The sequence below is a fragment of the Streptomyces sp. NPDC058470 genome (assembly GCF_042721055.1).
In the GTDB taxonomy this organism is placed as follows: Bacteria; Actinomycetota; Actinomycetes; order Streptomycetales; family Streptomycetaceae; genus Streptomyces.
In genome coordinates, this window is sequence record NZ_JBHXMF010000026.1 from 55,654 (window position 1) to 113,324 (window position 57,671).

A 57,671-nucleotide genomic window follows, 5' to 3' on the forward strand; every position below is an offset into this window, starting at 1 on the left:
ATTCCGGTGGGCAGCGGTGCGACCTCGGCGAACGCGCCACCGGCGGTCCAGTTGTCGATGCCGCCGCACGGGATGCTCGCCTGGAGGGAGCCGGTCGCGTCCCACAGGTGGTTGGCGCGACCGCACATGACGTTGCCGTTGTCGCCCCAGCCCTTGCCGATCTCGGAGTTGAGGGCGGGCAGCGCGCCGGTGGCCTTCAGCTTGACCAGCAGCTTGCTGGTGCCGACGCTGCCGGCCGCGAAGAAGACGCGGTCCGCCGTCACGGTCTTGGTGGTCGTGGTGTCACCGTTGGTGTTGATCTGGTCGATGAGGACCGTGTAGCCGCCGCCGGCCGCCGGGGCGACCGAAGTGACCTTGTGGAGCGGCGAGATGGTGACCCGGCCGGTAGCCGCGACCTGAGCGAGGTAGGTCTTCTGCAGTGACTTCTTGCCGTAGTTGTTGCCGTAGAGGATCTCGCCCGCCATCGCCGACTTGGGAACGGTTCCGGCTGCCTCCTGCTTCATGTAGTCCCAGTCGTATACGTCGGGGACGAAGACGAACGGGAACCCGGACCGCTGGGCGTGCTTGCGGCCGACCCGCGCGTACTGGTAACCGGGCGTGGTGTCGAACCAGGCCGGGTCGATGGTGCTGACCCCGAGCGCGGCGTTGGCCCGCGGGTAGTAAGTGCCGTACATCTCATCGGCGTTGACCGAGGGGAGGACGGCGGCGAAGTTCTCGCGCTTGGGTGTGACGGCCATGCCGCCGTTGACCAGGGAACCGCCGCCGACCCCGCGGCCCTGGTAGACGATGATGCCGCCCATCTCCTCGGCGTCCAGGATCCCGGTGTAGCGGGGGACGTCCTTGTCGATCGGGAAGCCGAGGAAGTTGCTGAGGGGCTGCTTGGTCCTGGTGCGGAGCCAGTACGACCGGTAGTCCGGGGTGGTGGTGTTGGCGAAGATCTTGCCGTCCGTGCCGGGGGTGTCCCAGGCCATGCCCATCTCGATCATGTGTACGTCGACGCCGGCCTGGGCGAGACGCAGGGCGGCGACGGAACCGCCGTACCCGGTGCCGATCACCAGGGCGGCGACATGGGCGCCGGGGGTGATCGGTCCGGCTGCCGTGACCGCCTGCGCCTGGGCCGACGCGACGTGAGCCGAGAGGGTTACCGCGCCGAGAATAGAACCTGTTCCAGTGATGAATCTACGACGCGAGACACCTCTGGTGGGCTTGTTGTGCATGGTAGTGTCGTTCATGTGACACTCCTCACTCTTGACGAGTGAGAACACGTTCTACTGTTGCGAGCGTGTTAAGTCACTACATACCTCTAGGTAACTTGCGTCCGATTTCGGGACGGCAGGAGAGGGCCCGGTCGCGGGGGAGTAGCGGGCCATCGGATCGTCGTGGTGGGAACCACCCCCCTGGCGCGCTGCTTCTCGGTGCCCGGCGGCCGCCCCTTGACTTCACAAGACTCCCGCGCAACATTCCTGACGCCACATCAGAACCGGGACGCCCGGCGCCTGTTGCTTCCCGGGGTACAGCACGCTCGTCCGTCCCTAACGCCCGGTTGGAGCGCCCCGGTGATCCTCGCCGCCGGTGTCCCCGACGCAAGGGTGGCCTGCGCACCGACGCGCGGCCTGCGGCCGGACGGCTCCGCGATCCCGGGCCTGTACGCCGCGGGGAACGCCGGCGCCGCGGTCATGGGGCACAGTTACGCGGGCGCGGGCTCCACGATCGGCGTCGCGATGACCTCCGGTCACATCGCGGCGCCGGACATCGCGGCCGGCGCCTCGTGATCAGCCTTCGAACTCGGTGAGATCGATGGCATGAACGTGCAGTGGATAGCCGTACACCGGGTGGGTCGTCTCGCGTTCCTGCACCATGCCGAGCTTGGTGATGATGTTCTCGGAGGCGTCGTTGCCCATCCGGTTGATGGCGATGACACGGTCGAGGCCGCGGTCCTGGAGCGCGAACTCCAGCGTGGCATGGGCGGCTTCGGACGCGTACCCCTGGCCCCAGAACTGTGAGCCGAGCCGCCAGCTGATCGACACGGCGGGCAGCACCTCCGGCAGGAACTCGGGCACGGACAGCCCCGCGAAGCCGGCCACCTCGCCCGAGGCCAACAGCTCGACCGCGAAGATCCCGAACCCCTCCTCGTCCCACTCCTCCTCCCACCGCTCGATCTCCTCGGCGGTGTACTCCAGGTCGCGCACCGAGCCGTCGTCGATCCAGTGCATGACCTGGGAGTCCGCGTTGATGTCCGCCATCGGCGTGAGGTCGTCGTCGTACCAGCGGCGGAGGAGGAGGCGGGGGGTGTGGATCTCGGTCATGGCGCCCATCCTGCCTGACGGACGGATCGTCCGGCCAATGGCAGGGGGAGCCCTGCTCGCCACGGTGAGCAGCACTTACCGCTCGGCGGGCGCCTGAGGGGTCCTCGGTGGGAGTGTCAGTCGCCCGTTGCTGTGTCGGCCCCGGTGTTACTCGTAGATCCAGCCGGCGGGAGCGCGGGCCCGGACGGCTTTGCAGATGTGCGAGCGGCAGGGTTCGAGGTCCCTGCCCCGGGCCGCCGCGACCACGCGGAGACGCAGAGATGCGGGTGGAAGGCCGTCCTGATCGAGCCGGACGATTCGTGCCTGCCCGTGAACGGGCCGCCGGTGAGTTTGATGCCGCCGGTGTCGATCACCCGCAGGCCTCTCCGCTGACGCTTCCGGCCCGCCTTTGCGCGGCACCGAGCTGCCACATCCACGTCACGGAGAGCTCTTCCGGCTCGGGTGAAGCCGTGGCCAAGCCCCCGATCAGCGGTCTGCCGATGGCTCCGGGGCCGGTGACAGCGCGCCGCGACGGTTGTACGTGTCGCCGATCGAGCCCAGCACCGGCATCAGTGCGCCGTAGGCGGCGGTGTAGCCGTCGATGCCCCCACTGCATGTCGCTGCTGGACAGATCCAGGTCCTTGGTCATGTCTGCCCATGGGCGCGCAGGCTAGTTAATTACCCGTTAGCGTGCAACTATCGGGCTGCCCTCCCCAACGACGACCGGAGGTCCCGGCATGACCGGTGCATACGTCGCGGAACGCACGCAGCCGCACCCGCCTCACGCGGGCCCGCATCCTCGAGGCGGCCAGGCAGGAACTCGGCCGCGACCCCGACAGCAGTGTCGGTGACATCGCCGAGGCGGCCGGTGCGGTGCGTCGTACGGTCTACGGCCACTTCAGCGGCAGGGCAGCGCTGGTGGAGGGGCTGGCGGAGGAAGCCGCACGGGCGCTGCGGCAGGCGCTCGCGGTACCGGAGGATCACGCGTCGGACGCCGTCACGGAGCTGGCGCGCTTCGTCCTCGCCGTGTGGCCCGTCGGCGACCGCGAGCGCATCCTGCTCTGCCTCGCCCTCCAGGACCTCCGGGCCGAACGGGTGGACGAACTCCTCGCCCCCGCCCGCGACATGGCGGCGGCGATCATCGCCCGGGGGTAGCGGCAGGGGGCCTTCCGGACCAGCATTCCGCCCGGCCCGCTGAGTCGAGCGCTGGAGGGGATCGTGGTGGGGCTCCTGGAGTGTGTCAACGCCGGGACCTGGGCCGACGACGGCACGCGCACGGCGATCGCCGCCCTGATCGCTGTAGGAGTGGACGACGGTCTCGCCGTCACGCGTGCCCGAAGGCTCGACCGGTCCGAGTGCATCGGCGCGTAGGGGTCGGACGCGTCCAGCTATTTGAATGATGGAAGCAGCAGTCTTGATAGATTCATCAACTTCTGCTGTTGTTGTCTTGATGACTCACTGGTCACACTTGATGATTTCATCATTGAAATGATGTTGCTCGGAGGGCACCATGTCTGAAACCCGCATCAACGGGGCCGATGCCAAGACCGCTCACCAGGACCTCCACAGCGAGCAAGGCGCCCTGCGCGGCGAGCATCCGGGCAGATCCCGGAATCCCGTGATCAAGGTGGCGGACCTGGCCTGGCTGGAGTTCGAGAAGCCCGACCTGGACCGGGCCGAGGTCTTCGCCCGTGACTTCGGCTTTCAAATCGCCGCGCGCACCAAGAACGAGCTGTGGCTGCGCGGCACCTTCGCCGGCTCACCCTGCATGGTGATCAGAGGCGGCCGTACGTCCCGTTTCATCGGACCGGCGTTCCGCGCGGCCGAGCGGGCCGACCTGGACCGGCTGGCCCGGGCGACGGGGACGGACGTACGGGACGCGGAGGTCCCCGGCGGCGGCACGGTGGTCGGCCTGCTCGACCCGTCCGGGTTTCCGGTGCGGGTCGTGCACTGCGCCGAACCGCTCCCGGAGCTACCGGAACAGCAGCCGCTGCTGCTCAACTTCGGCACGGAACACCGTCGTACGAACGCAACCCAGCGCCCGCCGCGGGAGCCGTCCCGCATTCAGCGGCTGGGTCATGTGGTGCTGGAGACGCGGGTGTTCGCCCGGGCTCTGGACTGGTACCTGGACACCCTCGGGATGATCGTGTCCGACTTCCTGTTCCTGGACGGGCAACGCGGGCGTGGCCCGTCCATGGCCTTCATCCGCTGCGATCTGGGCGGCCGGGTCGTCGACCACCACACCCTGGCCATGCATCTGGGGCCGGGCAACGGCTATGTGCACTCCGCCTACCAGGTGGCCGACCTGGACTCGATCGCGGCCGGCGGCGAGTACCTGAACGAGCGTGGCTACAAGCGTAGTTGGGGCATCGGGCGGCACATCCTGGGCAGTCAGCTCTTCGACTACTGGCGCGACCCGGACCGCTTCCTGCTGGAGCACTTCGCCGACGGCGACCTGTTCTCCTGCGACCTGGAACCCGGCTGGGCTCCCATGTCGACGAGCGGGCTGGCTCAGTGGGGCCCACCCGCCACCAGGGACTTCCTCGGCGCGAGCCCCTCCCCGCAGCGGGTCCGCGACGTCCTCGAAGCCCTGCGCGGCGACAGCGAGATGGACCCGGCGCGTCTGCTGGGTCTGCTCAAGGCCGCCAACTCCTGACCTCCACCCCTCTGATGAAGGCAAAGACATGAGCACCAACGTCCTGCGCACCGCCAACGGCTGGTGGGTCGTTCTCGACGACCGAGCCGTCCCCGTCGACACCAAGGCCGTCACCACGGCCGAACTGATCGCCGACCGTGCCGCCGTGCGAGAGGCAGCCCTTTCGGGCGAAGCGGGCACGCCGGTCACCGACCTGGTGGCGCTCACCCCGGTGACCACCCCCTGCCGAGTAGTCGCGCAGATGGTCAACTACCGCAGCCACGCCCGTGATTCCGGATTCACCGGTGACATCCCGCCCGCCTTCTTCCGCAAGGCGTCCGGCTCGGTCGGCGGCCCGCGCGACAGCATCGTCCGGCCCTCCCATGTGGAGCTCCTCGACTACGAGATCGAACTCGGCCTCGTCATGGGCGCACCGCTGCCGGTGGGCACCGTGGTCGAGGAGCGGGACCTGCCGTCGTACGTCGCCGGGCTCGTGATCACCAACGACGTCAGCGCCCGTGACGTACAGCTGACCAAGACGCAGTTCTACGAGAGCAAGTCGTACCCGACGTTCACACCGACCGGCCCCTACCTGGCGCTCCTTGAGCCGGAGGACTTCGCCCGTCTTCTCGATCTGCGACTGAAGTTGTCGGTCAACGGTGAGCTGCGCCAGGACCGCACCCTCGCCGACATGATCGTCCGTCCGGCGCAGGCCCTCACCCTGCTCGCCCGCTTCCAGACGTTGGAGCCCGGCGACCTGCTCCTGACCGGCACCCCCGGCGGGACCGCACTCAAGGCCCCGCCCAAGCCGGTCGAGAAGATCGGCGCGCTGCTGCCGCCCGCCGTGAAGTGGAAGGCGTTCTTCAAGAGCCAGGCCAGGAACCCGCGTTACCTGCACACGGGCGACGTGATCACGGCGACCATCGCGACCCCGGACGGCCGGATCGACCTCGGCGAGCAGCACACACCCGTCACGCACGCGAAGTAGAACCCGAATCGAGCCGCACATGAGCGCCGAGCACAATTTGAGGAGCGCCGCACGATGATCAGGCCGTACCCCGAACCCTTCACGACACCCGATCCGCAGGCCGTCGCCGACAGCCGCATCGTGGACTTCGCCCGCCATGTCGGCCTGGACGGCACCGACTACGCTGCCCTGCACAGCTGGTCGGTCGCCGATCTGACCGGCTTCTGGGCTGCGGTGTGGGAGTACTTCGACATCGACGCGGACACTCCGTACGAACGGGTACTGGCCGAGGAAATCATGCCCGGCGCCCGCTGGTTCCCGGGTGCCACCCTCAACTACGCCCACCACGCCCTGCGCAACCTGCCCTCCGACGGTCCGGCGATCATCGCCCTGGATGAGACCGGCAGCGGCTACGAGGTGACGGGAGAACAACTGCGTGCCCAGGTCGCCTCCGTCGCGGCAACCCTGCGTGACCTGGGGGTGGGGGCGGGCGACCGGGTGGTGGGTTACCTGCCCAACACCCCGCACGCGATCGTCGCGTTCCTGGCCGCCGCGAGTCTGGGTGCCGTGTGGTCGGTGTGCGGGCAGGACTACGCGCCCCAGGCGGCCGCCGACCGGTTCGGCCAGCTCGAACCCACCGTGCTGATCGCTGCCGACGGCTACCTCTTCAACGGCACCACCCACGACCGACGCGACGCGTCCCTCGAACTCGCCGCCGCGCTCCCGGCGTTGAAGGCGACGCTGCTGGTGGACCACGTGGGCCTGCCGTGGCCGTCGAGGGCGTACCCGTCACTGGTCGTCCCGTGGGAGGACGCGTCCACCCGCATCGAGGAACTCGCCTGCACGCCGGTACCGTTCGACCACCCTCTGTGGGTCGTCTTCTCCTCCGGCACGACAGGTCTGCCCAAGGGCATCGTGCACGGCCATGGCGGCGTGCTGGTGGAGCACCTGAAGACCCTGGGCCTGCACTCCGACCTGGGCCCCGGAGACCGCCTCCTGTGGTACACCACCACCAACTGGATGCTGTGGAACATGGTCGCCTCGACGCTGCTGACCGGTGCCACGACGTGCACGTACGACGGCAGCCCGGCGCCGTTCGCCAAGCTCGACATCCTGTGGGAGCTGGCGGCGCGCCACCGGGTCACCGCGTTCGGTACCAGCCCTCAGTACCTGCTGGGCATGGCCAAGTTCGGTATCGATCCGTCGGGGCACGACCTGTCCTCCGTCCGCGTGGTGGGCTGTACCGGCTCCGCGCTGCCCGCCTCCGCCTACCCATGGGTCCGCGACCACGTGGGCGACCGCGTGCTGCTGGCCTCGATCTGCGGTGGCACGGACGTGGTGGCCGGCTTTGCGGGCAGCGCGCCCAACACCCCCATCTGGGCGGGTGAGTTGTCGGCGCCGCACCTGGGAGTCTCGCTGGCGGCGTTCGACGACGAGGGCTTCCCGGTCGTGGACCAGGTCGGCGAGCTGGTCGTCACCCGGCCGATGCCGTCGATGCCGTTGTACTTCTGGAACGACCCCGACGGCAGCCGTTACCACGACGCCTACTTCTCCACGTATCCCGGCGTGTGGCGGCACGGCGACTGGATCACGGTCACGGGACACGGCTCGGTGACCGTGCACGGCCGTTCGGACTCCACCCTGAACCGCAACGGCGTACGGCTCGGCAGCGCCGACATCCACGACGTCGTCGAACGGCTTCCGGAGATCACCGAGGCGCTGGTGATCGGCGCCGAGGAGCCGGACGGCGGCTACTGGATGCCACTCTTCGTGGTCCTCGCCGCCGGCGCGAGCCTGGGCGACACCCTCCGGGAGAAGATCCGCGGCGCCATCCGCAGCGAGGTCTCCCCGCGCCACGTCCCCGACGAGATCCGCGGCGTGCCGGGCATCCCGCACACCCGCACCGGCAAGAAGCTGGAGGTCCCGATCAAGCGCCTGCTCCAGGGCGCCCCGGTGGAGCAGGTCGTCAACCCGGATGTCGTGGACGAGCCCGACCTCATCGACTACTTCGTTCGGCTGGGCGCCGAACGCCGGGACCGGTCCGCGTGACAACCGCACCGATCACCCACGTCGTCGTGCTCTCCCCGGTCTTGTGAGTGCCGTCGCACGAGGCAGGGTTTCAGATGGCCCCGCCCTCGGATCGGCCACGGTTCGGGCCGCTCGGATCGGCCACGGTTCGGGCCGGGGCGTGCGTGACAGAATGAAGGTGCCCGTTCTTCGTCCCGCCTTCATCGAGGTTCTTCCGTGTCCCAGTCCGTTGGCCGCGTGCCGCAGCGACGCAATGCACGGTCCAACCGGGCGCGCATCCTGGCCACCGCGCGCCAGGAGCTCGGGCGGAACCCCGACATCACTCTGGAGGAGCTGGCCCGCGCCTCCGGTGTGGTCAGGCGCACTCTTTTCGGGCACTTCCCGGGACGGGCGGCGCTCCTGGATGCGTTGGCCGAGGAGGCCGCCGAGGCTGTCCGGGCCGCCGTGGCGGTCGGAGGGAAGGCGACAGAGCCGGCCGAGCGGGCCCTCGCGCACTTCTCCTTGTCGGTGTGGCCGGTCGGCGACCAGTACCGGATGCTCCTGGCGCTTGCCCAGCGGGACCTGGGCATGGAACGTGTCGCCGAGATCCTCGAACCCGCCCGGGTCAAAGTCACGGCGATCGTGGAGCGGGGGCAGCGGGAGGGAGTCTTCCCCTCCCATCTGCCACCCGCGGTACTGAGCGCCGGTCTGGAGGCGATGACGGTCGCCCTGCTGATAGAGGTCAACACCGGGGCACTGGAGGACGACGGGACGCGCACGGCCGTCGCCACCCTCATCGCGGCCGGTGTGCCGGAGAAGCAGGCACGCGTCGTGGTCGATGACGTGGCCGCGACGGCCGCAGGGAGCCTGTAGCCGACGGTTGGGCCGCGGCGTGGCTGTCGACAAAACGGTTCGAACGGACCCTGGCGCGAAGGCACCGGGGCCGTCCCGCATACGCCAACTTCTTTAATTACCCTCAGCTGTGCAATTATCTGCTCGTGCTGCTGTGACGTGGCGGCTCGGCGCGCTGTCGCCCCCTGCGCAGGCGCCGACTTCCCGATCCCGTAGTGGAGAAGCCAGTGAATTTCGGCGGACCAGACGACCTGACCTCCTCCCATCCGGTGCCGGTGGCCGTCGTCGGGGGCCGGTACGAGCTGCGCCTGCTGCTCGGTTCCGGGGGGATGGCCGAAGTGCACCTCGCGCACGACGCCCGGCTCGACCGACTCGTCGCCGTGAAGACCCCGCGCGCCGATCTCGCCCACGACGCGGAGTTCCAGGAACGGTTCCGCCGGGAGGCCCAGTCGACGGCGTCGCTCAACCACCCCGCCATAGCCGCGGTGTACGACACGGGCGAGGACGCCTCCATGTCGTACGGCGGCGGATGGGCGGGCGCCGGATTCCCGCTGCCGTACCTCGTGATGGAGTACGTCGACGGGACGACGTTGTGTGAAGCCCTCTACTCCGGACCGCCGTTGACCGTCGAACGTGCTCTGGACCTGACGGCCGGTGTCCTGCGGGCCCTCGACCACTCCCACCAACAGGGCATCGTGCACCGGGACATCAAACCGGCCAACGTCATGGTGACGCAGGCCGGTCAGGTCAAGGTCATGGACTTCGGGATCGCCCGCGACGCGCGCGACGTCGGTATGACGCAGACGTCCGTCGTCATCGGCACTGCTCAGTACCTCTCGCCGGAACAGGCGCTCGGGCAGGACATCGACGCCCGGTCCGACCTGTACTCGGTGGGCTGCCTGCTGTACGAACTGCTCACCTTCCGCCGCACGCCGTTCACCGGTGACTCGCCGATGGCGGTGATGTACCAGCACATCCAGGAGGCTCCGAGCCCGCCGAGCCTCTACAACCCCGGGATCGGCCCCGACGTGGACGCGATCGTCCTGCGCGCCCTGCAGAAGAATCCCTGGTACCGCCACCAGTCCGCCGGGGAGATGCTCGCCGACATCGAGGCACTGTTGAGTGCGAGATCGAGCACGGGAGTGAGTACGGGATCGGCGGCGGCTGCCGCGCCCCGGACGGAGGGGACCGACGACTCGTACGACGGAGGCGGCTCGTACGACCGCGACGCCCCGCAGGGTGGCGAGGAGGGGGCCGGGCGCCGCCGGGGGAGCGTGGCGCTGGTCGTGGCCGGCGTCGCCGTGCTGGTCGCGGCGCTCGTGGTCGGCTGGCTCATGTTCGGGCGGGGCGGGGTCGACGACGGCACGGTGGCCGTTCCGGGGCTGGTCGGCATGACTCTCGACGAGGCTCGGACTGCGGCGGACAACGTCGGCCTCACGCTCACCGTGGCGAAGCGCGAGTCCTGCGCCGACCAGCCCACGGACTACGTATGTACGCAGAGTCCGACGGACGGCGAACTCGACAAGGGGGAGGCCGTGTCGGTGACCGTCTCCACCGGCGCGCCGAAGGTGGAGGTGCCGGATGTCGTCGACAAGGACGAGGACGACGCCTCCGGCATCCTGGAGGGCGAGGGTTTCAAGGTGAAGCTCCGGCACGTCGAGTCCACGGAGGACCCCGGCACTGTCCTCGAGCAGGACCCCGAGGGCGGCGACAAGGTCGAGAAGGGCACCGAGATCACCCTCACGGTGGCCAAGGCGGCCGAGAAATCCACCGTTCCGGACCTCACGGGCAAAACGGCGAGCGAGGCCCGGGAACTGCTGGCCGAAAATGACCTGAAGCCGGGTGACACGACCGAGGTCGACAACGGAGCCGAGGCCGGCACTGTCGTCGGACAGAGCGTCGCCTCCGGCGAGGAGGTCGATCCGGGCTCGACGATCGACATCCAGGTCGCCAAAACCGTGGAGACCGTGCAGATCCCCACCGACATCGTCGGCAGCACCCTCAGCGAGGTCCAGGACGAACTGGGCGGGCTCGGGCTCCAGGTCAGTGTCGCCTCCGGGTACTCCCAGGCGTCCGACGCCGTGGTGACGTCGAGTACCCCAGCGGCGGGAAGCGAGGTCGAGGCGGGCAGCACCGTGATCGTCGTCACTGAGGACACGAGTGACGAGTCGTCGGGCGACGAGACACCGGCCGACGACACGGCGGCGACGTCGCCGACGGACGGCGGTCAGTGAGACGACCTCACCGACGCCGGACGTCCGCGAGCCCTCAACCGACCGCATGCGGTTGAGGACTCGGGTGGGCGACGACGGTGTCGGCCCTCAGGACTCTCTCTTCAGTCAAGGTCGGGCAGGGGTCGCCAGGCGACTTCGCGGGCGTCCTCGGGCGGGACGCCCAGCATGCGCAGCAGCATTTCGGCCAGGCTTGATGCCGCCTCGTCGCCATCGCGCTCGGGCTGGGCGAACCGGAGCTCCACCAGTGCCAGCAAGGAACCGCCCAGGGCGGTCACCGCGATGGTTGGGTCGGTGATGGCGAAGCGGCCGGAGGCCATGCCGACCTCCAGGTCACGCATGGCGCGCGGAGCCAGGCCCGAGTCCGCGTGGAGGTGGCTGAGGCCACGGTGACGCAGAACCTGCATCAGCTCGGGCCGGGAGTTGGCCAGGCGTGCGCTGAGGCGGAATCCACCCGCGAGGAGTTCCGCGGGGTCGTCGACTCCCTGAAGATGCTCGTCGAAGGCTTGGCCGAACTCTTCGAGGGCGTCCCGTACCGCCGCGTCGAACAACTCGGCCTTCGACTCGAAGTGGTTGTAGAAGGTGCCGAAGCCGACGTCCGCCCGGTCGGCGATCGTCTGGATGCTCGCGCTGGTGTCGCCGGTCTCGGCGAGTATCTGCCGGGCCGCGCGGACGAGCGCCTGACGAGTCTCGGCGCGGCGTCGTTCGAAGCGGTTGCGAGGGGGCGCTGACGTGGGCATACGTGCGACTCTATCAATGTGACCCATCCGCCACAGTTCTGATGAGCTGGTCAGTACATCGCAGCCAGAACTTCGGCTCGGGTGTGGCAGACCGCCTTGAGCGGCGGTGTCAGTCATCGCGTGAAACTCCTCGACAGGGCGGCGAACGAGCTCTGTTCGACGTACTCGCGGGTGGTGCACAGCAGGGGTGCCCAGACGGCTGTGTCGAAGAAGGCCCGGCCGTTCGTCGGGACAACGTCCATCACGACGCGGTCGGGGCGCAGCAGAACGGCGTCGGCGCGGCCTCGCCGCAGCCAGACGGCGAGGGTGCCGTCGTCGCGGAGTTCGCCCACGGGCACCGCCCGGGTGCCGAGCCCGTGGGCGAGTGCCTTCAGCGAGGGTGAGGGGTCGGCGGCGGTCAGGATGGTGAAGGTGTCGCCGAGTACTTCGTCGAGACGGGCCCGCCGTCCGTCGGCGTCGATCCACGGCTGCGGACAGTGGGTTCCCACGAGGCGGCTGCCCCGGCGGGTACGGCGCCCCACGAGAGGCCCGGCGGCCAGTGCCGGGCTGAGGTCGCGGTTGGCCGCCTCCGTCAGGCCGGGTATGCGGCAGATCACGGACAGGAGTCTGCGGCGCAGCGCGGCGGCGCCGTCCTGACCGCCGGTCATGGCCCAGCCCAGGACGACCGCGAGCCGGATCACATGCCGTGGGTGCGGCTTGCGCTCACTCTCGTAGGCGTCCAACAGCCGCTCGTCACCGCCTTGTCGGAGGACCCGGGCGAGCTTCCAGGTGAGGTTGTAGGCGTCACGCAACCCCGAGCACAGCCCCTGTCCGATGAACGGCGGCGTGAGGTGGGCCGCGTCGCCCAGGAGAAGGACCCGGCCGCTTCGCCAACGGTTCGCGACCCGCGCCCGGAAGGTGTACTCGCTCTCGCGGACGATCTCGAAGTCCCCGTCGTACGAGGGCGGCAGCCACGGAGCGACCAGCTCACGGACCGGCTCCCGCCCGTCCCGCAGCCGGAACTCCCAGCGGTAGCGGTCTTCGCCGACGCGCATGAAGGTCGCGGGCCGGTCCGGGTCGCAGACCTGGTCGACGCCCTCCCAGGAGCGGACGTCGACCGTCGTCCGCACGTCGATGACGGTCCAGCGTTCCTCGAAGCGCAGGTCCTCCCATACGGCGCACATCGCCTCGCGGGTGAGGCTGTTCGCACCGTCGCAGCCGAGGACCGCGTCGGCCAACAGGTGGTGCTCGCCGTCGGGAGCGCGGTACGTCACGCGCACCGGGCCCTCGGTGTCCGGCCCGATACCGGTGACCTCCACTCCGCTCCGCAGTTCGCACTCCGGGCGCCGGGCCAGGGCGTCGCGCAGCAGTCGCTCCAGTGCGGGCTGCTCGAACATGCTGGTCTGCGGGTAGCCGTGCGGGCCCTGCTCAACACGGCGGAACTCGGCCATCACCCGGTGCCGGGCGTCGAGCAGCCGCAGCCCCTTGCCAGGGCGGGCCATCGCGGCGAACGCCTCGCCGACGCCCGCGGCCTGGAGGATCCTGCGTACCTCGTCGTCGACGACGACGGCACGGGGGAGCGGATAGGCGTCCTGGTGGCGTTCGAGAATGATGCTGCGGATTCCGCGGCGGGCGAGGAGGAGTGCGGTGGTCACGCCTACCGGTCCGGCGCCGATGATGGCGACGGGGATGTCCGAGGAGGGGTGCTCGATGCTCATGCGCGGCTCATTTCGGGTCCGGTCAGCAGCAGCTCGCCGGGGTCCAGGGGCTTGAAGCGGGCGAGCAGCGTGAGGGCCTGTGCCGGGCGGAGGCTCGTGGCGGTGAGGGTGCGGTCCTGACGCGGATCACTGTTTTACTCACGGTGCCCTCCCGGCAGCGTTGCCGTAATGATGAAATTATCAGATCTGGTAATGCGATCGTCGATAGATCCATCAGGCCATCAGCTGAGCTGCTCGGCCAGTCCGACGAGAATGCCCTCGGGTCCGCGGACGTAACAGAGCAGATAGCTGTCCTCGAACTGCGCCACCTCGCCGACGAGTTCGGCACCATGGGCTTGCAGGCGGGCAAGGACGTCCTGGATGTCGTCGACGGCGAACATGATGCGGCGAATGCCCAGTGTGTTCGTCGGTGCGACGGCAGGCTCGGCGCTGATCGCCTGCGGTGTATGGAACTGCGTGAGCTCCAGCCGACTGTGGCCGTCCGGGGTCCTCAGCATCGCCAGGTCCTGTCGGGCGTTGTCGAGCCCGATGACACGGTCCACCCAACGTCCCTCGATCGGCATCCTGCCCTCCAACTCCATGCCGAGTTCTACGAAGAACGCGATAGCGGCGTCAAGGTCGGCGACAACGATGAGGACGTTGTCCATCCGCTGGATCGTCATGACGGGTCTCCTTGGTGGTAGTGCCCCGGTGGCGGCATCTGCCCCTGGGACGGAGCCGCCAGACCGTTCTCGACATCCTCTGACACTTCTTCGTCGAGACCCCTTTGACGCACCAGTACCAGTGCCTGTCCCGACCGAGTCAACGCGTCCGTGCTGTGGCCGGGCGGTCCGGGTCGGCTGTGGTGGCGCCCGGCCGGAGACGGCGCAGCGTATGGATCAGCAGCGGGGGGAGCAGCGCGCCCTGCACCGCGACCGCTGTCCAGAAGAGTCCGGCGTGACCGGAGCGTTCTGCCAGTTCGTAGCCCCCGCCTCCCGCGATGCCGCTGGCGAACGCGCCGATTCCGGCCGCCAGGCGTTGGTGGCCGAAGACGACGGCGGGCGTGCGGCTGGACCGGTTCAGGGCTTCGAGGTCGTTCTTGAGGAAGAGGATGATCTCGCCGAGGCAGATGAGCAGGGCTCCGGCCAGGATGGCGGCCGGGTGGCCGAGGGCGAGGGTGGCCATCCCGGTGGCCAGCGCGGCGAAGCCGAGTCGCAGGGCCCGGGGGTAGGGCAGGCGGGCTATCCAGTCCGACAGGAGGGGCTGAGCGACGACCAGAAGCAGGGCGTACAGCGCGAGGACCAGGGCGTAGAAGAACGTCGAGGTCCGGGGTACCGCGTAGACCGCGAGGTAGTGCTGGAAGAACATGAAGACGTACACGCTGAGCACGGTGATCGCGAAGGGCATCGGAGCCAGTCCGGCGAGTGTCTTCTCCCGGCGCCGGGGCGGCCCCTCGATGTCGACTCTCCCTTCGTCCGGTCGGCGGTCGGGTTTCTCCACGGGCAGCAGTGCGTGCCCCACTGTGATCGCTGCGAACAGCACGGAGACCGCCGTGAACAGCCCGGCCGAGGCGCTGAGTACGAAGGGTGCGGCGGCGATCGGGCCGAGGGCGACACCGGCGTTGAGGGCGGAACTGCTCGCGGACAGCAGCAGCGGGCGCTGCTGCTCCTCCACGTGGTGCACCAAGTACCCCTTGTTGGCAGGCAGATAGAGCGCTGCACCGCAGGACACGAGGAAGAGCGCGGTGACAGCCGCGGCCGGATGACTCAGCCCCGGCAGGAAGCAGGCGAAGCCCGCCGTACGGATCACCAGGGCGAGCAGCATGGTGCGCTGCAGCCCGATCCGCTCGGCGATCGCGGCCCCGACGACGCCGCCGGAGAACTGCACGAGCGAGGCGATGGCGAGCACCACGCCGACGGTGCCGAGCCCGATGCCCAGCCGCTCGTGCAGCAGGATCGACATGAACGGCAGCACGGCGAAGCTGCCCAAGGGGATCAGGAATGAACCGGCCAGCAGGAAGTACTGCGGGCCGGTGAGTGCCTTGAGCGGAGCGAGGCGGGAGCGCGGACCTCCGCCCGGCTTCCGCGACGACGTCGTAGTCATCCTCGGTCGTCGTCGTCCGTCGCGACGACCGGCCGTACGCTTCCGGCGGCGCTGAGCGCCCGGTGCAGGGCCAGTTCGGCCGTCGCAGCCTCGGCCAGGACGATGCCTGTGCAGCTGCGCTGGTCGCTCAGGTGCTCCACGCGCCGGCCGGGGACGGCGGTGGGGTACCACTCGGGCGAGCCGGGGAAGGCGGACAGACCGTCCAGGCCGGTCCAGCCGATGAGCGTGCCGGGCCGGTCGGGGTAGACGAGCACGAAGGCGGTCGCGGGACCGGGGGTGTCATCGACAGCAACGGTGTCCAGCAGCGCGGGGCGGCGGCCGAGAGCCGTGTCGACCATGGCGTCGTAGACATTGGTGCCCAGGGCGCGGCACAGTGCCTCGCCGACGAGCGCGCCACCGATACGACGGTTGATCTCCACCAGTTCCGGGCCCTCGGTGGTGAGGACGAACTCCACGTGTGCGAAGCCGCTGTCGTGGCCGGCGATCGCCAGTACGCGCGCCACCCAGTCCTGGATCAGGTCGAGTTCGGGGCGGGGGAGGGCGACGGGGAAGGCCGCCGCCTCCTCGCGTACGGAGGGCTCGGGGGAGATCTGCCGGCTGAGGACACCGAGCAGTTTCGTCTCGTTCTCCCAGCTGAGGGTTTCCGCGCTGTAGACGGGGCCGGAGAAGAAGGGTTCGGCGAACAGCCGTCCGTTGAAGGGGCGTTGGGCGGCATCGGTGAGGGCCGTACGCAGCTGGTGCTCGTCGCGTACCGGCCAGACGTTGCGGGAGGAGGTGCCCGCGGAGTCCTTCAGGATGGCGGGCAGACCGACCTCACGGAGGATCTCGACGGCCGCCGAGGAGGGATCGACGGGAACGGCGAGAGCGCCACCGCGGCTGAGGCCACGCTCGTGGAGGAGGTTGCGCACCCGGCTCTTGTCCCGCAGTTGACGGACCGCGGTCGGATCGGGTCCCGGCAGCCCGAGTTTGGCGGCGAGGTCGGCGCCCGGGACGCTCCAGGTGTCGGTCGAGTTGATGAGCCCGCACAGGTCGGGCACGGCGGCCAGAGCGGCGGCGCAGGCGGCTTCGTCAGTGGTGTCGAGGTCGACGATGTCCAGTGCCGTGGGGTCGAGGTGGGCGAGTTCGTGGCGGTAGACGTCCCGGTTGCCGGTGAGCAGACACAGGCGGTGTCCGGCGTTGCCGGCCGCCTCGATCAGGCGTCCCAGGCCGAAGGTGAGTGCCTCCAGGGCGGCGATGGTCACGATGCCTGGTCCTCCTTGGTCGGTGCGGCGAGCGAGACCGCTGCCTCCGCGGGAAGAGCGGGAACAGCGGGAACAGTCGGAGCAGAGGGCACGGCGGGAGCAGAGGGCACGGCAGATTGCCGTACGTCGTACCGCCGCCGTTTCCACTCCATGACCGACCAGGGCAGCGCGAGGTCGGTGAGGCTGGTGATCTGGTGGGGCTTGAGCGTGCGCGGGTCGAGGGCCTCGTGGTGGCGGGCGAAGACGCGTTCTGTGTAGCGGTGACCGGTGTCGGCGCCGATGACCAGGTGCGTGCGCTCGGGGTCGCGGGCGGCCTCCCAGCCCGCGACGAGGTGGGCGGCGCCGGTGGACAGGCCGGCGAACACGGCGTGTTCCCGCAGCAGACCGACGGCGCCGGCCATGGCGTGCCGGAAGTCGAGCCAGTGAAGGGTGTCGTAGAGGTCGTGGCGAACGTTGTCGAACGGGATCGAGCTGCCGATCCCGGCGATGATCGCCTCGGGGTCGCTGAACCCCTCGCTGCCGAAGGTGACGCTGCCGAAGGGCTGGAGTCCCAGCAGGCGTACGTCTCGCCCGCGTCCGCGAAGTGCCTCGGCCAGCCCGCCGCTCGACGAGCCTGTGCCGACGGCTCCCACCACGGTCAGCGGCACATCGGGCAGCGCCCGGTCCACCAGGTCGGCGAACTCCTGGTAGCCGGTGTAGTGGACGCCGTCGTGGTACTGACGCATCCAGTACAGGCCCGGCCGTTCGGCCAGCAGCTGCCGGACTCGCCGGACCCGCCCCTCCTGGTCGAGTCTCAGATCCTTCGAGGGCGGCATCTGGTCCACGGTGGCGCCGAGGATCTCCAACTGGGCGCGCATCGTGGCGTCGACCGTGGTGGAGGCGACGATGTGGCAGTGCAGGCCGTAGCGGTGGCAGGCCATCGCCAGGGCCAGAGCGTAGATGCCGCTGGAGCTGTCGACGAGGGTCTGACCCGGTTTCACGGTCCCGCGCGCCAGCAGTGTGCGGACGGCGCCGAGGGCGGCGTACACCTTCAGCGTCTCGAAACGGGCCAGGACCACGTTGCCGGACAGCCGCAGCAGGTCCGGAGCCTTGATCGCGTCGGTGATGTGCTCGTGGACCGGGGCGCCCGGTGCGGCGGGTGCGATGCGCGCTGGGGTCACCGTCACAGCCCGACCGAGCGCAGGTAGCGGCCCAGGTCCTCGGCACCCGTGACGTTGCGCGGGCCGCTGACCGCGTCGCCGTAGGACATGACGAGGAAGCGGTTGTCCTTCACCGCCGGTATCGACTTCAGGCCGGGCATCGACTTGAGAAAGGCGATCTTGTCTTTGGCCGGCTGGTCGGCGTAGTCGATGATCACGATCACCTCCGGCTTGGCCTCGATGACCGGTTCCCAGCCCACCGTCGTCCAGCCCTTGTCGAGATCGCCGAAGACGTTGGTGCCGCCGGCCGCGGTGATGACGTCGTTCGGAGCGGCGTGCCGGCCGGCGGTGAACGGCTGGTCGGTGCCCGAGTCGTAGACGAACACCTTTGCCGGGTCGTCCCCGGCGGGCCAGGTCTTCTTCAGGGCGGTGACACGGTCCTTGAGGTCGGTGACGAGTTCGTCGGCCCGCTTCTCGACACCGAAGATCTTCCCCAGGTTGTCGAGGTCGGTGTAGAGCGCCTCCAGCGGTGTCACGTCGACGCTCTTGTCGCCGTAGTCCCAGCAGGTCTCGGTGTGCAGATAGCTGGCGATGCCGACCTTGTCGAGCAGGGCCGGGGTGATACCGCGTTCCTCGCTGAAGCCGGAGTTCCATCCGGCCAGTACCCAGTCGGCCTTGGCGTCGACGACGATCTCCCGGGTGATGCGCTCGGTGCCCAGCCGTTCGACCTCGGAGTAGTCCTTGCGCCAGGGCGAGCCCTCGATGGACGGGTCGCCGAGCTCGTTCATGACGTAACCGCGCATCTGGTCCGCCAGGCCCAGGGAGAACATCTTCTCCGCGCCGCTGACGTCGTAGGCGACCGGGCGCTCGGGCCGGGCGTATGTGACGTCCTCGCCGCAGTTGGAGACGGTGACCGTGGCGGGCTCGGCCTCCGCCGCGGGCTCGACGTCCGCGCCGCAGCCGGTGGTCACCAGGAACCCGGTCGCCAGTAGTCCGGCGGCGAGTGCGCGGGGGAACGGTGGTCTGATCACGAGTGTGGTCCTTCCGGGGGAGCGTCGGCTGCTGTGGGGGTGCCGGCGGGCGCCGGGGCGAGGTCGTAGAGCAGTTGCGGGGTTCCGGTCCGTGGATGGGGCACGACCATGGCGTCGACGCCGAACACCTTGCGGACCAGCTCGGGCGTCAGGACCTCCGCGGGAGTACCCGAGGAGACCAGACACCCGGAGCCGAGCACGGCGATGCGGTCGCAGACCTGGGCCGCCAGGTTGAGGTCGTGCAGGGCGGTGAGGACGGTCAGTTCGGATGAGCGCAGGAAGGAGAGCAGCTCGATCTGGTGCCGTACGTCCAGGTGGTTGGTGGGCTCGTCCAGGACCAGGACGCGGGGCTCCTGGACGAGGGCGCGGGCGACGAGTACGCGCTGGCGCTCGCCTCCGGACAGGGTCAGCACGCTGCGGTCCGCGAGGTGGACGATGTCCAGCCGGTCCATCGCCTGCCGGCACAGCTCGCGCTCGCGAGCGGTCAGCGGATGGTTGCCGCGTGCGTGCGGAGAACGGCCGAGGGCCACCACCTCCTCGACGGTGAAGTCGAGTTCGGTGTGGCTCTCCTGGGTCAGGGCGGCGATCGAGCGGGCGCTGTCACGCAGCTTCAGCGAGGTCAGGTCGGTGCCGTCGAGCAGGACGGCGCCGGAGGTCGGCTTCAGCGCCCGGTAGACGCAGCGCAGAGCGGTGGACTTGCCGCTGCCGTTGGGCCCGACGAGCCCCACGATCGAACCGACGGCCACATCGATGTTCAACCGGTCGACGAGCGCCCGCCCGGCCGCCTGGACGGACAGGTCGCGCAGCGAGAGGACAGAGGGGGCCATCTACTGGCCTCCGAACAGATAGCCGCGCCGCCGCATCAGCACGACGAACACGGGCACACCGATCAGTGCCGTGATCACGCCGAGCGGCAACTCCTCGGGCGCGAACGCGGTACGGGCCACCAGGTCGACCCAGACCATGAAGCAGGCCCCGGCGAGCGGCGCCACGGCCAGCACCCGCCGGTGAGTCGAGCCGACCCAGATCCGTACGACATGGGGAAGCACCAGACCGACGAACCCGATCGCGCCGCTGACCGCCACGATCAGTCCGGTGACGGCCGCGGTGAGCACGAACAGCCCCCGCCGCAGGGCGTCAGCGTCCACGCCCAGGCTCGCCGCCGTCTCGTCCCCCAGCGACAGCACGTCCAGCGACCGGCTCTGCCGCAACAGCACCACGACCGCGACCAGAACCGCCGCCGCCACCAGGGGCAGCGACTCCCAGGTCGCCGACCCCAGGCTGCCGAGCAGCCAGAACAGCACCGTCCGCGCGGCCTGCCCGTTCGGAGAGAGGAAGACCAGGACACTCATCAACGCCTGGAATCCGTACGCCAGCGCCACCCCGGTCAGCACCAGCCGCAGCGGCGTCAGGCCGAGCGGACCGCGTGCGGCCAGGTACACCAGCACCGTCGCACCGAGGGCCCCGAGGAACGCGGCGGCCGACAGGGCGAAGACCCCAAGACCCGCGAAGATCCCGAACACCACGACGGCCGTCGCCCCCACGGACGCACCCGACGAGATACCCAGCACGAACGGGTCCGCGAGGGCGTTGCGCACCAGTGCCTGGATGGCGACGCCGACGACGGAGAGCCCGGCGCCGACGACCGCCGCGAGCAGCACCCTGGGGGTGCGCACATGCCAGACGATGGAGTACCCGGTCACCTCGTCCGCCCCGATGCCGCCACCGGTGAGAGCCGCCCACAGGAAGTGCACGACATCGGTCGGCGGCACGACGGTCGGTCCCAGCGCGATGCCGGCCACGACGGAGACCACCAGCGTGACGGACAGCGCCACGAGTGTGCTCAGCAGTCTGCCGCGGCCTGCGGGGCGGTCCTCCGGATCCTGGTGCGGCTCCCTCTCCGAGGAGACGGCGGGACCTGCGGAAGAGGTCCCGGATGCGGCCCCGGTCATGAAGTCCCCTCATTCGCACGGAAGTTGCTCGGCGGAACGCGTCGAACTCCGCCCACTGATCAGTAGTCGGAGCGACGTGCCTCAGAGTTCCCGCGTACCGGGGTCGAGTTTCGGCCGTGTTCCGCGCACGATCAGCCGTCGCGCGCGGTTGTCGTACGGGCCGCCGTCGAAGTCGCCGTAGCACCGCACGTCGGTGAAGCCGGCCGCCTCGAGGAGGGCGCGCAGTTCGGCCGCGCTGTAGAGGAAGGAGGTGATCGACGCCTCGCGCGCCACCCCGTCGCGCACCAGCGTCCAGTCGGTGCGCAGCCGTGTCCAGTTGTCCAGGACGGTGTCGCGCTGCACCACGTACGCGCCGCCGTCGAGCTCGACGAGCTTGGGCCGGCCGATCCAGCCCGCGAGGACCTCCTTGCCAAGGACGTCGATCAGCAGCCGCCCGCCCGGTGCGAGTGAGTCGTGGGCGTTGCGTAACACGCGTGCGTTGTCGGTCGGTTCGTCGAAGTAGCCGAACGACGTGAAGACGTTGAGTATCACGTCGTACGACTCCGGCTCGACGTGCGTCAGCATGTCCGCCTGGACCAGCCGGACTTCGACCCCGGCCGTCGCGCAGGCGGCTTCGGCCCGTTTCAGCATGACGGGGCTCAGATCCACCCCCGTCACCGGGTGACCCCGACGGGCCAGCGGCACCAGATACAGGCCGGGCCCGCAACACAGGTCCAACACCCGGCTGTCGGGCGGGAATTGCAGCAGTGGCGACTCGGCGACGACGTCCGCCGTCTCCGATCGCCTGCGCTCGGAGAACATGGTCTCGGAGAAGTCCGACCAGAATCCGTCGTCCTCGTACCAGTGCATACGGCTGCAACCTCTCACCGGGCCGGTTGGGACCGGGCGCCGGAGCGCCGCGACCTCGTGAGCGCGGCGCTTCTCCTGCAGTGGTCGGATGCCGATCGGCTCTGGTTCCAGGCGGGTTCAAGAGGGGCGTGGCGCGAGCGTCTTCCGGTGTCGGGCGTTCGGCGGCGAGTCGTACGGAGAGCTCAGCCGTGGTCTTCCGGATGTGAATCGCCGCTGTCCGGCAGGCCCAGTTGGTGCAACCAGTTGTCGTCGAAGACCTTGGAGAGATAGTTGCGGCCGGAATCGGGCAGCAGGACGACGACGAGGTCGTCCGGGCCCAGTTCGGCCGCCACCCGAAGTGCGGCGGCCACCGCGGTGCCTGCGGAGCCGCCGACCAGCAGTCCCTCCTCGCGGGCCAGCCGCCGGGCGGTCCACAGCGAGTCGCGGTCGCTGATCCGCTCGAATCGGTCGACGACCGCCGGGTGGTAGGACTCCGGCCAGGTGTCGTCCACGGTCTCCGGGTGGCGGAAGCGGCCGATGCTCTCCACGTAGTACGGGCTCCCGTCGCCGCCGGAGTAGAGCGAGGCCTCCGGGTCGGCGCCGACGACCGTCACCCGGCCGTCACTTATCTTCTTGAGGTATTCGCCGGTCCCGGTGATGGTGCCGCCGGTGCCGATGCCGCACACCAGGTGGGTGATCCGTCCGTCGGTCTGCCGCCAGATCTCCGGTCCGGTGGTGCGGTAGTGAGCCTGCGGATTGGCCGGGTTGTCGTACTGGTTGGCCAGCCAGCCACCCGGCGTCTCCTCGGCGAGACGGACGGCCACGGAGTGCACATGGTCGGGATGCTCGCGCGGTACGTCGGACGGGCAGACGATGACCTCGGCGCCGTAGGCACGCAGTACGGCGATCTTCTCCGCGCTGCTCTTCTCCGGGACCGCGAAAACGCAACCGTAGCCGCGCTGCGCGGCGACCATGGCCAGGCCGACTCCCGTATTGCCCGAGGTGCCCTCGACAATGGTGCCGCCGGGCAACAGCAACCCGGCCTGCTCGGCCGCTTCGACCATGGCCAGCGCGATGCGGTCCTTCACGCTGCCGCCGGGGTTGACGTACTCCAGTTTCACGTAGACCGGAGTGGACACCGCGCCGGTGACGCGGTTGAGCCGCACCAGTGGGGTGTTGCCGACCACGTCGGCCAGGGATGCGTGGACGTCCAAGGCTGTGCTCCTTGCGTCAGACTGTGCCGCCGAAATCGGGATGTCAGTGCAGTGCCCGGGCCGCAGCGGGGTGGGGGATGAACGGGACGGGGCCGAGCGCGTACGGCGGGGGAGACTCGGCGTCGGTCGGCTCGGCTATGACCGCGTCTGCGTTTCGGGTCCGACCTGGACCAGCACGCCGGCGCGGGGCGGCAGTTCGAGTCCGAGGTTCTCGCGCAGGGTGGTGCCGGTGTAGTCGTCGGCGACGATCTTCCGTTTGCGCAACTCGTGCAGCAGGCCGTTGACGACGAAGTCGTGCAGCCGTGGGTCCGCGAGGCCGCCGAGCGAGATCACGTCCAGAACGCCTGCCCGGAACCGTTCCTCAATGGCGTCGGCGAGCTGCTCGGGTGTTCCCGCGACGGCCCAGTGCCCGGTGTCCTGGGCCGCGATGACAAGCTCCCGCAGGGTGTAGCCCTGTCGCGCGTAGCCGGTGAAGATGTCGACCCGGCCGCGACGGCGGTTCACCGAGGCGATGTCAGGCAGCAGGCTCTCCGGCAGCGTCGCGTCGAGGGGGACCTCCGACAGGTCGACTCCGCCGCCGAGCATGTCGGCGACCTGGGCGCGCCCGCGTTCGAAGTCGATCGCCTCGCGCCGCTCGCGTACGAGCCGCTGTGCTTCCTCCTCGGTGGCGCCGTAGGTGGCATGGAACGAGCTGAAGATCAACGGGAGTCCGCCAGCCCGTCCGAGTCGCTCGGCCTGGCCGCGGATCTTCCGGGTGAAGTCCACGGCGATGTCGAGGGTGGGGAGCGAGGTGAAGACGATCTCGGCGTAACGGGCGCCCAGGGCGGTGCCCGCTGCGGACTGCCCGGCCTGGATCTGCACCGGGCGTCGCTGCGGAAGCGGCGGAATATTCAGCGGACCGGCCACGGTGAAGAACCGGCCGGAGTGGTGGATGGGGTGCACCCGGTCCCGGTGCAGCACCGCCTTGCCGTCCGCACCGACGGTCAGCGCACCTGGTTCCCAGCTGTCCCACAGCGCGTTGACCACCTCCAGCGTCTCCGCGGCGCGCGCATAGCGGTCCTCCGGGCTGGGCAGCTCGCCGGGCCCGAAGTTCTCCTCACCGATCGAGGACGTCACCAGGTTCCAGGCGGCCCGGCCGTTGCTGACGTGATCGAGCGTTCCGAACAACCGGGCCAGGTTGAACGGGTGGTTGAAGGTGGTCGAGACCGTGGCGATCAGACCGATCCGCGACGTCACCTGGCTCAGCGCCGAGACGAAGACCAGCGGCTCCTGCGACCCGATCGCGCCCTGGGCGTCGAAGCTGAGCAGGTCGGCGGTGAACAGCGCGTCGATCCGCGCGGCCTCCGCGAGCTTCGCCACCCGCACGGCGGTGTCCAGGGTCGATCGGGTGGGATCGACCGCCAGGTCGTAGGTCTCCGACGTGCCGCCGGCACCGGTCACGGTCTTCAGCGTCCTGGGCCGCTTCGCGCTCACAACTCGTCCATTCTCACCGGCATCGGTGACATCTCGGGGTGGAGGATTCTTCGGAGCGAACGAACACCCGGGCATGCCGGATCAGGTCCAGCTGGGCACCACGAGTGCGCGCGGGCCCGTCAGACGGTGGAGCGCGGGCCCGTCAGGGGAAAGCCGGAGCGAATGGTCAGCGACAGAGCGCGGCGTGGGTCCGGCACAGGTCCACGTGCCGGCGCTTCGTCCAGGCCGGCAGCAGAACCGCGGTTCCGGCCGGCCCGGTGCACGATGCCCTCACGGTGACTCCCATCGGCCTGGCGTCGGGCGGCGCCGCGGATCGCGACGCGCAGTGAGCGCGGCTTCGAGGAGCCAGGTCTCTCGGCCGTTCCTGATGGTGCGGGAAGAACGTACGTGGGTGCCGGGCGGCCTTGTCAAGACCGCACCGGCGCCGTCCCTGTCTGCAACAGCGCCGCAGGTACGCCGCCGAAAGAGCTGTTACGAGGCCGCCATGAGCTTGTCATGAACGAGCAGGAATGCCCGTCGCGCGTCTGCCGGTTGCTCTGTATATGACCATCGGAGTAACGCTGCCTCTGCAGGACCGGATCGACACAACGGTGCAACTCGCGCGGGAGGCTCATGAGGCCGGACTGCGCTCCGCGTGGTTCGGGCAGACCTTCGCGTACGACTCGCCCACGCTCGCCGCAATAGTCGGCCGTGAGGTGCCCGGGCTGCACGTCGGAACCGCCGCGATCCCGGTCTTCGGCCGCCATCCACTGCTCATCTCCAGCCAGGCCCAGACGGCCCAGGCCGCCACCGGCGGCCGCTACCACCTGGGGCTCGCACTCGGTACCAAACACCTGACCGAGACGGCCTTCGGCATCCCGTACGAGCGCCCCATCGCCCGGCTCCGCGAGTTCCTCACCGCCCTGCGCCAACTCGTGGAAACAGGCAGTGCCGACTTCCACGGAGAGCTGCTGACCGCCACCACGCCGCTGCCGGCGACGGTGCCGGGTGCCCAACCGCCGGTGCCGCTCCTGGTCGCCGCCATGGCTCCGCAGGCGCTGCGCGCTTCCGGCGAACTCGCGGACGGGATCATCCCGCTCCTGGCCGGCCCGCGCGCCCTCGCCGAGCACCTCGTCCCGGCCGTCACCGCCGCGGCACAGGCAGCCGGCCGGCCGGCGCCCCGGATCGTGGCCGTGGTGCCCGGCGTGGTCACCGCCGACACCGAAGCGGTACGGGAGACGGCGACCGAGAAGCTCGCGTTCTACGAGCAGTTCCCTTCCTACCAACGCGTCATCGGACTCTCCGGCGCCACCCGGGCCGCCGACCTGGCCGTCATCGGCGACGAGGAGACCGTCGCCGCCGAGGTACAGCGGTACCGCGAAGCCGGGGCGACAGAGGTGGTGTTCACCGCGACGGACCTGGGCGGTGAGGCGGACCGCCGCCGTACCTGGAAGCTGCTCGGAGAGCTCGCGAACTCCTGAGGCGCCCCGGACAGTTGGGTATCTCCGCCGGAGCCGACGAGCCGGCTGTGTCGCTGTCGCTGTCGTATGCACGTACATCTAATGGTCTTGACACCTTCCAGGGCCGACGAAGTAGGTTGAAGTGACCGGTCCCGGACGGGTGGAGGCCCCGATGCGTGCACGTGGCGCCGCACCGCACGGTGCCGGCACGGGGACGCGGCTCATCATCCGACGGCACGTCGACTACTGCCGTACCGCCTCCGCCGTCTGTCCTTCCGCACGACTCTGACCCCCGTCGGCCCGCCGGGCCGGCCGTCTCGTTGTGCCCTCGGAAGGAAACCCCATGTCCGGCCCCGCCCTGCGGCTCGCCGTCGAACTCGACGGCGACGGCGCCCATCCCGCGGCCTGGCGCCGCGCCGCCCACTCCCCCGACCACCTGCTGAGCCCGCGCCGGGTGGCCCGCGTCGCCGCCGCCGCGGAGAACGCCGGGTTCACCCTGCTCACCCTGGAGGACGGCGTACTCCCGCCCGGCGCCACGCCCGACGTGGTCGGCCGCATCGGCGCGGTGGAGCGGGCGGCGTTCCTCGCCGCGTCGACGAGCGTCATCGGCATCGCGCCGGTCGTCCCGGTCACCTATGCCGAACCCTTCCACGTGTCCAGCCAGTTGGCGTCCCTGGACCACATCTCGATCGGGCGGGCCGGGTGGGTGATGAGCGAAGAGGTACGTCCTGACGCGGCCCGCGCCTGGGGCCGCCCCCTCGTCGACGGCGCAGCCGCCCGAGCCCGCGAGTCCCGCGACGGCGTCGAGGTCGTCCGCGCCCTGTGGGACTCCTGGGAGGACGACGCGGTCATCCGTTCCGTGGCCACCAGCCGCTACCTCGACCGCGACCGGCTCCACTACGTCGACTTCACCGGCGACACCTATGCCGTGAAGGGCCCCGCGATCGTGCCGCGTCCGCCCCAGGGGCAACTCGTCGTGCTCGGCCGGCCCGACCTCGTGCCCGCCGCACAACTCGACGTCGCCCTCGTCGAGGGCCGCGACCTCGCCGAGATCACCGCGGCCGCCGCCGCCGCCGGAACGCCGCGCACCTTCGCGGAGGTCGAGATCGCCCTCGACACCGTGGACGCCACGGCCGAGGAGCGCGTCGCCGACCTCGAACGGCATGCGCCCTGGACCGACCACGGACGGCTGCGCCACATCGGCTCCGCCGCCGGACTCGCCGCGCTGCTCGGCCAGTTGAGGGGCGTCGTGGACGGCGTACGGCTGCATCCGCTGGTGCTCGACGAGGACCTGCTGGAGCTGTCCCGGCTCGTGCTGCCCGACCTCTTCGAGCGGCGGCACGCCCTCCGCCCGCTGCCCGGCGCAAGCCTGCGCACCCACCTGGGCCTCGACCGGCCCGCCAACCGTTACGCCGCCGGTGCGGCGTTCGAGGCCCTTGAGGAGACCCGATGACCCGCACCGACCCCCTCGACGTCCCCCGCCCGCACGCCCAGCTCCACTTCGGCGTCTTCTTCCAGGGCGTCAACCACTGGACCATCTGGTCCGACCTCGCCAGCGGCAGCCAGATCGACCCGACCAGCTACCGGCGCGTCGCCCAGACCGCCGAACGGGGCCTGTTCGACGCGTTCTTCCTGGGGGAGGGGCTGCGCCTGCGAGAGGTCGACGGCCGTATCCACGACCTCGACATCGCCGGGCGGCCGGACGCCATCACCCAACTCGCCGCACTGGCCGCCGTCACCGACCGGATCGGCCTGGTCTCCACCTCCAACATCACCTTCAACGAGCCCGCCGACCTCGCCCGCCGCCTGTCCGGTCTCGACCTGCTCTCCGAGGGCCGCGCGGGCTGGAACGTGGTGACGACCGACAACGCCTGGACCGGCGCAAACTTCCGCCGTGGCGGCTACCTCGACCACGCCGACCGCTACCGGCGCGCCGAGGAGTTCCTCACCGTCGCCCGCGCGCTCTGGGACGGCTGGGAGAACGGTGCCGTCTCCGGCTCCCCGGGCGCCCCCGCCTGGGCGGCACCCGGTGCCGTGCGCCAAGTCCGCCACCAGGGGCCACAGTTCGACGTCGACCTTGCGCCCACGCTGCCGCGCAGCACCCAGGGTCACCCGGTGATATTCCAGGCCGGGGACTCCGGTGACGGCCGGGACTTCGCAGCCCGCAACGCCGACGTCATCTTCTCCAGGCACGGCGAGGACTTCGACGACGCGCTCGCCTTCGCCGACGACGTCCGGCTCCGCCTGCGGGCCGTCGGCCGACCCGACGACGACCTGCGCATCCTCCCGGGTACCGAGATCATCGTCGGGGTCACCGAGGAGGAGGCCCTGGAGAAGAAGCGCTGGATCCGTCTCCAACAGGTCACTCCGGCAACAGCGTTGGGTATCGCCGGACTCCTGTGGGGCCTGGACCTCTCCGATCGCGACGCCGACGGGCCGCTGCCCAAGGAGGACCCCGTCGTCGCCGAGGACGACGGCTCCTTCGGCGCCCGGCGCGTCGTCGACCCGCGCAAGGTGGTCGCCGAGTGGCGGGAGAAGGCCGACGCACACGGCTGGTCACTGCGGGAGACCGTCATCGCGCTCGGTCCCCAGCGCGGCCATGTCGGTACCCCGGCAGGCCTCGCGGACAAGTTCGCCCACTGGGTGCGGCACGGCGCCGTCGACGGCTTCAACGTCACGCCGTACCTGATCCCCAGCGGCCTCGACGACATCGTCGACCTGCTCGTCCCCGCGCTACAGGAACGCGGTCTCTACCCCACCGAGTACACGGGTACGACGCTGCGCGAGCACCTGGGCCTGCGGGAACCCCTCACCCACCGCTCCACCACCGACCGGCGCCAGGCCGGCTGACCCGCCCCTCCTCCGCGCCGCCGGCCCACCCTTTCCCGGGGGTGGGCCGGTTGCACGTCCAGTCGTACGGAACTCATCGCGCTGTCTCCAACTGCGTCGGCTGCCAGCCCAGTTCGGGCGCGACCAGGTGGCGTACGTCGTGCAGGATCTGCTCGTACTCCTCCCGCCGGAACTCGTACGGCAACTCGATACGCAGCTCCGACACCGCCGAGACCACCGGGTCCGCCGCCAGTTGCTCCAGGATCTGCTCCGCCGTGCCGACCACGTCGGGTGCGAACAGGATCCGTTTCGGGCCCTGGGGGGCCAGGGTGCGGGCGTGGCGGCTCGCCGCGTACTCCAGGTAGCGGGTGCGGGTGGCCCGGTCGGCGCTGTCGAACGGCACGATCACGCGGCCCACCGCGACGCGGGCGGCGGACGGGGTATGCCGGAATTCGGTGAGGAGGTTCAACTGGGCCGTGATGAAGTCGTCGGTGCTCTCGCCGGTGACGATGTTGCCGGACAGCAGGTTGAGACCGTTCTCGGCGGCCCAGCGGACCGAGCGCAGGCTTCCTCCGCCGTACCAAATGCGGTCCACCAGGCCGGGGCTGTGCGGTTGCAGGCGCGGCCGCTGGGTGTTGCCCGGCGACTGGATCACGGTGTCCGGGCCCCCGAGATACCCGCCGCGCAGGTTGTCGACGACGCGGGCGACCCTGCCGTAGGACAGGTCGAAGGAGCGCCAGTCCCCGTCGTACACCAGGTCGCCGAGCAGTTCGGCGTGCGGCATGCCGGTGCTGAAGCCGACCTGGAGCCGGCCGCGGGACAGCACGTCGGCCAACGCCAGGTCCTCGGCCAGCCGGAACGGACTCTCGTAGCCGATCGGGATGACCGCGGTGCCCAACTCGACCCGCTCGGTACGCTGACCGGCCGCGGCGAGGAACACCGCGGCAGCGCCCACCCCGTGTTCGAGATGGCGTTGCCGGATCCAAGCGCCGTCGAAGCCCAACCGCTCGCCGTACTCGAAGAGTTGGAGGGTCTCCTCCAGGCCGGTGTACGGGTCGTCGTCGGCGAAGTTGCCCGGGGTGAGAAAGGCCAGCGAGCTGATGGTGGGGGTGCTCATGCGGTCTTCGTCCTCGTGTGGTGTTCGGTCCTCATTGCTTTGCTGTCCGGAGGCGTCACCGGCTCACCTCCGGGGCGATCGGGTCGGCGGACCCGCTCCCGCCCGAGGGCCGGCCGGCAGAGGCAGCCGAGGAGTGCCGGCCGCCGGGGATCGCCGCCAGCAGCTCCCGGGTGTAGTCGTGGCCGGGACGGGTGAACAGCTCCTCGCTGGTGCCTGTCTCGACGATGCGGCCGGCGCGCATGACGGCGACCTGATGCGCGATCTGGCGCACGACGGCCAGGTCGTGCGAGATGAACAGGTACGCCACCCCGGTGTCGGCCTGCAGTTCGGCGAGCAGGTCGAGGACCTGGGCCTGGACGGAGACGTCGAGCGCTGACACCGGTTCGTCGCAGACCACCAGGTCCGGCGACAGGGCGAGGGCGCGGGCGATCGCGACGCGCTGCCGCTGCCCGCCGGACAGCTCCGCCGGGCGGCGGCCAAGGACCGAGGCGGGCAGCGCCACCCGGTCGAGGAGCTCCTTGGCCCGGGCCGTCCGGGAGGCGCGGTCGCCGACCTTGAACGCGCGCAGCGGCTCGGTGATCACCTCGCCGATGGAGAACCTCGGGTCCAACGAGGCGTACGGGTTCTGGTAGACGAGCTGGGCCCGTCGGCGCAGCTGCCTGGCCTGTGCTCCGCGGGCGGTGGTGACATCGGCGCCGTCGAACAGGACGCGCCCGGCGGTCGGGTCGGCGAGGCGGAGCACCAGTCGGGCGGTGGTGGACTTTCCGGAGCCGGATTCGCCGACCAGCGCCAGTGTCCGCCCGCGGTGGAGGGTGAAGCTGACGTCGTCGACCGCTCGCAGTGTGCGGGCCGAGCCCGCGGCGTGGGGCAGCCGGAACTTCTTGACCAGGTTGCGTACCTCGACCAGCGGCGCCTCCTTCTCGGCTGTGGAGGGTGGGACGGCGACCGTGGCCCGGGGGCGTGCGGTGGTCAGGCTGGGAGCGCTGGCCAGCAGGCGTCGGGTGTAGTCGTGCTGCGGGTTCTCCAGGATGTCGCGGGTCGGACCGGTCTCGACGACCCGCCCCTGCGACATGACCACGATCCGCGCGGCCCGGTCGGCGGCGACGCCGAGGTCGTGGGTCACCAGCAGCACCCCGGTTCCGGACGCTTCGGTGAGGTGCTGCAGATGGTCGAGGATGACCCGTTGCACGGTGACGTCCAGCGCGCTGGTCGGCTCGTCGGCGATGATCAACTTTGGTTTGGCGGCGATGGCGATGGCGATCAGCGCCCGTTGCCGCATTCCGCCGGACAGTTCGTGCGGGTACTGCCGGGCGCGGGTGGCCGCGTCGGGCAGCCCGGCCAGGTCCAGGACGGCGATCGCGTCCAACGGCGCGGAGCGTCGTGTCGCCAGCCGGTGGATACGGAGCACCTCGGCGACCTGCTCACCGATGCGCTTGACCGGGTTGAGTGACACCGACGGGTCCTGGGGCACGAGGCCGATCCCCGCGCCGCGCACCGTACGCAGCTCCCGTTCCGTCAGCGAGGCGAGGTCGTGCCGGCCGAAGCGGACGGTACCGGCGTCGATGCCGCCGTTCGCCGCCAGGAGCCGGGTGATCGCATGCGCGGTCGTGCTCTTGCCGGATCCGGACTCGCCGACCACCGCGGTCACTTCGCCCGGCCATACGTCGAGGTCCACGCCCCGCACGGCATGCACGGAGCCGCCGCGGGTGCGGTACGACACCGACAGGTTCCGCACCTCCAGCAGCGGTTCCCGGGTGGCAGGCACTGCGGTGGTCACGGCCTCGTTCGTCACGGCGTCATCCGTCTCGGGTTCGTTCGTCAGCGGGCCGGTCATCGCTGCCGGGACCATTCGCCGTCCAGCGCGCGTGCGATGCGGTTGGTGGCCAGCACCGTCGAGGCGATCACCAGCCCGGGAAGCGCGGTGAGCCACCAGGCGTTGCCCAGGTAGTTGCGTCCGTCGGAGATCAACGTGCCCCATTCCGGCGCCGGTGGCGGCGCTCCGTAACCGAGGAAGCTCAGTGACGAGACGGCCAGGACGGCGGTGCCGAACTCCAGGGTGGCCAGCACGATCACCGGGCCCATCGCGTTGGGCAGCACATGCCGGCCAAGGACCGAGTACCAACGGGACCCGCAGGAGCGGGACGCCTCGACGAAGACCGCCTGGCGCACCCGCAGCACTTCCGCACGCATCACCCGTGCGAAGCCGGCGACGCTGGCGATCCCGACGGCGACCGCGACCTTCACCGTTCCATAACCCAGCGCGGTGACCAGGGCCAGGGACAGGAACAGCGCCGGGATCGACAGCAGTACGTCGACGAAGCGCATCACCACGTCCTCGACCCAGCGGCCCACGAACCCGGCGATCAGGCCGAGCGCCCCGCCGACCAGGAAGGCGACGCCCACCGCGATCAGCGTCGCCTTCAACGACAGCTGCGCGCCGTGCACCACCCGGGAGAACAGGTCACGTCCCAGTTCGTCGGTGCCGAACCAGTGCGCGCCGCTCGGGCCCTGGAAGTTCTGCGACGGCACCCCCTGCAGCGGATCCTGCGAGGTGAACAGCCCCGGCCAGAACGCGGCAAGGACCACGAACGCCACCGCGAGGACCGACGCCAGCAGGCCCGGTCGCAGCAGCAGGAATCGGATCACCCGCCTGGGTTCGAACCCGCGCACCGGACTCGGGTCGATGCCCGGCTCGACGGGCCGTGCCAGGCCGAGCGCGGCGCCGGCGGCGGCATCCTCGACAAGGGTTTCGCTCATGCGGGCCGCACCTTCCTGTTCGAGGTCACCACGATCCGCGGGTCCAGCAGCGGATAGACGAGATCGACGAGCAGATTGGCCGCCACGAAGATCAGGGCTCCGAACACCACCACTCCCTGGACCAGTGGAATGTCCTGGGCCGTGACCGCAGCGGCCGTCACCCGGCCCAGGCCGTCGCGGGAGAACACGGTCTCGACGACCACCGAACCGGCGATGAGCTGCCCGGCCAGCAGCCCGACGATCGTCAACGCCGGCAGTGAGGCGTTGCGCAGCGCGTGCCGCAGGTGAATGCGCAGTCGGCCGGCGCCCTTGGCCCGCGCGGTCTCCACATATGCCTGGTCGAGCGCCGTGAGCAGGCTCTTGGCCAGCACCTGCGAGACCAGGGCGCCGGTCGGGATCGCGAGCGTCACCGCCGGCAGCACCAGACCCGGCAGCCCGTCGTTACCGAACGCGGGGAACCACCGCGCCCGGAAGGAGAACAGCTCGACGAGCACCAGCCCGACCCAGAACGTCGGAACCGACACTCCCAGCGGCGGCAACGACAGCAACAGCTGCCGCAACCACCGCTGCGTGGTGTAGGTCGCCAGCACCGCAAGACCGCCACCGAAGACCACCGCGAGCAGCAGCGCCGCTCCGGTCAACTGCAGCGTCTGCGGCAGCGCGTCGGCCAGCGTCGAGGTCACCGGCCGACCGGTGGAGACCGCGTTCCCGAAGTCACCGCGCACCGCCTTGCCGAGATGGTCGGCGTACTGCACCAGCACCGGTTTGTCGAAGCCGTACTCATGCCGTAGTGCGGCGATCTGCGCCGGATCGATCTGGCCCGAGTCCGCTCCGGCGCCGGCCATCGCCGAGACCGGATCACCGGGCAGGTAGTTCAGTACGAAGAACGACACCGTGTACGCCGCCCAGAGCACCCCGAGTGCCTGTGCGAGACGCTTGATCACATAGCGACGCATTCCCTGCCCACCTCCTGCAGCCGACGACCGGATCGGACGCTCTGTCGCGCATCCACCGGCTGCTAGCCGATCCAGGTGTCGTGCAGCTGGATCCGGCTGGAGGCATCGAACCTGAGGTCGTGCACCTTCTTCGCCACCCCCAGCTGGGTCTGCAGCTCCACCACGGGAATGACGTAGGCGTTCTGCACGATCAACTGCTGTGCCTGGCCGACCAGTTCCTTCCGCTTGGCCGCGTCGGCCGTTGCCGCCTGCTGGGTCAGCGCCGAGTCCAGCGGGCTCGTCGGCAGGTGGTAGAGGTTGGCCAGCTCGGTGGAGTACTGGCTGCGCAGGATGTCCGGGTCGGCGCGGGTCAGGTTGCCCCACGACGCGTCGAAGTCGCCGGACTGCAGCATCGTGGCGAACTGGGCGGTCTGCGTCTCCTTGAGCACCACGTCGACCCCGACCGCCTTCAGCTGTTGCTGGATCAGCTCCAGCGTCGGCTGGTTGGTGGCCGCGTTGGCGAACCACCTGACGATCAGGCTGAGCTTGGTGCCGTTCTTCGATCTGATGCCGTCACTGCCGACCTTCCAACCGGCCGATTCCAGCAGGGACTTCGCCTTCGCCGTGTCGAAGACCAGGTCGGAGCCCTGGTCCGCGTAGTCCGGTGTGGTGTACGCCAGGATGCTGGTCGCCGGCCTGGTGCCGGTCGGGAACACGGTGTCGACGATCTGCTGCCGGTTGATGGCGAACAGGAGCGCCTGACGCACCTTCGCGTCCTTCAGCAGTGGGCGGGAGTTGTTCAGCCCCAGGTTGAACACCGCACCGGGATTCGCCCGTCGTTGCAGGTTCACCTGGCCACCCGTGAGCGCCGCCTCGTCGGCCTTGCCGACGCTGCTGATCGCGTCCACCTGACCGGACTGCAGGCTGCCGGTGCGCACGCCCGATTCGGGCACCACCTTGAACACCAGCTTGTCCAGGTACGCCTCGCCCTGCTTGGTCCACAGCGACGAACCCCAGGCGTACTTGCTGCGCTTGGTCAAGGTGATCGCCTGGTTCTGCACGTAGCTCTCCAGCGTGAACGGCCCCGACCCGACCACACCCTTGCTGCACTTCTCCTGCGGGCTCTGCAGGGCACTCGCCGCCGACTCGATACCCAGCGAGTGCGTCGACGTGGCCTGCAGGAACTGCGCGTTCGGCTGCTTGAACTCGACCCGCACCGTGAGCGGGTCAACCGCGGTGGTGCTGTCCACGCCGCTCAAGTACCCCTGGGCCAGGGTCCCCAGGGCGCCGAGCTTCGGTACCGCGTCGAAGTTGTCCTTGACCACCTGCGCGGTCAGCGGTGTCCCGTCGCTGAAGGTGACACCTGATCGCAGGTGGAAGGTGAACGTGGTCGTGTCGGAGCTGACTTCCCAGCTCTTCGCCAGCCACGGCACAATTTTGCCGGTCCTGGGATCCTGGTCGGTCAGGGAGTCCACGATCTGGCGCAGTGAGTAAATGGTGTCGTTGCTGCCCACCTGCTGCGGATCCACGCAGCCCACGTCGGAACCCACTGCGAAGGTCAGTGTGCCGCCGGACTTGGCCGGGCCGTTGTCGCTGGTCGAGCCGGCGCTGTCGCTCGACGTGCAGGCACTCAGCAGGACGCTGCTGGTCACAAGGGCGGCGAGTGCCGCCCACCGGGTGGGTCGGGAATCCGGATGCGATATCACGGACGGGTTCTCCTACTCCAAAGTCACCGCGCACGTACCGGTGCAGACCAAGGCGAAGTGGCCCTGAGCAGACCTGGGCGAAGTGACGGAAATATCCGGAAGGTGTCTGGGGGAAGGGTGCCGACGAAGGCGTGACAGTGCCGCGGACTCCGACAGCGCCGTGAGAGCCCGCAGGGAGTCGCCCGCGGCGTCAAAGCCGTCGGCGAACGTCAGTCAGGAGGGCGGTGAGGCAGGGACGCAATCAGTCGTGACACAGACAGCTGGTGAAGAGCTGCAGGTCGATGTGGCGTCGGCGGGAGAATCCGGAGAACACCGCGGCGGCCGCGATCGAGGCACTGAGATCACTGCTGTTCGGCACGCTCGTCCTCCCGATCTCAGGCCCGGTCAAGGGGCCACGCGCTTGCGGGGTCGATGACCCCGCCGGGCTTTCACCTGGAGCACCCCACCGCGGCGGAGGGTTGCCGATCAACGAGCCAGGGCTTGACGCTGACACTCAATGCCGCTTGGAACGCTAACGAGCGTCGCCATGATCCGTCAATGCCGACAGGCGAGTTGGGCCACGCACGGCACGGCGGATCGAGTGGCGAAAGGACCGGAAACGGCCTTCCGAACTCTCCTGACCGGCCGCCGGTCGGGTCCGAGGCGCCCCGACTCAAGAAATCGTCGGCCCTGTCTGTTTCGTCATTCCAGAGGGCCTTCGTAGTTCTTTGCTGAAACCTGAGTAAGGTTTCGCCCAAATATGTGGCTTTTTCCCGGATGTGGTCACATCCTGAACGCGGGAGATAAATGTGTACCTAGCAACTAGTCGGGGCGAGTTGCCGACTCTGAGCGCTTGGAGGGAAAGGCATGCAATGGAGCAGCCTGCAAAACACCCACGGCCGGCTGTCTCGACTCGAACGTTCTCGGGACACTCAATCTGCCGCCCCGACCCTGCCGGTCCGGGGCGACGGAGGAGCCGAACCCGTGGATGACCGGCGTGTGGACCTGGCTGCCGCGCACGCGGCACCGGAACTGCTGGCCATTCGTGACTGGCTGCTTGTCGCCCTGGCGTTCTCGTCAGGCGTCTTCGAGGCGATCTGCTTTCTCTCCTTCGGGAAGGTCTTCACGGCGTTCCAGACCGGAAACCTGGTGTTTCTCGGACTTGGTGTAGCCGGCACGCGGCCGCCCGCCGGCCCGGATCCCGTTCGCGTGGTGATTTCACTTGCCGCGTTCGCCGTGGGGGCCGCGCTGGCAACACGGATCCTGACCGCGTTCAACGGCGACGAGGAGATGGAGGACTCGCAGATCTTCGAAGCGTGGCCGCGTCGTGTCTCCATCGCACTGTGCGTCGCGACGGTGGCGCAGGTCGGTTTCATCGTCGTGTGGATGGCGGCGTCTCCGTCCAGCCTCGTGTCCAACATCCTGGTCGCCCTCAACGCCTTTGCGATGGGTCTGCAGATGAATGCCGTTCGGTCGCTTCATGTGCCGGGCATTTCCACCACGGCGGCCACGGCCACCTTCATCAGCTGGATTTCCGGGATCACCACCTGGTCTCTCAAGCCCGCCGCGGTACGTCGCCTGACCGGGGTCCTGGTGGGCATGGTGGCGGGCGCCTTCGTCGGAGACTGGATGCTCAGCCACGCGCATACCTACGCGCCGGTGCTGCCAGTGGTCGTTATCGCACTCGTCGTCGCGATCGCCTCCGTGATGTTGAAGCAGAAACCTGCGCGATAGAGCGTCCGCGAGCGGGATCACCGCCTTGGTGAGCGGGATCCTCGCCTCGGTGCCGGTACGGCAGACATGACGGTCGTACCGGCTCGGGCTGACCGGCGCTGTGGCGAGGATGCGGCTTGAGGACCGTGGTGAGCTGCAACGCACGGGCGGGCGGCCGGTCTCGGGGCTGCATCCCTTACGCGAGGCGAGCCGGTAGGCCGTCTTCCGCCTGAAAGTGGTGTGGCTGCCGTCCGCGGCTGGGTAGTCGGCCCGGGGCCCCGTGCCGACCGGGCCGCCGTCCTCGGGAGGCGGCACCCGCTATCCGCGGCTTCGCCGAGGCCCGTGGCCCCTGGGTTCGCCCGCAACGACCGGTCGTACCGCACAATGGTGCGATGATCGACGGTACTTCGCGGACAACAGCCGAGCCGCCGCCCCGGTTGATCAAGGACGACGAGTTGGCCGGCCATTCGGTGGTGGCCAACAGCGCCATGAACCGCGAACGGGCTCTGGCCGGCGTCAACAGCTACCCCCGCGAACTCGGCTTCGCTCCCACGGAGTTCCTGAACGAGAGCAACCGCCGCTCCGCCCCTTCATGGCTGGACCTGTGCAGCGGAGAAGGGCTGGCCCTACGCGAAGCGGCCAAGCGACTTCCGCAAGCCGCACTGACCGGCGTGGACCTGGTGGGCCCGCGGTTGCAGGCAGCGCTGCCCGACGGCCTCGAACTCATCACCGCAGACCTCGGCGGGTGGTCCGCGGAGCGCCGCTACGACCTGGTCACCTGCGTCCACGGACTGCACTACATCGGCGACCGGCTCGCACTGCTGGAGCGGGCCGCCTCCTGGCTCACCGGCACCGGCCTGCTGGTCGCCCACCTCGACCCCTCGACGCTGCGGCGACCCGACGGCGGTGATGCCTCCCGCCCGGTCCTCGCCGCACTGCGCGCCGCCGGCTTCCACTACTCGGCCCGCCACCACCGCCTCAGCCTGCGGGGCGGCCGCCACATCACCCTGCCCTTCACCTACCTTGGCGCCGACCCCCACGCGGGCCCCAACTACACCGGCCAGCCGGCCGTCGCGTCGTACTACCGCCCCCGTTCGGCGCGCCCTCCTGCGGAGACGATGGGAAACCCTCGCCAGGGGCTGGACAGGTGATGCGGAAGGCAGCGATGACTTTCCAGCGACGCGGCAGTCTCCATGGCCGTAGACCTTGGGGTAGTTGCCGTAACCCTTGGCGTGGTTGCCGTAACCCTTGGCGTGAGGAAGAGGAGCGAGTCCCATGCGCATCGTGATCAGTGAATTCATGAGCTTGGACGGCGTCGTACAGGCACCGGGTGGACCCGACGAGGACACCGAGGGCGGCTTCGCTCACGGCGGTTGGACCCACCCGTTCTTCGATCCGGAGGTGGTGGGCGGCGCCTTCGCCGACGCGCTGGCCAAGGCCGACGCGCTGTTGTTCGGGCGCCGCACGTGGCAGTCGATGTCTGCGGCGTGGCCCGAGCGGGGCGGCGACCCGTTCGCCGACCGGATGAACGCCATCTCGAAGTACGTCGTTTCCCGAACGCTGGGCGACGACGACCTGACGTGGAACAACACCACGCACATCCCCGGGGATGAGGCCGTCGCCCACATCCGCAAGCTGCGCGAGACGGAGGGCGGGGACCTGCTGGTCATGGGGAGTCCCACGCTCGTGCGCACCCTTCTGCGCGAGGGCCTGGTCGACGAACTCCGGCTCATGATCATGCCGGTGACCCTCGGTGGCGGTAAGTCGATCTTCCCCGGCGACGGTGCGTTGCGCACGCTCCAACTGGTCTCGACCGTCACCAGCGGCACGGGCGTGAACGTGTGCACCTACCGGCCGGTCGACAAGGGGTAGGCCGGGAGGCGCCGGGCGGCCACCGACGGAGGAAGCCCGCGCTGACGCCCGCCGCTGTGCCGGAGCCGGTTCAGTGCTTGCCGAAGTACATGAGTTCCCACAGAGCCGGTGCGCTCACGCTGTCGACGGCCTCGCCGTGTGTGAGGTGCTCGACGGTGACCTGGCCTGTGAAGCGCATGTACGCACCGTTGAATCCGGCGAGTCTGGCCAGGATCCGTTTCGCCCCCTTGAGGGATTCGATCATGCGGTTCTGGACGATGGTGTTCTCGCGGCGGAAGGTGACCCGGAACCCTTCGCCGCCCTCGGGGGCCGCGTCGTAGTCGAACACAAGGGTGTTGGCGACCGGCTTTCCGGTGACCGGGTCGGGGTGTTCGTCGGACTTGGTGAAGCGAACCAGGTTGGCGCGGTCGGCGAGGATCTCGCCGTTCTTGGCGAGCATGAAGATGGGGATCTCGGCGGAGCCGTACTTCTTCGCGGCGGTGATGTCGGAGGCGATCACGGTGTAGTCGCCTGCCTCGGCGCGCGCCCAGTACCAGTGGTGCATGAGACGCGCCATCTCGGCGTCGCCCCAGTTGTGGTCGTGGTAGCCGGTGCCCGTGCGGGTCTCGGTCGTGCCGTCGATGGTGAGGGTGGCCTCGACCCGGCCCTGGGGGACGGAGGGCAGCCAGGCGAAGTACCTGTGCTTTTCCTCCCCGAACGTGACGTGCCCGGTCTCCGGCCGCCAGGAGGGGACCTGCCCGGTGAGGGTGACGTCCGCGACGACGCCGTCGACGTCCGCGTGGATGCGGTAGGTGTGCAGGTCACCGCTGAAGCGGTTGTCGCCGATGCGAACATCGCACCGGTCGGTGCCGAAGTCGTGGTCGTCCGGGTACTCCGGTGAGGTCCGTTCGATGTGGGTGCCGTCCGGCCGGTCGAGCTCGATGGTGACCACTGGCGCGGGCGGCTGGTTGACGCCCTTGCCGACCCGGAAGTCCTTGACCATGAAGTTGATCACGAGGGTGGATCCGTCGTCGAGGACGCAGTCGAAGTACCACCACTCGAAGGTTCCGGGGCCGCCGGGGCGCGAGCGGAAGCCGTCCTCCCAGGGCGCGATCTCGCCCCTGGCGATCCCCAGACGCTGGTAGTCGGCCGGCCGATCCGCCATGCGGCAATCCTCGGTGCGGGACATCGTCGTCTCCCCTTTCCCTCTGCAGTCGTGCGGTGAGTTCATGGTTGGTATCGGCTCATCCGACGCCGACGTTGACCCTTTCCTTTCTCCCGTCCGCGTTCGGCGCAGTCCTGAGGCGTAGTCCTCAAAGGCGCAGTCCTTAGGCGTCGGCCGATGCGGAGAAAGAGGGCAGGTCCCTCCTTGGCCAGGAGGGCAGACATCACCGGCGCGGCGCGGCGCGGTCGGGCAGGAAGAACCCATCCGTAACCACGGTGTCGCATCACTTGGCCCGGCGCAGGTTCAAGTCCTCGGTCGGTACGCCGTTCCCGGCGGCCCCGCTTGATGGGCGAGCGTCCGCCTGCCCTGTCCGCAGGCAGGCGGAAGCTCGCCCGTCAAACGGGCCGGGCGATCCGACGTCGGGGCTCAAGTGCCCTGACCCTGACCCTGACCCTGACCCTGACCGTGGCGCTACGCTGCTGTGTCGTGCAGCAGACGCGTCTCGACACCGCCCGGATCCGGGCGGCTCGCCGGGTGATCGACCCGATCTTTCTCGACACTCCGCTGTACCGCTGCGAGGCGCTGGAGCCCGACCTCGGGTGCACGGTGAGCATCAAGCTCGAAACGGCGAACCCGGTCCGCAGCTTCAAGGCCCGTGGCACCGAGGTGGTCGCGAGCCTGCTCGCCGACGATGCCTCGCGAGCGGTGGTGTGCGCCAGCGCGGGCAACCTCGGCCAAGCCCTCGCCTGGTCCGGCCGCGGCCGGGGGCTCGACGTCACCGTCGTGGCCTCCCGCTTTGCGACGGTGGCCAAGCTTGATCGCATCCGCGCGTTGGGTGCCAGTCTGGAACTGGTGGACGGCGACCACGAGCTGGCCCGCGAGCGGGCGGCGGCCATCGCGCGGTACGACGGTATCCGGCTCGTCGAAGACAGCCTCGACCTCGAGACCTGCGAGGGCGCGGCGACCATCGGCCTTGAACTGGTGGACACCGTGCCGTCGTTCGACGCCGTCCTGATCGCTCTCGGCGGCGGGGCGCTGGCCACCGGTGTGGGGCACGTGATGAAGGCCCTGGCTCCCGGAGTCGAGGTGATCTGCGTCCAGCCCTTGGGCGCACCGGCGATGACCCACTCGTGGCGCAGGCGGCGCGTCGTGACCACCGACTCGACCAACACCATCGCTGACGGCGTCGCCGGCCGGTGTCCCATCCCGGCCGTCCTGGAGGACCTCCTCCTGGTCGCCGACGACGCCGTCCTGGTCCAGGAGGCCTCGATCATCGCCGGTATGCGGATGCTCCTCGACCACGCCGGCCTCATTGTCGAACCGTCGGCCGCGCTCGGCATCGCGGCGATCCTCGAAGACCGTGACCGCTTCGCCGGCCGACACGTGGTCACCATCCTGTGCGGCAGCAATGTCGACGTGGACGCCTATCACCGCTGGGTCGGTGCGGCTCCCGTCCTCCGGCCTTGACAGTGGCTCCGGCTTGGCGACAGCCAGCGCGGTGGTAGCGGTCGAGATGCGTCAGAAATCGAACACGTGATTGAATTACGGCATGGCGCACCAAGCGGACCGGACTCGGTCCTGCCGCTCGTGCGAACTCGGGCCCGACAGGAGAAGGGAGGGCATCACCGCCGAAGCTCCAGCGATGCCGGGTTCCGTCCCCTCGGCGCCGCAGCGCATCGCAGCGAAGGAGCACGCAGGCCGCGACGAGCACCGATGAGAGCCCGATGCGAACATCCGGAACCGCATCCAAACCGTACGAACGAGGCTGGGCCCATGTCCGCACCATTGCCTGTGACCGTGGCTCAGCCCTTGCCGAAGGGCGGTCGCCGAGTTCGTGTGAACGGCGAGAACCTGGGGGTGGCGTACAACCTTGAGGACCTCTCCGAGTTCCTGCGCCGTGCGGGCCTGGATTTGGATCCGGTGGCCGCCGCGGCTTCGCCGCTCATCGACTGGCGCGGCGTCGGGCCGGAGTGCTGGAGCATCGACGGCCGCGGTTGACCGATTGCAGCGGTTTGGTGAGTGATGGATCCCTTGGTGGATGAAGCAGGCGGGTGGTGTGTTCTTATGCATCTGCGGGCTGGAAAGCAGATCATGACCGCATCACCCGTTGCCGCCCTCACCGCCCGCGCCCAGGACGTCTCGTCGGAGATCGTCGCCGACATCCTGACGCTCGTCCGTCAGGAGACCAGCAGCTACGACCTGTCGAGCCTCGGGACCGGCCTTGACCTCCTGCGGGAGCTGACCGTCCACCGGCTCGGGAAGCCCGACCACGAGGAGCGCCCCCCGGCAGCGAGTGCGGAGAGACCCTCACCTTGACCTACACCGGCACGGGTGCCGGGTACGTCGCGCTCGTCGGCCACTACGACACCGTATGGCCGACCGGGAACCTCGCCGGACGGGAACAGCGGGAGGCCTCCGAGGACGGTCGGGACAAGCTCAGCGGGCCTGGCATCTTCGACATGAAGTCGGGTCTGGCGCAGGGTATCTGGGCCCTGAAGCTGGCCCGGGAGGGCGGCGCACCCTTGCCCACCGTCACCTCTCTCTTCAACGGCGACGAGGAGATCGGCTCCCTGTCCTCACGGCCGGTGATCGAGGAGGTCGCGCAGAAGGTCGACGTCACGCTGGTGCTGGAGCCGAGTGCCCACGGCGCGGTCAAGACCGCCCGCAAGGGCACGGGGATCTTCCAGGTCACGGCCACCGGCGTCGAGGCGCACGCCGGGCTGGCGCCGCAGGACGGGGCGAGCGCGATCACCGCGCTGGCCGAGTTCGTTGTCGCCGCCGCGGCCGTCGCCGCCCCAGGCAAGGGCATCACGATCAACACCGGGCTCATCGAAGGCGGCTCCGCCATCAACGTCGTCGCCGGGCAGGCCACCGCCGGCGTCGACATCCGGGTCAGCAGCGAGGCCGAACAGGTTCGTGTCGACGCCGAATCGGACGCCATCAAGGTCAGCGACCCCCGGGTCCGCATCGAGATCGATCACGCCTGGAACCGGCCGCCGATGACCCTCAACGCCGCCTCCGCCCCCCTCCTCGACCTCGCCCGCAGTGTCGCTCACGAGCAGGGCCGCGGCGCTTTGCCGGACGCCGCCGTCAGGGCGCCAGCGACGCCAACTTCGTCGCCGCCCTCGGCCTCCCCGTACTGTGCGGCATGGGCGCAGTCGGCGACGGCGCCCATGCCCAGGGCGAGTTCATCTACCCCGACACCGTGCCCGCCCAGACAGCCCTGGTCGCGGGACTTCTGGTGCGACTGGCGGAACCGCTGCGGGGCTGAGCCGCGGTGTCCTGGCCCGCGGCACGGCGGCGTGCGTGCTCCGCCGAAGCTGATATCCCTGGCTGCGGGTTCAGAAAGCTGCGGAGCGTGCGGGCAGGGCGGCCCGGGAGGAAGGTAGAACGTGCCGTGCCCCGATCCGCGCATCGTGCTAGGCTTGATCCAGTTGCAGTTGTGGTTCCCGTTGACTTCAAGTGCCTTAGACGAATCAATTTCGTCGGGCATTTTTGTATTTCCGGTGCTTTTTACCGGACGGGGTTCATCTCGGCGACGCGGGGGTTCACACAGTGCGAACCCCTGGGCATGGCCTCGAAGGAGATTTGACATGGCTACCGGTACGGTTAAGTGGTTCAACGCGGAAAAGGGTTTCGGTTTCATTGAGCAGGACGGCGGGGGCCCGGACGTCTTCGCCCACTACTCGAACATCGCCGCCCAGGGCTTCCGCGAGCTCCAGGAAGGCCAGAAGGTGAACTTCGACATCACGCAGGGCCAGAAGGGCCCCCAGGCGGAGAACATCACTCCCGCCTGACGCTGAAGCGTCTGAGGCAGCTGGGACCCCCACCCTTGCGGTGGGGTCCCAGCTTGTTGCTTTTTGCAGGGTTTGCCGGACGGGCAGTGATGACCTGATCGGGCTCCTGCGATCCGGTAGGCCGATCTCGGCGGATTCGGAGAAATCCGATTCCAGCGGCTGTTTTCTACCGTGCCGGTACGACCGGCTATTTTTTTGGTCTTATATTCGGCTCGTGCTTGCAATTCATTCGGCTTATGAATGCCGGGAATTCCTCGATGCGTGCCATATCGAGGAAGGTTCTTCATGAACCGCTCAGCTCGCACGAACGACCGTTACTCCAAGACCCGTAAGGACGGCTCCGCCGGTTCCGACCGAGGAGCCCGCTTCCGGCCGCAGGGCCAGGATCGCCCCGGTGCCCGCTCAGGCGGCAACGGACGCCGTCCGACCGCGCCGCAGGGAGAGTTCGCGCTGCCGGTCACCATCACCCCGGGGCTCCCTCCCGTTGCGGCCTTCAGTGAACTGGACCTGCCTGCCGAGTTGTTGAAGGCCATGGCCGACCTCGGCGTGACCGAACCGTTCCCGATCCAGGCCGCCACCCTGCCGAACTCCCTTGCGGGCCGCGACGTCCTGGGCCGTGGGCGTACCGGATCGGGCAAGACACTCGCCTTCGGTCTGGGGCTCCTGGTGCGTACGGCCGGACAGCGTGCCGAGGCCAAGAAGCCGCTGGCCCTGATCCTGGTCCCCACCCGCGAGCTCGCCCAGCAGGTCACCGATGCGCTCACCCCGTACGCCCGGCTGCTGAAGCTGCGGATGGCCACAGTGGTCGGCGGGATGTCGATCGGCAGGCAGGCCGGCGCACTGCGTACGGGGGCCGAGGTCGTTGTCGCGACTCCGGGCCGCCTCATGGACCTCATCGAGCGCAGGGACTGCCGCCTGGACCGGGTGGGCATCACCGTCCTGGACGAGGCCGACCAGATGGCCGACATGGGCTTCATGCCGCAGGTCACCGTACTGCTCGACCAGGTACGTCCCGACGGACAGCGCATGCTGTTCTCGGCCACGCTGGACCGCAACATCGATCTCCTGGTCCGTAAGTACCTGCGTGACCCGGTGGTCCACTCGGTCGACCCGTCCGAGGGTGCGGTCACGACGATGGAACATCACGTGCTGTATGTGCACGGCGCCGACAAGTTCGCCACCGCCACCGAGATCGCCGCCCGCGACGGGCGCGTGCTCATGTTTCTGGACACCAAGCACGCCGTCGACCAGTTCACCAAGCATCTGCTGCACAGCGGCGTCAAGGCCTCGGCACTGCACGGCGGCAAGTCGCAGCCCCAACGCACCCGCACACTGGCGCAGTTCAAGACCGGTCACCTCACGGTCCTGGTGGCCACCAATGTCGCCGCTCGCGGTATCCACGTCGACGACCTCGACCTCGTCGTCAACGTAGACCCGCCCGGCGACCACAAGGACTACCTGCACCGCGGCGGCCGTACGGCGCGCGCCGGTGAGTCCGGCAGCGTTGTCACGCTGGTCACGCCCAACCAGCGCCGTGACATGACCCGCGTGATGTCCGACGCCGGTATCAGGCCGCAGATCACCCAGGTCCGCTCCGGCGAGGCCGAACTGAGCCGCATCACCGGCGCCCGGACCCCCTCCGGTGTTCCCATCGGAGGCGGCGGCAGCGGCAGCGTCGCCGAGTCGGTCGGGGAGCGGCCCAAGCGTGGCGGAGCGCCCTTCCGTGGCATGGGCACCCTCCCGGGCCGGGCTGGTCGCGTCAGTGGTGAGTCCCGTAGGTCCGCCGAGGCCCGACTGACGGCCGAGGCCCGCAAGGCCGCTCGCATCCGTCGCGGCGTATAGCACCGTCCGGTGGACCTGAGGGAGTTGGCAAGCCTCATCCGCTGCACCTCGAGTTCGTCCGCCCGTCACCGCCCAAGGGCGTCACCATCAGCAGCAGTCCGGGTGAGGTCGCGTCGCCGGCCCTGAGCTGGGCAGTCAGGTCAGGGGCCGCCGCCGCGCGGGCGCTCCGCCGGTCCGTCGAAGACCGGCGTAACCGTCTCGTCCACCGTGGCCCATGAGGCACATCAGGCGGCCGGGGCGTCCAGCGGCCGCAGTTCGTCCGCGTACGAGACGGAGGTCCGGCGCATCAGGCCGTCGTCGGTGATGTCGTACTGGCCGAGGCGCCACAGCGGTGGCGAGTACGCGTGGACGGAGACCGCGTCGTCGGTGGCGCCGGTGAGGCGGTGGATGTGCTCGGATCCGAAGCAGAAGGAGTCGCCCGCCCCGACGGTGACGGACAGATGGCTGCCCCCGATGCGAGGGTTGGACTCGTTCAGTGCTCCCTGGACGACGGCGACCGCGCCGGAGGAGATGTCGTGGTCGTGCCAGCCGGTGTCGTTCTGCCGGGTCCAGCACAGCAGCCAGACATCGACGTACTCGTCGCGGTACAGCGACGCGTAGTGCCGCTCCTCGTCCGAGAACGCGACCTGCTCGCGCCAGAGGTCGGGGCGGCCGGCGAGTTCGTCGACGAGGTCCCGGAGTTCGCGCTTGTCGAGGGTGCGGTCCGGCAGGGCCTGATACGTCATGGAGTGGATCCCTTCAGCAACCGGGCGGGGTTGACGGTGCGTAGGGCGTGGACGGCGGCGTCCGCGCCGAGGTCGGGGATGGTGAGGGGCGCGTAGGGGCGGTCGCTGCCGCTGACGATCACGTTGATGCCGGCGGCCCGGACGAGCGCGTCCACCGCGCGGGTCCCGTAGGACGAGGTCTCGTAGAAGGCGTCGAAGTCGATCTCGCCGCGCCCTCCGCCGCGGGCAGCGAGTCGCTCACCGTGCAGCGGGGCCAGGCCCGCGAGAGCGGCGAAGCAGACACGCAGGCGTGGGTGCCGGGCGCGACCGAAGGCGCGGAAGGCGAACCAGGACGCGTGCATCTGCTGTTGGTAGGGGACCAGGGCCGCCCACCAGGACGGGGCGTCGGGGGTGGGCGGCGCGGCGCCCGGGTAGATGAAGAGCGGCTTGTCGTGATGGGGGAGGACTTCGAGAAGCGGTGCGCAGCGGTCCCAGCCGGCCGCGTCCAGCAGCGCGGTGGCGGGAAGTTGGAGGCCCCGGCAGCCACGGCGGAGTTCCCGCTCGACTGCCTCGACCGCCTCCGGGACCGGCGATGACAGGCAGGGCGAGGCCCAGACGCCGAAAGGCGCAGGCAGGGCAAGTGCGCCGTCGTGGAACGCGGTGAGCAGCCCGGCGGCCTCGGCGGGCGGCAGGTACTCGATGCCGAGCGGGCTGGACAGTGAGACCAGGGCCAGGTCGAGGCCGTCGGTCCGGGTCAGTGCGGTGCGCGCCGCGATGTCGTGGTCGGCCGGATCGACCTCGTAGGGCGGTTCACCCGCCAGGTGCAGGGTCCAGCCGTCGAGGTGGGGCGGCGCGGTACGGGCGCGCAGCACCTCGATGAACTCGGGCGGCCAGATGTGCTGGTGGACATCGGTGGGCACGCGGCAGTCCTTGGGAGAGTCCTCGTGGAGAGTCGGTTCGAGCGAGAGGTTAACCGCTTCACTTATGCGCTTAACTTAAGCGCTTAACAAGGTGAGGTGTCAAGGGTGCGCCGCAGAGCGGACAGGTCCCGGTAGGCTTCCCGACATGGCCAGGCCCACTAAGCGCACCACCCTCAGGGAGGTGGCCGAGGCCACTGGCCTCTCCACCGCAGCCGTCTCCTATGCCCTGCGTGGCAAGCACGTCTCGAAGGAGACCGAGGAGCGGGTGCGCAAGGCCGCCGCCGAGCTCGGCTACGAGGCCGACCCCATCGCCCGCGCGCTGGCCAGCGGGCGCACCAGCATGGTCGGCGTCATCGCGGGCGACCTCCAGGACTTGTGGCAGCAGCAGCTGATGGCGGCCATCGGCCGCGAACTGCTGGCCGGTGACCGCTATGCGCTGATTCTGGACGCCGGCGGCGATCCCGACCGGGAGCTGGTGCTCGCCAAACAACTGCGTGATCAGCGCGTCGACGCGCTGCTGGTGTCGCCGCTGAACCCTGCGGCCGAGGGATGGGCGGCGATCGCCGAGGCGCTGCCTGTGGTGGCCGTCGGGGACTCGCTCAGTGCGGCCCGTACGGCCGGAGAGGTCATCTTCGACAACAGGGCCGGCATCGACTCCGTACTGGAGTATCTGCATGATCTCGGCCACCGCAGGGTGACCGTGCTGACCCCGACGCGGCCGAGCACGCCGGACCGGCCCGCCGATGTGTACGCGCGCGAGGCCGCCGAGCGGCTCGGGCTGCGGGCCGAACTGGTGCCGTGCCCGCAGGAGTTGGGTGAGGCGACGGCGGTCGCGCGACGCCTCCTGGAGGGCCCGCGGCCCGCGACGGCCGTCTTCTGCTTCTCCGACTCCCTGGCATACGGCGTCTATGCGGCGGCGGCCGAGGCCTCACTCGAAGTCGGCCGGGACGTGTCCGTGGTCGGCTTCGACGATCACCCGGTCTCCCGCGTCCTCACCCCACCACTGACCACGGTGGACTGGGGACTGGCCGGGATCGCCGACGAGGCGGCCCGGCTGATCGTCGCGGCGATCGAGGGGAAGCGGGTGCGGAAGAAGCGGATTCTGTGTGCGCCGCGGATGAGTGAGCGAGGGTCGGCGGTACGGGTGCAGGGGCCCTGAGCCTGCGCCTCGGGCCCCGTTTTCCCTCGCTTTCCCAAGGTGCGGCTGGACTATGAACGGGCCTCCGTCCGCGGCACGTTGTAGCCCTCGACCCGCAGAGCGGGCCGACCCGAGGGAAGGGCGTCGGCGGGCCAGGTGAGGGTGATCTCCCGTGACTCGCCGGGCAGCAGCCATACGTAGTTGTCGCTGTACAGCGTCGGCAGCGCGCGAGCGCCGGTCCTGCTGTCCAGCAGCGACAGCCGGATCATCGCCGCGACGGCCGAGCCGCGGTTGTGGATCCGGGCCGTCGCCGAGCGCCGTGATCCCGTGCGCGTCACCTGCCCGATGTCGGCGGACACCTTCACCGCCTTGGCCTTGTTGAGCGCCTGCATGTCGGACGCCCGGCGGCAACGCCAGTAGGTGTTCTGCGACAGGAGCCGACCCCGGCCGTCCTCAAGGCCGAGGCGCAGGAGGTGGAAGTCCGGCAGGGAGCTCGTGAACGCCGCGGTGAACGCCTCGGCCGTGGCGGACGAGGCGACGTCCACCGTGGCGCGCCGGGTGGAGCCCAACTGCCTTCCGCCCAGGTCGTAGGCGCGAGCCGTGACCGTCACGTCGTTGAGCCCGCGCGGGGTGTGATTGACCGCGATGACCTGCCAGTTGACGGGGTCGGCCTGGACGTGGACGGGTTCGCATGCCGCGCGGGAGCCGTAGTACATGCCGTTGACGTCGAAGTCGTAGTCGTACGTCTGCCACACCGTGCTGTGCCAGGCCGGGTGGGACATCCAGAGCATGAGGCCGCTGGCGTCCTTCCACAGGTGCTGGTTCCACGCCTCGAACATGGCGCGGGCGTTCTCGTAGTTGACGAACTGCGCCTTGCGCGCGAAGTCGTCGAGATCCTTCGCGGTGTCGAGGCGGGTCTCGATGGCCGCCAGGTAGTTCTGCGGGGCCTGATTACCCCGGGTGCTCCAGTCGTGGTAGAGCCACGCGCCGCCGATCGGCCACTCCGGCTCGTCGCCGACGAGCTTGCGCATGCTCTCGGCGGTGGACACCACAGGCATGCCGATCTCGGTGTGGAAGCCGAAATTGCCGCTCCCGTAGGTGGCGGGGGAGAAGTAGCGGTCGGGCTCCACCCAGCCGTAGGGGCCGCCGCCCGTGACGATGCTGCCTGCCGAGTTGTTCTGGTAGAGGACGTCGGGCGCCTCGGCCCGGACCGCCTCGCGCATGCCGGTGTCGATGGCCTCGGGCGGGTTGCCCTCGTTGGCACCGCACCAGACGACGACGCTCGGGTGGATGCGATAGCGCCGTACGGTGTCCCGCGCCAGGTCGTTGTAGGCCGTGTGGTCCGGCGGGTCCATCGCCCAGGCGTTGGGGAAGTCGTTCCACACCAACAGGCCGTGCTCGTCGCAACTGGCGAAGAACTCCTCCCGGTTGCTGGACGCGACCCAGTTGCGGATCATCGTGAAGTTCATGTCCCGGTGCATGCGCACGGCCGCGTCCATCCGGGCGGCCGGCATCCGGCGCAGCAGCTCGTCCCAGCCCCAGTTGCCGCCACGGCAGAAGACCCGGACACCGTTGACGCTGATCTTCAGCGGATCCGGGGTGTTGTCCACGGACTTGACGTCCGTCCAGGTGTCGCCGTCGTCGGACACCTGGATCACGTACGTCTTCGGGTACGCCGACTCCCATACGATCGTCACCCGGTCGAAGGAGACGGATGAGCCCAGGTCCACCCGGATCCACTGGTTGTCCTGATACTCCGAGGACCAGCGGGAGCCCGGGTCGCCGTCGGTCGCGTTCGAGGGGTTGTTGCCGGGATCCACGCTGGAGGCGGTGGCCGTCTTGTGCAGGGCCAGGTCGGTACCGGGGGAGGCGCTGTCGACCACCGAAAGGGTCCACATCGAGTTGCCCCAACTGGTCGCCCGGGCACCACAGTTGATCCGCACGTACCGTGAGGTGTGAGCGGTGAGGTCCACCGTCTGCAGGCTCGCGGCGCCGCTGTTGAACGGCAGGGGCACCGCGCCGTTGTCCACCGATCCCGCGTCGGTCCACGCCGAGCCGTCGGTCGAGACCTCTACGACGAACGTCCTGGCGTACGCCTGCTCCCAGGTCAGGTCGACCCGGTCGAAGGCGACGACGGATCCGAGGTCTACCTGGATCCACTGGTCGTCCTCGAAGGCCGAGGACCAGCGGGAGCCCGGGTCGCCGTCGGTCGCGTTGGACGCCGTGTTGCCGGAGTCCTCGGTGGACGCGGTGGCCGTCTTGTGCAGGGCCAGATCGGTACCGGCCGACGTGCTGTCGAACACCGACAGTCCCCACAGTGAGAAGCCCCAATTGGTGGCCCGGGTCCGGCACTTGATCCGCACGTACCGTGCTTGTCGCGCGCCGAGGGGCACCGGCTGGGTGTACCGGTTGCTGCTTCCGCTGAACGGCAGCGGCACCGCGTACTCGTAGCCGAACTGCCGTATGCCGAACCGGGTGGTGCGCTGGTCGCTCTCCTGGCCGTCGACCGAGGCGGTCAGCGTCAGATCGTGCAGGTCGGGGCTGCCATAGCCGTTGGGCCACCACAGCTTGGGGTCGCGCAGTCGCAGCGAGGCGTACGTGGAGGGTGCGAAGGTCACATCGACGCTCTCGCCGCCGGCCACCGTCACCGTCTGGGACACCCGTACGTCGTCGAAGGCGGCCGTGACGGTGACCCGTCTGCTCGTCGAGTCCACGTTGCGCACCGGGACCACGATCGTCAGCTCCGCGCTGGAGGTGTCCGGCAGGTCGGGGAGTTGCGTGTCCACCCGTGGGTCGCCGATGACCGCGTGGCCTGTCGAGCGCAGCCGTACGTGGTTCCAGATGCCGGACACCCGGTCGCGCACCGCCGGCATCCAGTCCCAGCCCGAAGCGGCCAGGTACGTCGGCGAGTTCTGGTTCATCATGGTGGCGCCGGCGTCCACGAAGGCAAGGCCCGCCGGGCCCTTGTCGCCGGGGCTGCCGGGGAACGGCATGGGGATGATCCTGACGGCCAGGGCCTGTTCGCCGCTCCCGGCGAGCACCTTCGTCACGTCGAGGGCGGAACGGGCGAAGGGGTACGTCAGACCGCCCACCTTCTGCCCGTTGAGCCAGACCTCCGCGGTGTGGTTGATGCCGTCGAACTCCAGCCAGATGTGCCGGCCCGAGCCGGTGCGCAGACCGGGCGGCAGCTCGAAGCCTCGCCGGTACCACCACGAGTGCCGGGACAGGGCCTCCGGAATGCGCAGGTTGTTGAAGCCGGCCACCGGGTCCGGGAGATGGCCCTGCTCCACCAGTGAGGCCAGTACCGTCCCCGGCACGGTCGCGGGCAGCCAGCGGCTCGTGTCCACGTCCGGCAGGGACAGCTCCGCGCCCTCCGCGCCGGCCCAGTCGTCCATGGTGAGCGTCCAGCCGGACTCCAGCGGCACCGTGCCGTCGGCCGCCGCCTTGAGCGAGGGCGCCCGGTGGTCATGGACACCCCAGTCGGTCCAGCCGGTCGCCGACGGGCGGTGTCCGTTCGCCGAGCCGTAGACCTCGAAGCCGTTGAGCCCCAGCGGGTTGGCGTTGGAGCGTCTGGTCACGGTCATCCGCACCCAGCGGGCGGTGACCCGTCCGGCCGGCGTGATGTCCACGACTCCACCCCTGCCGGACGTGGTCCGGTGGATCGTGGTCCACGTGCGATGGTCCCGTGAGGTCTCGACGACGAACTCCACCGCACAACTGGACAGGATCTCCTGCCCCGTCGTGCGGTCGCGGGGATTGCCGCCGGTGGAGGGGACGAAGACCGGGTCGTCCGCCGTCGCCTCGAAGGTGAGGCGTACGGAGTCGACCGCACAGTCCGCCTGCAGATCGACCGAGATCCACTGCGGGTCACCGTCGGCGGCACGCCAGCCGGTGCCCTTCACGCCCACCGAGTTGACCTTGTCCACGACGAACTCGCCGGGCGTGGGCGCGTAGTCGGTGGACGACACGGAGATCGGGCGATACGCCGCGAGTTCACCCCGTGCGCCGGTGGACCCCGGCGGCGTCGCAGCGTAGGCGTTCTGGGGGAGTGCGACGCCAAGGCCGAAGCCGGCGAGCAGAGTTGAACCGGTGGCCAGGACCGCGCGGCGGGAGGGACGGGGCGGATCGGTCGACATGTGCGGTGGTCCATTCCAGACGGTCCCGGAGGGGAGCAAGTGACCTCTGTGCTTGGGGCGATGACAACGTTGCCAAAGACTCTGCCGCCCCCGAACCCTTGTCAAGGTTTCTTGCACAGCTCGCTCACAGCGGCGCCGAGTTGAGGTGGTCCTGTCCTCCCGGTCCCGCAGCTTCGGACGAGGGGGAAGACCGGGGTCGGGTCATCCTTGAGGATCACGGGAGCGCGGTACCCCGGTACCGTCCGCGCTCCGGAACCAGCCCGCGGTACCGGGTTTCGGACCTTCCCCGTTCCTATCGTTGAGGCACGGCCCCCGGCGACACCGCGCCCGGACCGGCCTCGCCACGCTCACACTGGGACGGAACATGATCGAGATACACAGGCTGGTCAAGAGGTACGGCGAGAAGACCGCAGTCGACGGGCTCGACTTCACCGTCAAGCCGGGTGTCGTCACGGGCTTCCTCGGCCCCAACGGCGCCGGCAAGTCCACCACGATGCGCATGATCGTCGGCCTGGACGCGCCCACCAGCGGCCGGTCTATGCCCGGCGTCGACGGCATCGAGGCCACCCGCCGCATCGTGGCGTCCGGAAGCCGCTCACGGGTGCTCGTGCTGACCACATTCGATCTGGACGAGTACGCCTACGGCGGGCTGCGCGCGGGGGCGAGCGGCTTCCTGCTCAAGGACGCGCTGCCGGACGAACTACTGGCCGGCAGCCGCGCGGTCGCCGCCGGAGACGCCGTCGCGGCCCCGGCTCTGACCCGAAGACTGCTGGACGCCTTCGTGAAGAAGTCACCGGAACCGGCCGACTCCGGCGGCGCGGAAACCGATTCCCGGCTGGCCGGTCTCACCGGGCGCGAGCGGGAAGTCCTGCTGGCCATGGCCCGGGGGCTGACCAACACCGAGATCGCGGAACTGCTGGTGCTCTCGGCCTCCACCATCAAGACCCATGTCGGCAAGGTCCTCGCGAAGATCGGCGCCAGCGACCGGGTCCACGCCGTCATCATCGCGTACGAGGCGGGCATCGTGGGGACCGACCGACCTCGGTGACACGGCTGCCCGAACCCTGCGGCTCCCTGGTCAGGCGACTTGATCGCCGCTGAGCACGGTGGTCACCAGGTCGAGGAAGCGGTCGAAATCGAGGCCGGAAACGGTCCGGATGACGGGCAGGTCCTTGCGTCCGTGGTGCGCACGGCGCTCGACGACCGTCATGCCACGGGTCAGCTCGCCGCGTCGCTCCACGTCGCAGCGGACCTCGACACACTCGATGAGCGTGGGATCGATGAGAGCGGCGACGGCCACGCTGTCGATCAGGGAGCAGTACGACTGGTAGCCGCGCCCTTTGACGTAGTCCACCACCCGGGCGGCGAGCGCGGCTTCAGGGGTCCGTGCGCGGCGCAGCCGGTCGAGGTCGCTGTCGCGGAAGTTGATACGGGGGTGGGTGGCGATGTCGAGGCCGACGGCCACGAGGTCGAACCCGGCCCGGAAGACCCGGTGGGCCGCCTCGGGGTCGACGAATATGTTCCATTCGCTGACCGCGTTGTCGCCGGTGGCCTGGGACCAGGCGTACGGGGTGAGCCCGTAGGAGCCGCCGATGATGACGAGTTCGGTCACCTTCTCGGGCAGCTGGGGGTCGATCTCCAGGGCGAGGGCGAGGTTCGTCAGTGGCGCGAGTGCCGCGATGCTGATGTCACCGGCGTGGGCGTTGACCGTGTCCACGATCAACTGCGGGGCCGGGCGCGGGTCGACGGTACGCGCCGAGGCGGGGAAGTGGGACTCGGCGAGGCCGTCGCTGCCGTGCGAGAAGGGGTCGACCGGGTAGTCGCCGTCCAGTGGCAGGAGGGGGCCCTGGCCGACCGGGATGTCATCGCGGTCGAGAAGGTCGAGGACACGCAGTGCGTTCGCGGCGGTCCTGTCCGAGGTCAGGTTGCCCGTCGCCGCGGTGACTGCGAGGGTCCGCAGCTTGCGTGACTTCAGCGCGAGGATGATCGCGAGGGCGTCGTCCATGCCCGGATCGGTGTCGATCAGAAGATTTTTCACACGTGCCTTTCTCGCATTCGGCATCCCGGCTCCGGGCGTCCGGGGGAGTACTCCGCCGAGAGCCGGGACACTGAAAGGTATGGTAGGTATAACAACAAGCAGATTCAATGGGGGATGTCGAAACTCGGGGTAACGCAGAGGAACTCGGAGGAACGAGGGTGTCCCAGCGGCTCGTTGCGGTGTTCTCCCACGCGGTGACCGACGAGGTCTACACGGCTGACGGCACGCTGTCGGCCCGCGAGGTCGGCGGAGCCGGGGCGTACGCGGCCGTCGGGGCCGGCCTGGTGTCCGCGCCCTGGAGCACGGCCATCGTGTCGGGGGTCGGTGCATTGGACCGACGGCGACTGGGCGCGTGGTTCCGCCGGCGCGAGATCGACCCCGTGGGACTCTTCGAGGTCGGCGAGCACAGCCCGGTCACCCGTGTGCGCTATCGGGGCGACGGGGAGCGCGTGGAGGAGTCGGTACTGGGGGACGCCCACTTCGCCGCGCACACCCCCTTCCCCAGCCGGTGGCCGGTCGGTCAGGACCGGCTGGCGGGCGCCTATCTCTTCCACGGCACCGACGAGCGGTACTGGAGCGAGGTCGCCGCGCTGCGGCCACGATGGCGCGGCCCGGTCCTCTGGGAGATCGCCGCCGACGCCTGCACCCCGGCGGACCGAGCCCGGGTCACGGAGTTGGCAGGGCTCGTCGACGTACTGTCCCTCAACGCCGCCGAAGCCGCGGCCCTGACCGGCCGGCCCGACCCGCTCGACGCGCTGGCCCGGCTGCCGGGGAACGGCCTCGTGGTGGTCCTGCGGTGCGGCGCCGCCGGGTCACTGGTCCGGCACGGACGCAGGACCTGGCATGTGGGGACGGCGCCCGGACCCGTGATCGACCCGACCGGCGGCGGCAACGCCTACTCGGGAGCCTTCCTGGCCGCCTACGCCTCGACCGGCGACATCCCCGCCTCGGCGCGGGCCGCCGCGGCCGCCGCCTCGCGCACCATCGCGCAGTACGGCGCCCCGGGCGTCGGTCCCCTGGAGCGCGACGAGACCCGGCGCGCCGTCCGCGAAGTGACGGTGTCCGCGACCACCACGTGACGAAGGAGCAGACATGGCCGCTGGTGCAGGGACGGGTGCTGGAACAGGCGTAGGTGCTGATGCGGGCATGGCTGCTGAGGCACGCGGGGCCGCGGGAGCAGGCACCGGCGCTGAAACAGGCATGAGCGGGACGCCGGGCTCCGCAGCTTGGAACCCCGCCCGGATCTACGACGACTACGCCCTCGCCGGCCACCTGCCCCGCCGCGGGCTACTCCGGGACGGCAGGCCGGCGCTGTCCGGCATCGACCCGGGCCGGGTGGCCCGCTACGTGCTGGTGACCGTGCGCGATCCGCTCTGCGCGTACGACGAGGACCCGGCCGAGCAGATCGCGCGGCGGCTCGACAAGCCCGAGCGGATCGGCGACTCGGGGATGTTCACGACGTACTCCGGGTGCTGCGAGGGCGTGCCCGTGACCGTCGTCTCGGGCGGGAGCGGCTCCCCCGAGGCCGAGCTGATCATGCATGAGCTGCTGGAGTTCACCGAGGCGGACACCTTCGTACGGGTCGGCGGTTCCGGTGGCATCCACCCCCGAGCCCTTCCCGGAGATGTGGTGGTCACCACCGGGGTCGTACGGGACGAGGGGATGACCCGCGCCTACATTCCGGCGTCCTATCCGGCGGTCGCCCACCACGAAGTGGTCCTGGCGATGTCGCGGGCCGCCGTCGAACTCGGCTGCTCCTTCCATCAGGGCATCACCAGGTCGAGTGACTCCGACTTCTGCGGGGTGGGCCGCCCCGGAGCGGGAGGCTATTTCCAGCCATGGCATCTCAACATCCTCGAAACCTGGGCCCGGGCCGGCGTGCTCAACGGGGACCGGGAGTCCGCGGCCGTGGTGACACTCGCCGGGCTGTTCGGCAAGCGCGGTGGCTCGGTCTGCTCCGTCGCCGACAATGTCATTGCCAACAGGTCTTTCGTCGCCGGAGCCGGTCATGTGGCCGCCGTCGACGTCGCGTTGCGCGGCGTGGTCCAGCTCGCCCGTCTCGATGCGGCCAAGGATGCTTCGGGTGGTGGCCCCTGGGTGCCGGCCTCCTTCGAGGCAGTGTCCGAAACTCGTTGACACCGTCCAACAGTGGTCCTATGGTACTGAGATCAGTACCAATAACAACGAGGTTAGCGGTGCTCCTGACGGACCCGGAAGGGCCGGCGTGCGGTAGCGAAGGAGCTTGGTACATGAGCAGATCAGGGATCCGGGTACTCGGCGCGGGCCTGGCGGCGATGGCGGTCGTGCTCTCCGCGTGTTCCGGCGGCAGTTCCTCGGCCGCCGGTGGTCGTCAGACCCTCCAACTGTGGTTCTGGGGAGCGTCGCCGGACCAGCAGAAGACCATGAAATCGGTGCTCGTCGACGGGTTCGACAAGTCGCAGAGCAAGTACAACCTCGAAGTCACCTTCAACAGCGCGGTGGACAAGAACGTCCAGGTGGCGCTCTCCGCCAACAAAGGCCCCGACATCGTCTACGGATCGGGACCGTCCTTCTCCGCGGCCTACGCGGTCCAGGGCAAGCTTGCTGACATGACCCCGTACGCGGAGAAGTACGGGTGGAAGGACCGGATCCTGGCGCCGATGTACGACTCGGGAACCGTGAACGGCAAGCTCTACTCGCTGCCCAACTCGCTGGAGAACCTGGGGATCTTCTACAACAAGAAGGTCCTCGACCAACTGGGCGTCGGAGTGCCGACCACCTTCGCCGAGCTGACCGCGGACATGGACAAGGCCGCCAAGGCGGGCATGTACCCCTCGGTCACCGGCAACAAGGGCTGGAAGCCGGTCAACCAGAACTACATCTCGATGTTCCTGACCCATGTGGCGGGCGGCAAGGCCGTCTACGACGCGCTGCAGGGCAAGATCAAATGGACGGACCCGAAGATCGTCAAGGCGGTCGACGACTCCGCCGACTTCTACAAGAAGGGCTACCTCGGCGGGAAGGACTACGCGAATCTGAACTTCACGGAGTCCATGCAGCTGCTGGCCCAGGGCAAGTCGCCCTTCTTCTTCGGCCCCACGCTGGCCTTCCAGTTCGCCAGTGACTACTTCAACGACGCCGCCGGGAACACCTCGGACCTCGGCTTCGCCCCCTTCCCGAACGTCACCGCCGGTCTCCCCTCGCCCAGCGGGACGCTCGGCACCACGGCCTCATTGTCCATCAACGCCCACT

The 57,671-nt window shown here is 69.5% G+C and carries 45 protein-coding genes, 4 pseudogenes and 1 riboswitch (2 of these 50 only partly in view); of the genes and pseudogenes, 24 read left to right on the forward strand and 25 right to left on the reverse strand.

Annotated features, from left to right (window positions below; translation table 11 throughout):
- Positions 1 to 1,232 carry the 5' portion of a GMC oxidoreductase gene (locus ACFWP7_RS20375; protein ID WP_384382939.1) on the reverse strand. 412 nt of this gene lie to the left of the window's left edge, so the window shows 1,232 of its 1,644 coding nt (coding positions 1–1,232); its start codon is at positions 1,230 to 1,232; its stop codon lies beyond the left edge, outside the window.
- Positions 1,233 to 1,585: 353 nt separating this feature from the next.
- On the opposite strand from ACFWP7_RS20375, the pseudogene ACFWP7_RS20380 reads away from it, so the two are divergent.
- A pseudogene (locus tag ACFWP7_RS20380) lies at positions 1,586 to 1,772 on the forward strand (FAD-binding protein); the annotation flags it as partial.
- On the opposite strand, the gene ACFWP7_RS20385 reads toward ACFWP7_RS20380, so the two are convergent.
- Positions 1,773 to 2,306, reverse strand: coding sequence for a GNAT family N-acetyltransferase (locus ACFWP7_RS20385; RefSeq protein WP_384382940.1), 534 nt, complete (start codon positions 2,304 to 2,306; stop codon positions 1,773 to 1,775). It abuts the pseudogene before it with no gap.
- Between the two features lie 723 nt (positions 2,307 to 3,029).
- Here ACFWP7_RS20385 and ACFWP7_RS20390 point away from each other — a divergent pair.
- From ACFWP7_RS20390 to pknB, 7 genes are all read left to right on the forward strand, one after another.
- Positions 3,030 to 3,440, forward strand: coding sequence for a TetR/AcrR family transcriptional regulator (locus tag ACFWP7_RS20390; RefSeq protein WP_384382941.1), 411 nt, complete (start codon positions 3,030 to 3,032; stop codon positions 3,438 to 3,440).
- A 63-nt stretch (positions 3,441 to 3,503) separates the two neighbouring features.
- Positions 3,504 to 3,656, forward strand: a complete 153-nt coding sequence (locus ACFWP7_RS20395) for a hypothetical protein (RefSeq protein WP_384382942.1) — start codon at positions 3,504 to 3,506, stop codon at positions 3,654 to 3,656.
- Positions 3,657 to 3,795: 139 nt separating this feature from the next.
- Positions 3,796 to 4,941 (forward strand): VOC family protein, encoded by a 1,146-nt coding sequence (locus ACFWP7_RS20400; protein ID WP_384382943.1) that lies wholly within the window; start codon positions 3,796 to 3,798, stop codon positions 4,939 to 4,941.
- A 28-nt stretch (positions 4,942 to 4,969) separates the two neighbouring features.
- Positions 4,970 to 5,908 (forward strand): fumarylacetoacetate hydrolase family protein, encoded by a 939-nt coding sequence (locus ACFWP7_RS20405; RefSeq protein WP_384382944.1) that lies wholly within the window; start codon positions 4,970 to 4,972, stop codon positions 5,906 to 5,908.
- Positions 5,909 to 5,962: 54 nt separating this feature from the next.
- Positions 5,963 to 7,936 (forward strand): acetoacetate--CoA ligase, encoded by a 1,974-nt coding sequence (locus tag ACFWP7_RS20410; protein WP_384382945.1) that lies wholly within the window; start codon positions 5,963 to 5,965, stop codon positions 7,934 to 7,936.
- Positions 7,937 to 8,131: 195 nt separating this feature from the next.
- On the forward strand, positions 8,132 to 8,767 hold the full coding sequence (locus ACFWP7_RS20415) for a TetR family transcriptional regulator (RefSeq protein ID WP_384382946.1): 636 nt from the start codon (positions 8,132 to 8,134) through the stop codon (positions 8,765 to 8,767).
- A 194-nt stretch (positions 8,768 to 8,961) separates the two neighbouring features.
- Positions 8,962 to 10,980 carry a Stk1 family PASTA domain-containing Ser/Thr kinase gene (gene pknB, locus ACFWP7_RS20420; protein ID WP_384382947.1) on the forward strand — a complete coding sequence of 673 codons (2,019 nt, stop codon included), beginning with the start codon at positions 8,962 to 8,964 and terminating at the stop codon, positions 10,978 to 10,980.
- A gap of 101 nt (positions 10,981 to 11,081) precedes the next feature.
- Here pknB and ACFWP7_RS20425 read toward each other — a convergent pair whose 3' ends face one another.
- The 13 genes and pseudogenes from ACFWP7_RS20425 to ACFWP7_RS20485 form a co-directional block, all read right to left on the reverse strand.
- A complete protein-coding gene (locus ACFWP7_RS20425; RefSeq protein WP_384382948.1) occupies positions 11,082 to 11,717 on the reverse strand; it encodes a TetR/AcrR family transcriptional regulator in 636 nt (211 codons plus the stop codon).
- A 113-nt stretch (positions 11,718 to 11,830) separates the two neighbouring features.
- Positions 11,831 to 13,414, reverse strand: coding sequence for a bifunctional 3-(3-hydroxy-phenyl)propionate/3-hydroxycinnamic acid hydroxylase (locus ACFWP7_RS20430; protein ID WP_384382949.1), 1,584 nt, complete (start codon positions 13,412 to 13,414; stop codon positions 11,831 to 11,833).
- A 17-nt stretch (positions 13,415 to 13,431) separates the two neighbouring features.
- Positions 13,432 to 13,548, reverse strand: a pseudogene (locus ACFWP7_RS20435) (fumarylacetoacetase); the annotation flags it as partial.
- A gap of 87 nt (positions 13,549 to 13,635) precedes the next feature.
- Complete coding sequence (locus tag ACFWP7_RS20440) at positions 13,636 to 14,076, reverse strand: VOC family protein (RefSeq protein ID WP_384382950.1); 441 nt, start codon at positions 14,074 to 14,076, stop codon at positions 13,636 to 13,638.
- A 139-nt stretch (positions 14,077 to 14,215) separates the two neighbouring features.
- Positions 14,216 to 15,496 (reverse strand): MFS transporter, encoded by a 1,281-nt coding sequence (locus ACFWP7_RS20445; RefSeq protein WP_384382951.1) that lies wholly within the window; start codon positions 15,494 to 15,496, stop codon positions 14,216 to 14,218.
- Entirely contained in the window at positions 15,493 to 16,737 is a 1,245-nt protein-coding gene (locus ACFWP7_RS20450; RefSeq protein WP_384382952.1) for an ATP-grasp domain-containing protein, read from the reverse strand. Before ACFWP7_RS20450 ends, ACFWP7_RS20445 begins: the two co-directional genes overlap by 4 nt.
- Positions 16,734 to 17,903, reverse strand: a complete 1,170-nt coding sequence (locus tag ACFWP7_RS20455; protein ID WP_384382953.1) for a pyridoxal-phosphate dependent enzyme — start codon at positions 17,901 to 17,903, stop codon at positions 16,734 to 16,736. Before ACFWP7_RS20455 ends, ACFWP7_RS20450 begins: the two co-directional genes overlap by 4 nt.
- Complete coding sequence (locus ACFWP7_RS20460; protein ID WP_384382954.1) at positions 17,900 to 18,907, reverse strand: ABC transporter substrate-binding protein; 1,008 nt, start codon at positions 18,905 to 18,907, stop codon at positions 17,900 to 17,902. Before ACFWP7_RS20460 ends, ACFWP7_RS20455 begins: the two co-directional genes overlap by 4 nt.
- On the reverse strand, positions 18,904 to 19,734 hold the full coding sequence (locus ACFWP7_RS20465) for an ABC transporter ATP-binding protein (protein WP_384382955.1): 831 nt from the start codon (positions 19,732 to 19,734) through the stop codon (positions 18,904 to 18,906). Before ACFWP7_RS20465 ends, ACFWP7_RS20460 begins: the two co-directional genes overlap by 4 nt.
- On the reverse strand, positions 19,735 to 20,859 hold the full coding sequence (locus ACFWP7_RS20470) for a FecCD family ABC transporter permease (RefSeq protein ID WP_384382956.1): 1,125 nt from the start codon (positions 20,857 to 20,859) through the stop codon (positions 19,735 to 19,737).
- A gap of 81 nt (positions 20,860 to 20,940) precedes the next feature.
- Positions 20,941 to 21,708 carry a class I SAM-dependent methyltransferase gene (locus ACFWP7_RS20475; RefSeq protein WP_384382957.1) on the reverse strand — a complete coding sequence of 256 codons (768 nt, stop codon included), beginning with the start codon at positions 21,706 to 21,708 and terminating at the stop codon, positions 20,941 to 20,943.
- A gap of 197 nt (positions 21,709 to 21,905) precedes the next feature.
- Positions 21,906 to 22,901: pseudogene (locus ACFWP7_RS20480) on the reverse strand (PLP-dependent cysteine synthase family protein); the annotation flags it as partial.
- A 135-nt stretch (positions 22,902 to 23,036) separates the two neighbouring features.
- Positions 23,037 to 24,374, reverse strand: coding sequence for an NtaA/DmoA family FMN-dependent monooxygenase (locus ACFWP7_RS20485; protein ID WP_384382958.1), 1,338 nt, complete (start codon positions 24,372 to 24,374; stop codon positions 23,037 to 23,039).
- A 542-nt stretch (positions 24,375 to 24,916) separates the two neighbouring features.
- Here ACFWP7_RS20485 and ACFWP7_RS20490 point away from each other — a divergent pair.
- The 3 genes from ACFWP7_RS20490 (at position 24,917) to ACFWP7_RS20500 (ending at position 28,663) form a co-directional block, all read left to right on the forward strand.
- Positions 24,917 to 25,834: an LLM class F420-dependent oxidoreductase gene (locus tag ACFWP7_RS20490; RefSeq protein WP_384382959.1), complete on the forward strand. Its 918-nt coding sequence runs from the start codon at positions 24,917 to 24,919 to the stop codon at positions 25,832 to 25,834.
- Positions 25,835 to 26,156: 322 nt separating this feature from the next.
- Positions 26,157 to 27,266: an LLM class flavin-dependent oxidoreductase gene (locus tag ACFWP7_RS20495; RefSeq protein ID WP_384382960.1), complete on the forward strand. Its 1,110-nt coding sequence runs from the start codon at positions 26,157 to 26,159 to the stop codon at positions 27,264 to 27,266.
- Positions 27,263 to 28,663 carry an NtaA/DmoA family FMN-dependent monooxygenase gene (locus tag ACFWP7_RS20500; protein ID WP_384382961.1) on the forward strand — a complete coding sequence of 467 codons (1,401 nt, stop codon included), beginning with the start codon at positions 27,263 to 27,265 and terminating at the stop codon, positions 28,661 to 28,663. The genes ACFWP7_RS20495 and ACFWP7_RS20500 overlap by 4 nt, the downstream gene beginning before the upstream one ends.
- Before the next feature lie 73 nt (positions 28,664 to 28,736).
- Here the strand turns inward: ACFWP7_RS20500 and ACFWP7_RS20505 are convergent, their stop codons facing one another.
- The 5 genes from ACFWP7_RS20505 to ACFWP7_RS20525 form a co-directional block, all read right to left on the reverse strand.
- Complete coding sequence (locus tag ACFWP7_RS20505) at positions 28,737 to 29,759, reverse strand: LLM class flavin-dependent oxidoreductase (protein ID WP_384382962.1); 1,023 nt, start codon at positions 29,757 to 29,759, stop codon at positions 28,737 to 28,739.
- Positions 29,760 to 29,814: 55 nt separating this feature from the next.
- Positions 29,815 to 31,608, reverse strand: coding sequence for a dipeptide ABC transporter ATP-binding protein (locus tag ACFWP7_RS20510; RefSeq protein WP_384382963.1), 1,794 nt, complete (start codon positions 31,606 to 31,608; stop codon positions 29,815 to 29,817).
- Complete coding sequence (locus ACFWP7_RS20515) at positions 31,590 to 32,516, reverse strand: ABC transporter permease (protein ID WP_384382964.1); 927 nt, start codon at positions 32,514 to 32,516, stop codon at positions 31,590 to 31,592. The genes ACFWP7_RS20510 and ACFWP7_RS20515 overlap by 19 nt, the downstream gene beginning before the upstream one ends.
- Complete coding sequence (locus ACFWP7_RS20520) at positions 32,513 to 33,472, reverse strand: ABC transporter permease (protein ID WP_384382965.1); 960 nt, start codon at positions 33,470 to 33,472, stop codon at positions 32,513 to 32,515. The genes ACFWP7_RS20515 and ACFWP7_RS20520 overlap by 4 nt, the downstream gene beginning before the upstream one ends.
- A 62-nt stretch (positions 33,473 to 33,534) precedes the next feature.
- The gene (locus tag ACFWP7_RS20525) at positions 33,535 to 35,157 is read right to left on the reverse strand and encodes an ABC transporter substrate-binding protein (protein WP_384382966.1); all 1,623 of its coding nucleotides are present in this window, start codon (positions 35,155 to 35,157) and stop codon (positions 33,535 to 33,537) included.
- A 391-nt stretch (positions 35,158 to 35,548) separates the two neighbouring features.
- Positions 35,549 to 35,658: riboswitch (SAM riboswitch) on the reverse strand.
- Positions 35,659 to 36,120: 462 nt separating this feature from the next.
- Here ACFWP7_RS20525 and ACFWP7_RS20530 point away from each other — a divergent pair.
- The 3 genes from ACFWP7_RS20530 to ACFWP7_RS20540 all read left to right on the forward strand — a co-directional run bounded on the left by ACFWP7_RS20530 (position 36,121) and on the right by ACFWP7_RS20540 (position 38,721).
- The gene (locus ACFWP7_RS20530; RefSeq protein WP_384382967.1) at positions 36,121 to 36,870 is read left to right on the forward strand and encodes a YoaK family protein; all 750 of its coding nucleotides are present in this window, start codon (positions 36,121 to 36,123) and stop codon (positions 36,868 to 36,870) included.
- A gap of 371 nt (positions 36,871 to 37,241) precedes the next feature.
- A complete protein-coding gene (locus tag ACFWP7_RS20535; RefSeq protein ID WP_384382968.1) occupies positions 37,242 to 38,000 on the forward strand; it encodes a class I SAM-dependent methyltransferase in 759 nt (252 codons plus the stop codon).
- A gap of 124 nt (positions 38,001 to 38,124) precedes the next feature.
- Positions 38,125 to 38,721: a dihydrofolate reductase family protein gene (locus ACFWP7_RS20540; RefSeq protein ID WP_384382969.1), complete on the forward strand. Its 597-nt coding sequence runs from the start codon at positions 38,125 to 38,127 to the stop codon at positions 38,719 to 38,721.
- A gap of 70 nt (positions 38,722 to 38,791) precedes the next feature.
- On the opposite strand, the gene ACFWP7_RS20545 is transcribed toward ACFWP7_RS20540, so the two are convergent.
- Positions 38,792 to 39,865, reverse strand: a complete 1,074-nt coding sequence (locus tag ACFWP7_RS20545) for a lipocalin-like domain-containing protein (RefSeq protein ID WP_384382970.1) — start codon at positions 39,863 to 39,865, stop codon at positions 38,792 to 38,794.
- A gap of 486 nt (positions 39,866 to 40,351) precedes the next feature.
- On the opposite strand from ACFWP7_RS20545, the gene ACFWP7_RS20550 reads away from it, so the two are divergent.
- The 5 genes and pseudogenes from ACFWP7_RS20550 to ACFWP7_RS20570 all read left to right on the forward strand — a co-directional run bounded on the left by ACFWP7_RS20550 (position 40,352) and on the right by ACFWP7_RS20570 (position 45,504).
- Positions 40,352 to 41,332 carry a threonine/serine dehydratase gene (locus ACFWP7_RS20550; RefSeq protein WP_384382971.1) on the forward strand — a complete coding sequence of 327 codons (981 nt, stop codon included), beginning with the start codon at positions 40,352 to 40,354 and terminating at the stop codon, positions 41,330 to 41,332.
- A gap of 306 nt (positions 41,333 to 41,638) precedes the next feature.
- A complete protein-coding gene (locus tag ACFWP7_RS20555) occupies positions 41,639 to 41,863 on the forward strand; it encodes a hypothetical protein (RefSeq protein WP_384382972.1) in 225 nt (74 codons plus the stop codon).
- A 93-nt stretch (positions 41,864 to 41,956) separates the two neighbouring features.
- Positions 41,957 to 43,136, forward strand: a pseudogene (locus ACFWP7_RS20560) (M20/M25/M40 family metallo-hydrolase).
- A 322-nt stretch (positions 43,137 to 43,458) separates the two neighbouring features.
- Entirely contained in the window at positions 43,459 to 43,662 is a 204-nt protein-coding gene (locus ACFWP7_RS20565) for a cold-shock protein (protein ID WP_126388790.1), read from the forward strand.
- A gap of 285 nt (positions 43,663 to 43,947) precedes the next feature.
- On the forward strand, positions 43,948 to 45,504 hold the full coding sequence (locus tag ACFWP7_RS20570; protein ID WP_384382973.1) for a DEAD/DEAH box helicase: 1,557 nt from the start codon (positions 43,948 to 43,950) through the stop codon (positions 45,502 to 45,504).
- 224 nt (positions 45,505 to 45,728) lie between these two features.
- Here ACFWP7_RS20570 and ACFWP7_RS20575 read toward each other — a convergent pair whose 3' ends face one another.
- Positions 45,729 to 46,229: a cysteine dioxygenase gene (locus tag ACFWP7_RS20575; protein ID WP_384382974.1), complete on the reverse strand. Its 501-nt coding sequence runs from the start codon at positions 46,227 to 46,229 to the stop codon at positions 45,729 to 45,731.
- The gene (locus tag ACFWP7_RS20580) at positions 46,226 to 47,128 is read right to left on the reverse strand and encodes an amidohydrolase (RefSeq protein ID WP_384382975.1); all 903 of its coding nucleotides are present in this window, start codon (positions 47,126 to 47,128) and stop codon (positions 46,226 to 46,228) included. The genes ACFWP7_RS20575 and ACFWP7_RS20580 overlap by 4 nt, the downstream gene beginning before the upstream one ends.
- A gap of 145 nt (positions 47,129 to 47,273) precedes the next feature.
- Between ACFWP7_RS20580 and ACFWP7_RS20585 the strand changes: the two genes are divergently transcribed.
- A complete protein-coding gene (locus ACFWP7_RS20585) occupies positions 47,274 to 48,287 on the forward strand; it encodes a LacI family DNA-binding transcriptional regulator (RefSeq protein ID WP_384382976.1) in 1,014 nt (337 codons plus the stop codon).
- 50 nt (positions 48,288 to 48,337) lie between these two features.
- On the opposite strand, the gene ACFWP7_RS20590 is transcribed toward ACFWP7_RS20585, so the two are convergent.
- On the reverse strand, positions 48,338 to 52,402 hold the full coding sequence (locus ACFWP7_RS20590; RefSeq protein ID WP_384382977.1) for a discoidin domain-containing protein: 4,065 nt from the start codon (positions 52,400 to 52,402) through the stop codon (positions 48,338 to 48,340).
- 364 nt (positions 52,403 to 52,766) lie between these two features.
- On the opposite strand from ACFWP7_RS20590, the gene ACFWP7_RS20595 reads away from it, so the two are divergent.
- Positions 52,767 to 53,450: a LuxR C-terminal-related transcriptional regulator gene (locus ACFWP7_RS20595; protein ID WP_384382978.1), complete on the forward strand. Its 684-nt coding sequence runs from the start codon at positions 52,767 to 52,769 to the stop codon at positions 53,448 to 53,450.
- Between the two features lie 30 nt (positions 53,451 to 53,480).
- Here ACFWP7_RS20595 and ACFWP7_RS20600 read toward each other — a convergent pair whose 3' ends face one another.
- On the reverse strand, positions 53,481 to 54,440 hold the full coding sequence (locus tag ACFWP7_RS20600) for a nucleoside hydrolase (RefSeq protein ID WP_384382979.1): 960 nt from the start codon (positions 54,438 to 54,440) through the stop codon (positions 53,481 to 53,483).
- 158 nt (positions 54,441 to 54,598) lie between these two features.
- Between ACFWP7_RS20600 and ACFWP7_RS20605 the strand changes: the two genes are divergently transcribed.
- The 3 genes from ACFWP7_RS20605 to ACFWP7_RS20615 all read left to right on the forward strand — a co-directional run.
- Positions 54,599 to 55,519: a PfkB family carbohydrate kinase gene (locus tag ACFWP7_RS20605; RefSeq protein WP_384382980.1), complete on the forward strand. Its 921-nt coding sequence runs from the start codon at positions 54,599 to 54,601 to the stop codon at positions 55,517 to 55,519.
- A gap of 67 nt (positions 55,520 to 55,586) precedes the next feature.
- Positions 55,587 to 56,576, forward strand: coding sequence for a nucleoside phosphorylase (locus tag ACFWP7_RS20610; RefSeq protein WP_384382981.1), 990 nt, complete (start codon positions 55,587 to 55,589; stop codon positions 56,574 to 56,576).
- 113 nt (positions 56,577 to 56,689) lie between these two features.
- On the forward strand, positions 56,690 to 57,671 hold the 5' portion of the coding sequence (locus ACFWP7_RS20615; RefSeq protein WP_384382982.1) for an ABC transporter substrate-binding protein. Its footprint extends 377 nt past the window's final position; the window shows 982 of its 1,359 coding nt (coding positions 1–982); it begins with the start codon at positions 56,690 to 56,692; its stop codon lies off the right edge, out of view.

Excerpts from the sequence above, each read along its gene's own strand:
- ACFWP7_RS20405 (WP_384382944.1), top strand. The coding sequence starts at position 4,970 with ATGAGCACCAACGTCCTGCGCACCGCCAACGGCTGGTGGGTCGTTCTC.
- ACFWP7_RS20575 (WP_384382974.1), bottom strand. The coding sequence starts at position 46,229 with ATGACGTATCAGGCCCTGCCGGACCGCACCCTCGACAAGCGCGAACTC.
- ACFWP7_RS20400 (WP_384382943.1), top strand. The coding sequence starts at position 3,796 with ATGTCTGAAACCCGCATCAACGGGGCCGATGCCAAGACCGCTCACCAG.
- ACFWP7_RS20545 (WP_384382970.1), bottom strand. The coding sequence starts at position 39,865 with ATGGCGGATCGGCCGGCCGACTACCAGCGTCTGGGGATCGCCAGGGGC.
- ACFWP7_RS20585 (WP_384382976.1), top strand. The coding sequence starts at position 47,274 with ATGGCCAGGCCCACTAAGCGCACCACCCTCAGGGAGGTGGCCGAGGCC.
- ACFWP7_RS20490 (WP_384382959.1), top strand. The coding sequence starts at position 24,917 with ATGACCATCGGAGTAACGCTGCCTCTGCAGGACCGGATCGACACAACG.
- ACFWP7_RS20500 (WP_384382961.1), top strand. The coding sequence starts at position 27,263 with ATGACCCGCACCGACCCCCTCGACGTCCCCCGCCCGCACGCCCAGCTC.
- ACFWP7_RS20595 (WP_384382978.1), top strand. The coding sequence starts at position 52,767 with ATGATCGAGATACACAGGCTGGTCAAGAGGTACGGCGAGAAGACCGCA.
- ACFWP7_RS20445 (WP_384382951.1), bottom strand. The coding sequence starts at position 15,496 with ATGACTACGACGTCGTCGCGGAAGCCGGGCGGAGGTCCGCGCTCCCGC.
- ACFWP7_RS20570 (WP_384382973.1), top strand. The coding sequence starts at position 43,948 with ATGAACCGCTCAGCTCGCACGAACGACCGTTACTCCAAGACCCGTAAG.
- ACFWP7_RS20510 (WP_384382963.1), bottom strand. The coding sequence starts at position 31,608 with ATGGTCCCGGCAGCGATGACCGGCCCGCTGACGAACGAACCCGAGACG.
- ACFWP7_RS20410 (WP_384382945.1), top strand. The coding sequence starts at position 5,963 with ATGATCAGGCCGTACCCCGAACCCTTCACGACACCCGATCCGCAGGCC.
- ACFWP7_RS20555 (WP_384382972.1), top strand. The coding sequence starts at position 41,639 with ATGTCCGCACCATTGCCTGTGACCGTGGCTCAGCCCTTGCCGAAGGGC.
- ACFWP7_RS20565 (WP_126388790.1), top strand. The coding sequence starts at position 43,459 with ATGGCTACCGGTACGGTTAAGTGGTTCAACGCGGAAAAGGGTTTCGGT.
- ACFWP7_RS20520 (WP_384382965.1), bottom strand. The coding sequence starts at position 33,472 with ATGCGTCGCTATGTGATCAAGCGTCTCGCACAGGCACTCGGGGTGCTC.
- ACFWP7_RS20515 (WP_384382964.1), bottom strand. The coding sequence starts at position 32,516 with ATGAGCGAAACCCTTGTCGAGGATGCCGCCGCCGGCGCCGCGCTCGGC.
- ACFWP7_RS20385 (WP_384382940.1), bottom strand. The coding sequence starts at position 2,306 with ATGACCGAGATCCACACCCCCCGCCTCCTCCTCCGCCGCTGGTACGAC.
- ACFWP7_RS20425 (WP_384382948.1), bottom strand. The coding sequence starts at position 11,717 with ATGCCCACGTCAGCGCCCCCTCGCAACCGCTTCGAACGACGCCGCGCC.
- ACFWP7_RS20430 (WP_384382949.1), bottom strand. The coding sequence starts at position 13,414 with ATGAGCATCGAGCACCCCTCCTCGGACATCCCCGTCGCCATCATCGGC.
- ACFWP7_RS20465 (WP_384382955.1), bottom strand. The coding sequence starts at position 19,734 with ATGGCCCCCTCTGTCCTCTCGCTGCGCGACCTGTCCGTCCAGGCGGCC.
- ACFWP7_RS20535 (WP_384382968.1), top strand. The coding sequence starts at position 37,242 with ATGATCGACGGTACTTCGCGGACAACAGCCGAGCCGCCGCCCCGGTTG.
- ACFWP7_RS20475 (WP_384382957.1), bottom strand. The coding sequence starts at position 21,708 with ATGCACTGGTACGAGGACGACGGATTCTGGTCGGACTTCTCCGAGACC.
- ACFWP7_RS20470 (WP_384382956.1), bottom strand. The coding sequence starts at position 20,859 with ATGACCGGGGCCGCATCCGGGACCTCTTCCGCAGGTCCCGCCGTCTCC.
- ACFWP7_RS20540 (WP_384382969.1), top strand. The coding sequence starts at position 38,125 with ATGCGCATCGTGATCAGTGAATTCATGAGCTTGGACGGCGTCGTACAG.
- ACFWP7_RS20610 (WP_384382981.1), top strand. The coding sequence starts at position 55,587 with ATGGCTGCTGAGGCACGCGGGGCCGCGGGAGCAGGCACCGGCGCTGAA.
- ACFWP7_RS20440 (WP_384382950.1), bottom strand. The coding sequence starts at position 14,076 with ATGACGATCCAGCGGATGGACAACGTCCTCATCGTTGTCGCCGACCTT.
- ACFWP7_RS20505 (WP_384382962.1), bottom strand. The coding sequence starts at position 29,759 with ATGAGCACCCCCACCATCAGCTCGCTGGCCTTTCTCACCCCGGGCAAC.
- ACFWP7_RS20590 (WP_384382977.1), bottom strand. The coding sequence starts at position 52,402 with ATGTCGACCGATCCGCCCCGTCCCTCCCGCCGCGCGGTCCTGGCCACC.
- ACFWP7_RS20495 (WP_384382960.1), top strand. The coding sequence starts at position 26,157 with ATGTCCGGCCCCGCCCTGCGGCTCGCCGTCGAACTCGACGGCGACGGC.